Annotated in this window: 49 protein-coding genes and 2 pseudogenes (1 of these 51 running past the window's edge); 33 read left to right on the top strand and 18 right to left on the bottom strand. The window is 72.0% G+C overall.

The window, feature by feature from the left end; all coding sequences use genetic code 11:
- The 5 genes from ACR68M_RS01640 to ACR68M_RS01620 form a co-directional block, all read right to left on the bottom strand.
- Positions 1 to 308: the start of a type 1 glutamine amidotransferase gene (locus ACR68M_RS01640; protein ID WP_441251803.1), read on the bottom strand. It extends 421 nt beyond the left edge of the window; only the first 308 of its 729 coding nucleotides appear in the window; the start codon lies at positions 306 to 308; its stop codon lies beyond the left edge, outside the window.
- Positions 309 to 427: 119 nt separating this feature from the next.
- Positions 428 to 1690, bottom strand: coding sequence for a MurT ligase domain-containing protein (locus ACR68M_RS01635; RefSeq protein WP_441248556.1), 1263 nt, complete (start codon positions 1688 to 1690; stop codon positions 428 to 430).
- A 165-nt stretch (positions 1691 to 1855) separates the two neighbouring features.
- The gene (locus tag ACR68M_RS01630; RefSeq protein WP_441248555.1) at positions 1856 to 3250 is read right to left on the bottom strand and encodes a GNAT family N-acetyltransferase; all 1395 of its coding nucleotides are present in this window, start codon (positions 3248 to 3250) and stop codon (positions 1856 to 1858) included.
- Between the two features lie 108 nt (positions 3251 to 3358).
- Positions 3359 to 4792 carry a pyridoxal phosphate-dependent decarboxylase family protein gene (locus tag ACR68M_RS01625; protein ID WP_441248554.1) on the bottom strand — a complete coding sequence of 478 codons (1434 nt, stop codon included), beginning with the start codon at positions 4790 to 4792 and terminating at the stop codon, positions 3359 to 3361.
- 47 nt (positions 4793 to 4839) lie between these two features.
- Entirely contained in the window at positions 4840 to 5949 is a 1110-nt protein-coding gene (locus ACR68M_RS01620) for a hypothetical protein (protein WP_441248553.1), read from the bottom strand.
- A 183-nt stretch (positions 5950 to 6132) separates the two neighbouring features.
- Between ACR68M_RS01620 and ACR68M_RS01615 the strand changes: the two genes are divergently transcribed.
- From ACR68M_RS01615 to ACR68M_RS01595, 5 genes are all read left to right on the top strand, one after another.
- Entirely contained in the window at positions 6133 to 6270 is a 138-nt protein-coding gene (locus ACR68M_RS01615; protein WP_441248552.1) for a hypothetical protein, read from the top strand.
- An 11-nt stretch (positions 6271 to 6281) separates the two neighbouring features.
- On the top strand, positions 6282 to 6557 hold the full coding sequence (locus tag ACR68M_RS01610) for a hypothetical protein (RefSeq protein ID WP_441248551.1): 276 nt from the start codon (positions 6282 to 6284) through the stop codon (positions 6555 to 6557).
- 41 nt (positions 6558 to 6598) lie between these two features.
- On the top strand, positions 6599 to 8425 hold the full coding sequence (gene glmS / locus ACR68M_RS01605) for a glutamine--fructose-6-phosphate transaminase (isomerizing) (RefSeq protein ID WP_441248550.1): 1827 nt from the start codon (positions 6599 to 6601) through the stop codon (positions 8423 to 8425).
- Positions 8426 to 8536: 111 nt separating this feature from the next.
- Positions 8537 to 9193 (top strand): NADPH-dependent F420 reductase, encoded by a 657-nt coding sequence (locus tag ACR68M_RS01600; protein ID WP_441248549.1) that lies wholly within the window; start codon positions 8537 to 8539, stop codon positions 9191 to 9193.
- On the top strand, positions 9193 to 9924 hold the full coding sequence (locus ACR68M_RS01595) for a PIG-L deacetylase family protein (RefSeq protein ID WP_441248548.1): 732 nt from the start codon (positions 9193 to 9195) through the stop codon (positions 9922 to 9924). Before ACR68M_RS01600 ends, ACR68M_RS01595 begins: the two co-directional genes overlap by 1 nt.
- On the opposite strand, the gene ACR68M_RS01590 is transcribed toward ACR68M_RS01595, so the two are convergent.
- The 3 genes from ACR68M_RS01590 to ACR68M_RS01580 form a co-directional block, all read right to left on the bottom strand.
- Positions 9885 to 10577: a DedA family protein gene (locus ACR68M_RS01590; RefSeq protein ID WP_441248547.1), complete on the bottom strand. Its 693-nt coding sequence runs from the start codon at positions 10575 to 10577 to the stop codon at positions 9885 to 9887. The genes ACR68M_RS01595 and ACR68M_RS01590 overlap by 40 nt on opposite strands.
- Before the next feature lie 33 nt (positions 10578 to 10610).
- On the bottom strand, positions 10611 to 10808 hold the full coding sequence (locus ACR68M_RS01585; protein ID WP_441248546.1) for a DUF1918 domain-containing protein: 198 nt from the start codon (positions 10806 to 10808) through the stop codon (positions 10611 to 10613).
- Positions 10809 to 10916: 108 nt separating this feature from the next.
- Positions 10917 to 11594, bottom strand: coding sequence for a TetR family transcriptional regulator (locus ACR68M_RS01580; protein ID WP_441248545.1), 678 nt, complete (start codon positions 11592 to 11594; stop codon positions 10917 to 10919).
- A gap of 172 nt (positions 11595 to 11766) precedes the next feature.
- On the opposite strand from ACR68M_RS01580, the gene ACR68M_RS01575 reads away from it, so the two are divergent.
- The 5 genes and pseudogenes from ACR68M_RS01575 to ACR68M_RS01555 all read left to right on the top strand — a co-directional run bounded on the left by ACR68M_RS01575 (position 11767) and on the right by ACR68M_RS01555 (position 18514).
- Positions 11767 to 13122 carry a GH1 family beta-glucosidase gene (locus tag ACR68M_RS01575; protein WP_441248544.1) on the top strand — a complete coding sequence of 452 codons (1356 nt, stop codon included), beginning with the start codon at positions 11767 to 11769 and terminating at the stop codon, positions 13120 to 13122.
- Positions 13123 to 14163: 1041 nt separating this feature from the next.
- Positions 14164 to 15399, top strand: coding sequence for a hypothetical protein (locus ACR68M_RS01570; protein ID WP_441248543.1), 1236 nt, complete (start codon positions 14164 to 14166; stop codon positions 15397 to 15399).
- An 11-nt stretch (positions 15400 to 15410) separates the two neighbouring features.
- The gene (locus ACR68M_RS01565) at positions 15411 to 17636 is read left to right on the top strand and encodes a tetratricopeptide repeat protein (RefSeq protein ID WP_441248542.1); all 2226 of its coding nucleotides are present in this window, start codon (positions 15411 to 15413) and stop codon (positions 17634 to 17636) included.
- Positions 17637 to 17656: 20 nt separating this feature from the next.
- Positions 17657 to 17773 (top strand): annotated as a pseudogene (locus tag ACR68M_RS01560) (family 1 glycosylhydrolase); the annotation flags it as partial.
- A 249-nt stretch (positions 17774 to 18022) separates the two neighbouring features.
- A complete protein-coding gene (locus ACR68M_RS01555; protein ID WP_441248541.1) occupies positions 18023 to 18514 on the top strand; it encodes a hypothetical protein in 492 nt (163 codons plus the stop codon).
- 704 nt (positions 18515 to 19218) lie between these two features.
- On the opposite strand, the gene ACR68M_RS01550 is transcribed toward ACR68M_RS01555, so the two are convergent.
- Positions 19219 to 20124 (bottom strand): LysR family transcriptional regulator, encoded by a 906-nt coding sequence (locus ACR68M_RS01550; RefSeq protein ID WP_441248540.1) that lies wholly within the window; start codon positions 20122 to 20124, stop codon positions 19219 to 19221.
- A gap of 139 nt (positions 20125 to 20263) precedes the next feature.
- Between ACR68M_RS01550 and ACR68M_RS01545 the strand changes: the two genes are divergently transcribed.
- The 6 genes from ACR68M_RS01545 (at position 20264) to ACR68M_RS01520 (ending at position 26729) form a co-directional block, all read left to right on the top strand.
- Positions 20264 to 21067, top strand: a complete 804-nt coding sequence (locus tag ACR68M_RS01545; RefSeq protein ID WP_441248539.1) for an inositol monophosphatase family protein — start codon at positions 20264 to 20266, stop codon at positions 21065 to 21067.
- A gap of 46 nt (positions 21068 to 21113) precedes the next feature.
- Positions 21114 to 21710 (top strand): NADPH-dependent F420 reductase, encoded by a 597-nt coding sequence (locus ACR68M_RS01540; RefSeq protein ID WP_441248538.1) that lies wholly within the window; start codon positions 21114 to 21116, stop codon positions 21708 to 21710.
- 257 nt (positions 21711 to 21967) lie between these two features.
- Positions 21968 to 23782 (top strand): serine/threonine-protein kinase, encoded by a 1815-nt coding sequence (locus ACR68M_RS01535; RefSeq protein WP_441248537.1) that lies wholly within the window; start codon positions 21968 to 21970, stop codon positions 23780 to 23782.
- A gap of 43 nt (positions 23783 to 23825) precedes the next feature.
- Positions 23826 to 24653 carry a hypothetical protein gene (locus ACR68M_RS01530; RefSeq protein ID WP_441248536.1) on the top strand — a complete coding sequence of 276 codons (828 nt, stop codon included), beginning with the start codon at positions 23826 to 23828 and terminating at the stop codon, positions 24651 to 24653.
- A gap of 55 nt (positions 24654 to 24708) precedes the next feature.
- Positions 24709 to 25353 (top strand): hypothetical protein, encoded by a 645-nt coding sequence (locus tag ACR68M_RS01525; RefSeq protein WP_441248535.1) that lies wholly within the window; start codon positions 24709 to 24711, stop codon positions 25351 to 25353.
- Positions 25354 to 25460: 107 nt separating this feature from the next.
- A complete protein-coding gene (locus tag ACR68M_RS01520; RefSeq protein ID WP_441248534.1) occupies positions 25461 to 26729 on the top strand; it encodes a globin domain-containing protein in 1269 nt (422 codons plus the stop codon).
- Between the two features lie 114 nt (positions 26730 to 26843).
- On the opposite strand, the gene ACR68M_RS01515 is transcribed toward ACR68M_RS01520, so the two are convergent.
- The gene (locus ACR68M_RS01515) at positions 26844 to 29087 is read right to left on the bottom strand and encodes an MMPL family transporter (protein ID WP_441248533.1); all 2244 of its coding nucleotides are present in this window, start codon (positions 29085 to 29087) and stop codon (positions 26844 to 26846) included.
- Between the two features lie 170 nt (positions 29088 to 29257).
- On the opposite strand from ACR68M_RS01515, the gene ACR68M_RS01510 reads away from it, so the two are divergent.
- Positions 29258 to 29932: a TetR/AcrR family transcriptional regulator gene (locus tag ACR68M_RS01510; protein ID WP_441248532.1), complete on the top strand. Its 675-nt coding sequence runs from the start codon at positions 29258 to 29260 to the stop codon at positions 29930 to 29932.
- Between the two features lie 66 nt (positions 29933 to 29998).
- Here the strand turns inward: ACR68M_RS01510 and ACR68M_RS01505 are convergent, their stop codons facing one another.
- Positions 29999 to 30784, bottom strand: a complete 786-nt coding sequence (locus ACR68M_RS01505; protein ID WP_441248531.1) for an HAD family acid phosphatase — start codon at positions 30782 to 30784, stop codon at positions 29999 to 30001.
- A gap of 238 nt (positions 30785 to 31022) precedes the next feature.
- Between ACR68M_RS01505 and ACR68M_RS01500 the strand changes: the two genes are divergently transcribed.
- Positions 31023 to 32018, top strand: coding sequence for an aldo/keto reductase (locus ACR68M_RS01500; protein WP_441248530.1), 996 nt, complete (start codon positions 31023 to 31025; stop codon positions 32016 to 32018).
- Positions 32019 to 32024: 6 nt separating this feature from the next.
- Here the strand turns inward: ACR68M_RS01500 and ACR68M_RS01495 are convergent, their stop codons facing one another.
- On the bottom strand, positions 32025 to 32696 hold the full coding sequence (locus ACR68M_RS01495) for a hypothetical protein (RefSeq protein WP_441248529.1): 672 nt from the start codon (positions 32694 to 32696) through the stop codon (positions 32025 to 32027).
- Positions 32697 to 33020: 324 nt separating this feature from the next.
- Here ACR68M_RS01495 and ACR68M_RS01490 point away from each other — a divergent pair, with 324 nt between their 5' ends.
- The 10 genes from ACR68M_RS01490 (at position 33021) to ACR68M_RS01445 (ending at position 43921) form a co-directional block, all read left to right on the top strand.
- Complete coding sequence (locus tag ACR68M_RS01490; protein ID WP_441248528.1) at positions 33021 to 33857, top strand: hypothetical protein; 837 nt, start codon at positions 33021 to 33023, stop codon at positions 33855 to 33857.
- 49 nt (positions 33858 to 33906) lie between these two features.
- The gene (locus ACR68M_RS01485) at positions 33907 to 36252 is read left to right on the top strand and encodes a B12-binding domain-containing radical SAM protein (RefSeq protein ID WP_441248527.1); all 2346 of its coding nucleotides are present in this window, start codon (positions 33907 to 33909) and stop codon (positions 36250 to 36252) included.
- A gap of 5 nt (positions 36253 to 36257) precedes the next feature.
- On the top strand, positions 36258 to 36380 hold the full coding sequence (locus ACR68M_RS01480) for a hypothetical protein (RefSeq protein WP_441248526.1): 123 nt from the start codon (positions 36258 to 36260) through the stop codon (positions 36378 to 36380).
- 109 nt (positions 36381 to 36489) lie between these two features.
- The gene (locus tag ACR68M_RS01475) at positions 36490 to 38043 is read left to right on the top strand and encodes a radical SAM protein (RefSeq protein WP_441248525.1); all 1554 of its coding nucleotides are present in this window, start codon (positions 36490 to 36492) and stop codon (positions 38041 to 38043) included.
- Entirely contained in the window at positions 38036 to 38845 is an 810-nt protein-coding gene (locus ACR68M_RS01470) for a hypothetical protein (RefSeq protein WP_441248524.1), read from the top strand. Before ACR68M_RS01475 ends, ACR68M_RS01470 begins: the two co-directional genes overlap by 8 nt.
- Before the next feature lie 35 nt (positions 38846 to 38880).
- Positions 38881 to 39762, top strand: a complete 882-nt coding sequence (locus ACR68M_RS01465; RefSeq protein WP_441248523.1) for a hypothetical protein — start codon at positions 38881 to 38883, stop codon at positions 39760 to 39762.
- Entirely contained in the window at positions 39750 to 40679 is a 930-nt protein-coding gene (locus ACR68M_RS01460; RefSeq protein WP_441248522.1) for an ABC transporter ATP-binding protein, read from the top strand. The genes ACR68M_RS01465 and ACR68M_RS01460 overlap by 13 nt, the downstream gene beginning before the upstream one ends.
- Positions 40676 to 41431 carry an ABC transporter permease gene (locus ACR68M_RS01455; RefSeq protein WP_441248521.1) on the top strand — a complete coding sequence of 252 codons (756 nt, stop codon included), beginning with the start codon at positions 40676 to 40678 and terminating at the stop codon, positions 41429 to 41431. The genes ACR68M_RS01460 and ACR68M_RS01455 overlap by 4 nt, the downstream gene beginning before the upstream one ends.
- Positions 41432 to 41435: 4 nt before the next feature.
- On the top strand, positions 41436 to 43271 hold the full coding sequence (locus tag ACR68M_RS01450) for an alpha/beta hydrolase family protein (protein ID WP_441248520.1): 1836 nt from the start codon (positions 41436 to 41438) through the stop codon (positions 43269 to 43271).
- Complete coding sequence (locus ACR68M_RS01445; RefSeq protein WP_441248519.1) at positions 43268 to 43921, top strand: DUF6445 family protein; 654 nt, start codon at positions 43268 to 43270, stop codon at positions 43919 to 43921. The genes ACR68M_RS01450 and ACR68M_RS01445 overlap by 4 nt, the downstream gene beginning before the upstream one ends.
- 28 nt (positions 43922 to 43949) lie before the next feature.
- Here ACR68M_RS01445 and ACR68M_RS01440 read toward each other — a convergent pair whose 3' ends face one another.
- Positions 43950 to 47636, bottom strand: a complete 3687-nt coding sequence (locus ACR68M_RS01440; RefSeq protein WP_441248518.1) for a WGR and DUF4132 domain-containing protein — start codon at positions 47634 to 47636, stop codon at positions 43950 to 43952.
- 235 nt (positions 47637 to 47871) lie between these two features.
- On the opposite strand from ACR68M_RS01440, the gene ACR68M_RS01435 reads away from it, so the two are divergent.
- Complete coding sequence (locus ACR68M_RS01435) at positions 47872 to 48645, top strand: PE-PPE domain-containing protein (protein ID WP_441248517.1); 774 nt, start codon at positions 47872 to 47874, stop codon at positions 48643 to 48645.
- Between the two features lie 58 nt (positions 48646 to 48703).
- On the opposite strand, the gene ACR68M_RS01430 is transcribed toward ACR68M_RS01435, so the two are convergent.
- Positions 48704 to 51088, bottom strand: coding sequence for a helix-turn-helix domain-containing protein (locus ACR68M_RS01430; RefSeq protein WP_441248516.1), 2385 nt, complete (start codon positions 51086 to 51088; stop codon positions 48704 to 48706).
- Between the two features lie 166 nt (positions 51089 to 51254).
- On the opposite strand from ACR68M_RS01430, the gene ACR68M_RS01425 reads away from it, so the two are divergent.
- The 3 genes from ACR68M_RS01425 to ACR68M_RS01415 all read left to right on the top strand — a co-directional run bounded on the left by ACR68M_RS01425 (position 51255) and on the right by ACR68M_RS01415 (position 53333).
- Entirely contained in the window at positions 51255 to 51521 is a 267-nt protein-coding gene (locus ACR68M_RS01425; RefSeq protein WP_441248515.1) for a hypothetical protein, read from the top strand.
- A complete protein-coding gene (locus ACR68M_RS01420; protein ID WP_441248514.1) occupies positions 51502 to 51975 on the top strand; it encodes a hypothetical protein in 474 nt (157 codons plus the stop codon). The genes ACR68M_RS01425 and ACR68M_RS01420 overlap by 20 nt, the downstream gene beginning before the upstream one ends.
- Positions 51976 to 52097: 122 nt before the next feature.
- A complete protein-coding gene (locus ACR68M_RS01415) occupies positions 52098 to 53333 on the top strand; it encodes an MFS transporter (RefSeq protein ID WP_441251802.1) in 1236 nt (411 codons plus the stop codon).
- On the opposite strand, the gene ACR68M_RS01410 is transcribed toward ACR68M_RS01415, so the two are convergent.
- Together ACR68M_RS01410 and ACR68M_RS01405 are read right to left on the bottom strand one after the other, a co-directional pair.
- Positions 53284 to 53436, bottom strand: coding sequence for a hypothetical protein (locus ACR68M_RS01410; RefSeq protein ID WP_441251801.1), 153 nt, complete (start codon positions 53434 to 53436; stop codon positions 53284 to 53286). The two genes, ACR68M_RS01415 and ACR68M_RS01410, sit on opposite strands and share 50 nt — an antisense overlap.
- 66 nt (positions 53437 to 53502) lie before the next feature.
- A complete protein-coding gene (locus tag ACR68M_RS01405; protein WP_441248513.1) occupies positions 53503 to 54708 on the bottom strand; it encodes a hypothetical protein in 1206 nt (401 codons plus the stop codon).
- 430 nt (positions 54709 to 55138) lie between these two features.
- On the opposite strand from ACR68M_RS01405, the gene ACR68M_RS01400 reads away from it, so the two are divergent.
- Entirely contained in the window at positions 55139 to 55801 is a 663-nt protein-coding gene (locus tag ACR68M_RS01400; RefSeq protein ID WP_441248512.1) for a hypothetical protein, read from the top strand.
- A 296-nt stretch (positions 55802 to 56097) separates the two neighbouring features.
- Here ACR68M_RS01400 and ACR68M_RS01395 read toward each other — a convergent pair whose 3' ends face one another.
- The gene (locus ACR68M_RS01395; RefSeq protein WP_441248511.1) at positions 56098 to 56949 is read right to left on the bottom strand and encodes a hypothetical protein; all 852 of its coding nucleotides are present in this window, start codon (positions 56947 to 56949) and stop codon (positions 56098 to 56100) included.
- 19 nt (positions 56950 to 56968) lie between these two features.
- Positions 56969 to 57277, bottom strand: a pseudogene (locus tag ACR68M_RS01390) (recombinase family protein); the annotation flags it as partial.
- Between the last annotated feature and the right edge of the window lie 22 nt (positions 57278 to 57299).

Below are 57299 nucleotides of genomic sequence, written 5' to 3'. Positions count from 1 at the left end.
TCGTGGCCCAGGATCTGGTACCCGGCACAGACCGAGAAGATGATCGCACCGTTCTCGGCGGCCCGGACGAGGTTGTTGTCCGCGCGCAGCCGCTCGGCGGCCAGCCGCTGCGGCCGGTCCTCACCGCCGCCGATCAGGTAGATGTCACCACTGGTCGGCACCGCCTGGTCCGAGCGGACGTCGATCCGCTGCACGCCCAGCCCGCGCTGGCGGGCCCGGCGCTCGACGACCAGCGCGTTGCCGCGGTCGCCGTAGGTGCTGAGCAGGTCCGGGTAGACCCACACCAGCCGCAGGCTGCTCTCGCTCATCCTGTTGGGCCTTCCGTACTGCGGCTCGGCGGCGTAGGGGTTCGCGCCGACGTTCGGGCCGGGGGCCCCAGGAGGGTTGCCGGCGGGGTGGGCGGGGGGGAACTCGTTGGGGTACGACATCAGTTCGCCACCGCCTTGCGCAGCTGCTGGAACGCGGTGTAGTTGGCGATCGCCTCGATCCGTCCGGGCGGGGCCATCTGCACGGCCTGCTCCAGCGTGTCGACCACCTGGAACTGCAGCCCGGCGACCTCCAGCCGCACCGCGAGGTCCAGCTTGCGCTGGCCCATCACGTAGACCGGGTGTCCGGAGAGCCGCTCGTAGTCGACGTCCCAGAGCCAGGAGGTGTCGGTGCCGTCGGCGTCCATCGCGTTGACCGAGAGGACGACCGGCGCCGGCGGGCCGTCGATCAGCGAGAAGGTCTCCAGCCAGCCGGCCGGGTTCTTGGCCAGCAGCAGGCGGACGTCGCGGCCGAGGTAGTTGACCACGTCGTAGCGGCCCGCGACGGCCGTGACGGCCTGCATCCGCTGGAGCGCGACCTGCGGGGCGACGCCGAAGACGGCGGCGACGGCGGCCGAGCTGGTGGCGTTCGCCAGGTTGGCACGGCCGGGCAGCTGGAGCTGGATCGGCCAGGCGCCGCGCTGCGGGTCGATCACGTGGGTGCCCTGGAGCGCCCAGTGCGGCTGCGGACGGCGGAAGCCGCAGTCCTGGCAGAACCAGTCGTCGCCCGGACGCTGCATCACACCGCCGCAGGACGGGCAGGACCAGGCGTCCTCCTTCCACGCCTGACCGGCGGCCACCCAGACCACCTTCCGGCAGGAGGAGGCGGCCCACGTCACCAGCGGGTCGTCGGCGTTGGCGATGATCACGGCGTCGGTGTCCTGGAGGCCCTCGCGCCACTTCTCGGCCATCATCCGCGTCTCGGCGGCGCGGTCGAGCTGGTCCCGCGAGAGGTTGAGCAGCGCTATGGCCTTCGGACGGGTGTCGCGGGCGACCCCGGCCAGGTACTTCTCGTCGACCTCGATCACGCCGAACCGGGCGTCCGAGCCGCCCGCGAGCGCGGCGGTGATCCCGGCGGGCATGTTGGCGCCCAGCGCGTTGGAGACCACCGGGCCGGCGGCGCGGAGCGCCTCGGCGATCAGGCGGGTGGTGGTGGTCTTGCCGTTGGTGGCGCTGACCAGCACCACGTCGAGGTGCTCGGCGAGGGTCCGGAGCAGGTCGGGGTCCAGCTTGAGCGCGACCTTGCCGCCGATCACCGAGCCGCTGCCACGGCCAGCCTTCTGCGAGAGGGCGGCGGCCATCCGGCCGGCCGTCACGGCGAGCTTGGCGCGGGCGGGCAGCGAGGCCTCGCGGACCGCCGCGGCTTCCGAATCGGTGCCTGGCATGCTCAGTGGTTCCTCCTTGCTGCGGCGCTACCCGGTGGTCGTACAGCGACTACCCGGGCGGCGGGGACGGGGCCAGCCTACCTACTCCCGTCCCCGCCGCCGTGATCGCACCCCGGGGAGCAGCCGGATCGGGGGCGCGGAAGTCTCCGCGGCCAACCGCTCGGGTCAGTCGGACAGCGTCCCGCGCCCCCACGGGTTGGCCAGTTGGGGGAAGCTCGCCGCCTCGGTGAGGTGGGCGGTGATGACGAGGGTGCCGTCCTCGACCTGGTAGTCCAGGGGGGCGTCGAGCCGCCGCATGGTGGCGATCAGGCCGGTGTTGGAGGCGTGGGTGACGGCGTACACGGAGGGGACTCCGGCCTCCAGGGCGAGGGCGGCCATCCGGCGCAGCAGGTCGAAGCCGAGGCCGCGCCGCTGCCAGTCGTCCTCGACCAGCAGGGCGACCTCCGCGCTGTCGTCGTCCCACATCAGGTGGGCGAGGGCGACGAGGCGGCCGTCGGGGGCCTCGACGGCGAGGGTCTGGCCGTGGCGCGGGTCGAGCAGGTGGTCGAGGTGGCGGTCGGCGTCGCCGACCGGGCCGTGGTAGCGCTTGCGCAGGGCGTCGGGGGAGCAGCGCCGGTGCATGGCGAGGGCGGCGTCCTTGTCGGTGGCGTCGGCGCGGCGGACCGTCAGATCGGCCCCGGCAGCGCGGCTGAGCCGGGCCTCGGTCTTGGGCACGCGCGGTCCGAGCAGCGTGTCCAGCTCGACCAGCGCCTGGGCGCGGGCGAACTCGGTGGGGGTGAACGGCAGGTGCGGCCGGGTGAGCTCGATCAGGTCACCGGAGGGGACGGGCAGCCGCATCACGTGCCCGTCCACCGCCGCCCCGGCGCGGGCCGCGCCGCCCGGGTACTGCCGGATGGTGCAGCGGCCGAAGAGCCGGCGCAGCGCGACGGGCAGCTCGGCGGCGTCCAGGGCCGTCCGGGTGGCGAGCGCCAGGACGTGGGTGGGCTCGTCGACCAGGTCGTGCGCGTCGGCCGGGTCGGTCCAGATGTCCAGCCCCCCGGCGGCCGCGACGGTGCGGGCCAGCTCGGCGCGGGTCAGGACGAGCGGCGTACGGATCAGGAACTCGTCGACCGTGCCGGTGGCCAGCGGGTGGGCCTGGAGGGAGACGATGTTGATCTGCTGCTCGGCGAAGGCCGTGCAGATCCGGGCCAGGCTGCCGGGGGAGTCGGCGACGGTGGTGCGCACGCGCCAGAGCGCCGTCTCCTGGTAGTCGTACAGCGGGCCGGTCACCTCGGCGGGCCCGGGTGGTGCGGTCGGCTCCGGGCCGGGCGGATGGTGCGGGTGCCGGTGTGCCCACCAGGCGTGGAACAGCGCCGTGCCGCCGAGCGCGAACGCCGAGGCGACCAGCAGTACCGGGCCGTCGTGCCCGTGCACCACGACGTTGGCGACGAGGTCGGCGAGGGCGACGGCGAGGAAGACGGCGGCGAGCTCGGAGGCGTCCCGTCGCCAGCGGTGGGTACGGACGCGGCGCCGCTGGGCGCGGGAGGGGGTGGCGGGCTGCGGGGCGGGGAGTTTCTCCATAGGAGCATGGTGTCGCTCCGGTGTTTCACGATCACGAATCCCCCGTGACCTGTCGGTAAATGTCTCAGGCTGGTCTCGGGGCGACCTGGGGTGAACGGCTGGTGACCGTCAGGATTCGGCTCGATGCCGCGTCAGACCGGCTGCCGCCAGGCGTACTTCGTCCACCAGCAGTTTCAGGTCGGCCTCGGTGGTCGCGGCGTTCAGCAGACACGCCCGGAGCATCTCCCGCCCGTCGAGCAGCGCTCCCGTGACGAACACGTTTCCTCGTCGCTGCACGGCGACCGGCAGCTCGCGGTTCAGCTCGTCGGTGGCCTCGGGGGAGGCCCCGGCCGGCCGGTACCGGAAGGCGACGATCGAGGTCCGGACGGGTGCCAGCAGCTCCAGCTCCGGATCGGCCTCGACCAGCTCGCCGAGGTGCCGCGCCAGCTCGGTGCAGCGGGCGATGTCGGCGGCGATGCCCGCCCGCCCCCGGTGCGCGATGGTCGCCCAGACCTTGAGCGAGCGGAACGGGCGGGTCTGCTCCATGCCGTACTCGGAGAACCAGCCGAGCTCGCCCGCCGCCTCGTCCCGCAGGTACGAGGGCACCAGGCTGAACGCCCCGCGCAGCGCCTCGGTCTCCCGCACCAGCGCGCAGCCGCAGTCGACCGGAACGCCGAGCCACTTGTGCGGGTCCAGCGCCAGCGAGTCGGCGCGGTCCATCCCCGCGTACTGCCCGGCGATCGCCGGGTCCAGCACGCCGAAGGCGCCGTACGCGCCGTCCACGTGCAGCCACAGGCCCTCGGCCTCGCACAGGTCGGCGATCGGGTGGAAGGCGTCGACCGCGCCGGTGCCGACGGTGCCCGCCGAGGCGACCACCAGGAAGGGGACCAGCCCGGCGGCGCGGTCCTCGGCGACGGCGGTGGCGAGCGCGGCGGTGTCCAGGCGGCCGTCGGCGTCGCTGGGCACGGTCCGCAGGTGCCGGCTGCCGAGGCCGAGCAGCTCGACGGCCTTGCGGACGCAGGAGTGGGTCTCGGCCGTCGCGTACGCGATCAGCGGGGGCAGGCCGGTCAGGCCGTCCGCGCGGAGGTCGTGGCCGAGGCGGGCGGCGGCGCGGTTACGGGCCGCCGTCAGGCAGAGGATGGTCGCCATCGAGGTGCCGGAGGTAAGGATGCCGCCGCCCGCCGGGTGCGGGAAGCCGACCAGCTCGGCGATCCAGCGGACCACCGCCCGCTCCAGGTGCACGTCGGCGTGGTCGCCGCCCGCCGAGCTGGGGTTCATCGCGGCGGCGGCGAGCGTCGCCAGCACGCCCGCCGGGGCCGGGGCGGAATTGACCCAGCCGAAGAACCGGGGGTGGCCGTTGCCCATCGGCGCGGGCATGATCCGCTGCTCGATGGTCTCGACCAGCTCCGGCAGCGCCGTGCCGAGCTCCGGCAGCGGCGCGGCGAGCAGCGCTTCGCGCTCCGCCGGGTCCATCGGCTGCCAGACCGGGCGGTCCGGCACGGCGTCGAGGTAGTCCGCGACCAGGTCGGCGGTGGCTCGGGCGGCAGTACGGAAGTCGCTCACGCGGTGGATCATAAACTCGCGCGACGGGCTGCTGCTCCGCCTGTCCGTCAGTCGAGAGTGTTGGCGAGGCCGCCCGCGCTGCGGCAGTAGCCCGCGATCTCCGTGTTGGTGAGCTGGCTGCAGAGGCGGGCGCCGGCGCCGGGTTCGGTGTAGTTGACGGTGTAGTAGCTGTAGAGGCCGTCGGTGCAGGCCTTGCGGTGCTTGGCGTCGACGCCGGTGGCGCACTGCTCGGCGGCCCAGTTGATGCGGTCGAGGTTGTACTTCATGGTGCGTGAGCCGACGCCCCGGCTGCAGTCGATGTCGCCGCCGGTGGACTTGGCGTTGAGGCACCAGGCCAGGGCGCCCGCGAAGACCTCGGGGTGGTTGGCGTAGTCGTGCGAGCTGAGGTAGAAGGTCGGGGCGTAGAAGTAGCACGCCGACTGGAAGAGCGAGGGCTGCTCGGGGCAGGGGTAGAGCGGTTCCTTGGCGAGCTTGTCGGCCGGGAGGTTGGCCTTGGCCTTCTCGTCCTCCTCGTCGGGGCCGAAGAGCTGCATGAACAGGCCCTCGGAGCAGGTGATCTTCCGGCTGTCGCTGGAGAACTCGCTGCAGAGGTCGCGGGCCTTCTCGACGTCCTGCTTGGCGACGAACATGGTGCCGTGGCCGACGCCGTGGATGCAGGGGCCGGTGTTGTTCGGGGCGCAGAGCTTCAGCAGGTCGGCCTGGGGGTTCTTCGAGGCATTGAGCATCTCCTCGACCGCGCCGTGCAGGTAGCCCGCGGCGCAGGTCTCGTGCGGGAAGGAGATGACCTTCTGGAAGTCCTCGTTGAACCGCTTCACCGCGGCGTGGCCGAGCTCGTGCGCGATCGGGTGGCAGAAGCGGACGGTGTACGGCAGCTTCTTGGTGATCTTGTCGAGGTCGGCGAGCGCGACGCCGGGGTCGGTCGCGTCCATCTCGGCCATCAGCTTGTTGCGCAGGGTGCTGCGCGTCCAGACGGCGGGATCACCGGTGGGGGAGGGCGAGGCGCTCGCGGTGGCGGGCAGTGCGCCGGAGCCGGCGGGGGCGGTGCCGACGGCGGCGGCCGGGGTGGTGGCCGGCGTCCACTGAGTGACGGCTACCGCGCCGAGCCCGAGGGCGCCCAGCAGGAACGCGGTGATGATCGCGAAAACTCGCGGCTGCATGACGGTGGTCCCCCGACATATCGCTTCGGACAGGTTTCCTTCCCATCCTGGCGGCAGCGGCTGGGAATACGCCGTTTCCGGCCGCCATCCGGGAAGTGTCGGCCCCGTTGAGCGGCTGCCGACGTGGTCAACGAAGAGAGCGCCCCCCGGTCACCAGCGACTCACACTCTCACATTGGTATGTATGAGTCACAAGTCCGATCAATCACTCAACGTGATCATCCTTGAACCTGAAGTGACAGGCGGTGCCAGTGCGGCCGAATGTCTGAAGATCTGCCCGATTTCGGGCAGGAATCTTGGTCTGGTGGCCGAGGGCGCCTAGGCTCCCGTCTCGTGCCTGTCTCGCCGCACCCTCACGAAGACCTGCTCGCCCATCTCACCCGCACCAGCTCCCTGGGGCCGGGGGAGGCGGCGCGGGTGGTCGCGGAGGTGCTGGCGTACTTCTCCGAGTCCACCGAGGAGTACGTCCGCCGCCGCCACGGCGAACTGCAGGCCAGGGGTCTCACCAACGAGAAGATCTTCGCCCGGCTCGGCGCCGAACTCGCCGCCCGCCGGGTCACCGCGCCGGAGCTGTCCACCCGTCAGCTCCGGCGGATGGTCTACGGCTGAGCCCCGCGACCACCCGGAACCATGCAAGGAGTTGCTGGCACATGTGCGGAATCGTCGGATACATCGGCCCGAAGGACGCGACCACCTTCCTCCTGGAGGGCCTGCAGCGCCTGGAGTACCGGGGGTACGACTCCGCCGGGGTCGCCGTCTCCAGCAAGGCCGGCGCGCTGAAGATCTGCAAGGTCAAGGGCCGGGTCGCCGACCTCGCCGCCGCCGTCCCCGCCCGCTTCAAGGGCACGACCGGCATCGGCCACACCCGCTGGGCCACCCACGGTGAGCCGAGCGACGCCAACGCCCACCCGCACACCGACAACTCCGGCCGGATCGCCGTCGTCCACAACGGCATCATCGAGAACGCCGACGAGCTGCGCGCCCGCCTGCTCGCCGACGGCGCCGTCTTCACCTCCGAGACCGACACCGAGGTGCTCGGCCACCTGATCGCCGCCCACGCGGTCGAGGGCATCGAGCTGGAGGACGCCGTCCGCGCCGCGCTCGGCCACGTCGTCGGCACGTACGGCATCGCGGTCCTCGACTCCGCCCAGCCGGACCGGATCGTCGTCGCCCGCAACGGCAGCCCGATCGTGCTCGGCATCGGCGAGAAGGAGATGTTCGTCGCCTCGGACGTCGCCGCCCTCGTCCGCTACACCCGCCAGGTCGTCCACCTGGAGGACGGCGAGCTGGCCACCGTCCGCGCCGACGGCTTCCGCACCTTCACCGAGGATGCCCGCACCGTCACCCGCCAGCCCTCCACCGTCGACTGGGAGATCGCCTCCTACGACACCGCCGGGTACGAGCACTACCTGCTCAAGGAGATCCACGAGCAGCCCGGCGCCGTCGAGCGCACCCTCAGCGGCCGCCTCGACGAGCGGTTCGCCACCGCCCACCTCGGCGGGCTCAACCTGGACGCCCGCGAGCTGCGCGAGATCCGCCGGGTGAAGATCCTCGGCTGCGGCTCCGCGTACTACGCCGGCGAGATGGGCGCCCAGCTGATCGAGGAGCTCGCCCGCATCCCCGCGCACAGCGAGCCCGCCTCCGAGTTCCGCCATCGCAACCCCGTCATCGAGCACGACACCCTCTACGTCGCCGTCAGCCAGTCCGGCGAGACCTACGACACGCTCGCCGCCGTCCAGGAGATCAAGCGCAAGGGCGGCCGCGTCCTCGGCGTCGTCAACACCGTCGGCAGCGCGATCGCCCGCGAGTGCGACGGCGGGATCTACCTGCACGCCGGGCCGGAGATCTCCGTCGCCTCCACCAAGGCGTTCACCTCCACCGTGATCGCCTTCGCCCTGCTCGCGCTGAACTTCGGCCGCATCCACGACCTGTCGCCCGCCGACGGCCGCCGGATCGTCGCCGGGCTCAAGGCCCTGCCCGGCCAGATCCGGGAGATCCTCGCGCAGGAGGAGGACATCGCCAAGCTCGCCGCCGAGTACGCCGACAACGCGGGCATGATGTTCATCGGCCGGACGCGCGGCTACCCCGTCGCCCGCGAGGGCGCGCAGAAGCTCAAGGAGATCTCCTACGTCCACGCCGAGGCCTACCCGGCGAGCGAGCTCAAGCACGGCCCGCTGGCGCTGATCAGCCCCGAGCTGCCGACCGTCGCCCTCGTCCCCGACGACGAGCTGCTCGACAAGAACCTCACCACCCTCGGCGAGATCAAGGCCCGCTCCGGCCGCATCCTCGCCATCGGCCACCGCGTGCCCGAGGCCAAGCTCGCCGACCACGCGATCGTCGTCCCCAAGAGCGAGCCCGAGCTCGACCCGCTGCTGCTCAACATCCCGCTCCAGCTGCTCGCCTACTACGCCGCCGTCGCCCTGGGCCGCGACGTCGACAAGCCCCGCAACCTCGCCAAGAGCGTGACGGTGGAGTGATCTGATCCTGGAGAGCCTGGCCGGTCGGCACTCGTCCCGGTGATGGCATGTCAGCTATGGTGCGAAGACGAGCCCGGGTGGCCGGGCGGTGTCGATCGGGGAGAGCTGACCATGCGCATCGGGATCATCGGGACGGGTGTCGTCGGCCGGACACTGGCCACCAAACTGGTCTCCCTCGGACACGAGGTGGCCCTCGGCTCGCGCACCAAGGACAACGCGGCCGCGCTGGCCTGGGTCGACCAGGCCGGTGCCAAGGGGCGGACCGGGACGTTCGAGGAGGCCGCCGACTTCGGTGAGCTGATCATCAACGCCACCTCCGGGACGGTCGCCCTCAAGGCGCTGCGGGCCGCCGGGGCGGAGCAGCTCGCGGGCAAGGTGCTCATCGACGTCTCCAACCCGCTGGTCTTCTCGCCGACGGGTGAGCTGAGCCTCGACCCGGTCAACACCGACAGCGTCGGCGAGCAGATCCAGCGGGAGTTCCCCGAGGCCCGGGTGGTGAAGGCGCTCAATACCGTCAACACGGCCGTGATGGTCGAGCCGCGCCGGGTGCCCGGCTCGCACAACCTCTTCATCGCGGGCAACGACCCCGAGGCCAAGGCCCAGGTCACCGCCGTGTTGGAGCAGTTCGGCTGGCCGGCCGCCGCGGTGCTCGACCTCGGCGGCATCGAGGCCGCGCGCAGCACGGAGATGCTGATGCCGTTCTGGCTCCGCCTGATGGGACACTTCGGTCACGCAGACTTCAACTACGCGATCATGAAGGCCGAGTGATGACCGATCAGCTCACCCCCCTCGACGAGGACTGGCAGACCGCCCTGGCCGTCGTCGCCCACCCCGACGACATGGAGTACGGCGCGGCGGCCGCCGTCGCCCGCTGGACAGCGCAGGGCAAGCGCGTCGTCTACGTGATGGTCACCAGCGGCGAGGCCGGGATCGACTCGATGGACCCGGAGGAGTGCCGCCCCGTCCGCGAGGCCGAGCAGATCGCCTCGGCGGCGCTCGTCGGCGTCGACGTGGTGGAGTTCCTCGGCCACCCCGACGGCGTGCTGGAGTACGGCCTGCCGCTGCGCCGGGACATCGCGCGGGCGGTGCGCCGCCACCGCCCCGACATCGTGATCACCACCAACTACCGAGAGACGTACGGCGGGGTCTTCCCCAACCAGGCCGACCACATCGCGGTCGGCCGGGCCACGCTGGACGCCGCCCGGGACGCGGGCAACCGCTGGGTCTTCCGCGAGCTGACCGCCGAGGGGCACGAGCCGTGGGGCGGCGTCCGCGCGGTCTGGGCGGCGGGCTCGCCCGAAGCCGGGCACGCCGTCGACGTCACCGACCACTTCGAGGCCGGGGTCGCCTCGCTCAAGGCCCACAAGGCCTACCTCGCCGGTCTCGGTGGAGACATGGCCGATGCGGCGTCCTTCCTGGGGCAGGTCGCGACGGCCACCGGCACCCGGATGGGCGTCCGCTACGCGTCGTCCTTCGAGGTGGTACCGCTGCACTTCTGACGGCTGCACTTGTGACCGCTGCACTTCTGGCGGCCGCACTTCGGCCGCCGGCGGAGCAGCTTCACCGTGACGAGGGCGGCCAGCGCCACCGCCAGGGCGATCAGCAGGACGTTCTGGTACCGGATCAGCTGCCGGTAGAGCGGCCCGATGCTGCCGCCCGCCGCGTAGCCGACCCCGGCCCAGACGCCGACCCAGAGCGCGGCGCCGAGCAGGTTCGCCGGCAGGAAGCGCCGCCAGGTCAGCTCGGTGGTGCCCGCGACGATGCCGTTGTACTGGCGGAGTCCGTCGATGAAGCGGGCGACGGTGACGATCTTGCCGCCGTGCCGGTCGAAGAAGCCGTCCGCCCGCTCCATCCGGGCCGGGGTCAGCAGCACGTACCGCCCCCAGCGGTGCACGAACGCGGTGCCGCCGGTGCGGCCGATCAGGAAGCCGAGGGTGTTGCCGCCCGCCGCGGCGACGAAGGCGATCGCCACGACGGCGGCGATGCTCATCCGGCCGGTGCCCGCGTAGACCGCCGCCAGCACCAGGACGGTCTGGCCGGGGACGGGCACGCCGCAGTTGTCCAGGAGCACCAGGACACCCACCGCCGGGTAGCCGTAGCTGTCCAGCAGTGGGGCCAGGTGGGCCAGCGGCCCGGGGAGGGGTGGCGGCAAGGGCGTCGACTCCGGGCCGGGGTGCTCGGGGGTTTACCGGTGGGGTGGGGTCTGGCGTTCGATGACGGTGTCCGGGCCAGGGTAGACCAGGCCGTCGTGGCCGTCCTCGAAATGCACCAGGTAGGGCGGCTCGCCGTCGGTGCCACGCACCTCGGTGATCTCGCCCTTCCGGTCCGTCATGCCCACCGATCTGCTGTGGATGTGTAGCTGGTCTCCTACCGTGGCTCGCATGGTCGGCTCCTCAGTGGTCGGTCCCGTCTCCACTGTGCGACTCCGCCCGCCCGGTCGCAAAGGGGCACGCGGGGCGGCGACGGCCTGGCGACGGCCCGGCGACGGCTCTCAGTCGGCGAGGTAGCGGCGGAGCAGGCGCTTGCACTCGGCGATCAGTGCGGGGTCGCCGTCGGGGTCGGTCCGGAAGGCGAGTTTGAGCACGGCGTCGGCGCACTCCAGCGCGACCCGCAGGGCCAGCGGGAAGCCCTCGGCGGTGAAGAGCGGGCCGCCGAGCGCCTGGAGGCGCAGGGTGACGGCCGCGTTGTTGTCGAGCTCGGCGTCGAGCAGGTGCTCGGGGTCCGGGGCGGGGTCGGGCCCACCGGATTCGCCGGCTTCGGTGGTCAGCTGGTCGACCAGGCCGAAGTCGAGGTGGCCGAAGCCGGGCACGGCGCGCTTCATCGCGACGAACTCCTCGACCGCGAGATCGACGAACCCGGCGACACCGCGAGGGTGTTCGGCCTCGATGCGGCGGGCCAGGCGGTCGAGGTAGCGGTCCAGGTTCCGCACCGCGAGAGCAGCGAGCAGGCTCTCCTTGCCCGCGAAGAACTGGTACAGCGTGCCGATCGGCACCTGCGCGCGCTGCGCCACCTCCTTGGTGGTCAGCGCACTCGGCCCGGCCTCGTCCAGGAGGCCCGCGCAGGCGTCCAGGAGGCGTTCGTACCGCTCCTGGCTGCGCTGCTGGACGGGCCGTCGCCGGGGCGCGTTGATGCCGGTGATCTGCTCACGACCACCTGTGTCCGCCTTCATGTCCCCACTCTGCCGCATCCGGTGTTCCGGACGCGAATCACCAACATGAGGAGTGCTCACATTGCCTCGGATGCCGGTGCCGGTGTGGTTCCTGTACTCGGCGACCACTGGTGCTCCTGCGGTCGTCCTGCCTAACATGAGGTCTCCTCATGTTTTGGAAGGGAAACGGGACATGCCGAACCGCCTCGACCTCCCCGCGGGCTTCCGCTGGGGCGCCTCGACCGCCTCCTACCAGATCGAGGGGGCGGTGGACGAGGACGGACGCGGGCCCTCGGTGTGGGACGTGTTCGCCGCCCGGCCCGGGGCGACCAAGGGCGGGCAGACCGGCCGGATCGCCTGCGACCACTACCACCGCTACGGCGAGGACGTCGCGCTGATGCGTGGGCTCGGGCTGGACGGCTACCGCTTCTCGATCGCCTGGCCCCGGGTGCGCCCGGCCGGCGACGGCGCCGTCAACCCGGCCGGGCTCGCGTTCTACGACCGGCTGGTGGACGAGCTGCTCGCGGCGGGCATCACCCCGCTGCCCACGCTCTTCCACTGGGACCTGCCGCAGGCCCTGGAGGAACGCGGCGGCTGGCTGGACCGCGACACCGCGTACCGCTTCGCCGAGTACACCGAGACCGTCGCCGACCGGCTCGGCGACCGCGTACCCGCCTGGATCACCCTCAACGAGCCCTTCGTGCACATGGTGTACGGCTACGCACTCGGCATCCACGCCCCCGGCCGGACGCTCATGCTCGACGCGCTGCCCGCCGCGCACCACCAGCTGCTCGCCCACGGGCTGGCCGCCGCCGTGCTTCGCGAACGCGGCCGTGAGGTGCTGATCGCCAACAACCTCACCCCCGTCCGCGCGGCGAGCCAGAGCCCGGCGGACGTGGCGGCCGCCGCCGCGTACGACGCCCTGCACAACCGGCTGTTCACCGACCCGCTGCTGCTCGGGCACTACCCCGACCTGAGCGCGTACGGCGTCGCCGAGGACCTCGGCGGCTGCGTCCGCGACGGGGACCTGGAGCTGATCGCGGGCCCCGGGCTGGACGGGCTCGGCGTCAACTACTACAACCCGACCCGGATCGCCGCCCCCACCGAGCCCGGCCTGCCCTTCGCCGAGGCCCCGATCGACGGCGTCCCCCGCACGGCCTTCGACTGGCCGGTCGTCCCGGACGGCCTGCGCGAGTTGCTCACCGGCCTGAAGGCCCGCTACGGCGACGCCCTCCCGCCGGTCACCATCACCGAGAACGGCTGCTCGGTGGCCGACGAGATCACCCCCGACGGCACCGTCGACGACCGGTTCCGGATCGACTACCTGGCAGGCCACCTGGACGCCGTCGCCCAGGCCGTGGCCGAAGGCGTGGACGTCCGGGGTTACTTCACCTGGTCCCTGCTCGACAACTACGAATGGGCCGAGGGGTTCAGTCAGCGATTCGGCCTGGTACACGTGGACTTCGAGACGCAGCGGCGCACGCCGAAGGCGTCGTACGCCTGGTACCGCGAACTGATCACCGCCCATCATGCGCTTCACGTAAGGTAGTTGGGTGAGGTGGTCTGGCTTGTGCTGCCCGGCGTTCTGCGCCACCAGCCACCGTTCTGGGACGGTCCGAGTGTCTGCGTCGCACGACCTTCGAGACCGTCACCGACGCCTACGACAGCAGTCCGTTCTCGCACGGCCCGGACCCCACAAGGTCTTCACTTGTCCGTGACCTTGGCCGGCGGTGACGGTCACCGTTCCGACGCCGGCTTCGGAGGTGGCTTCCGGGCTCGAAACCGCCGCGAGGAGGGGCTGATCGCTGCCGTTTCTCGGACGCAACCCCTCATGTCACATCCGTTGACACGGTCGCTGATCCTCAGCAAGCTGACTGCAGCTGAGATGGAGTCAGCTGATCGGTAGCTCCAACGGCGCATCCCACGCCGGTAGTTGTTCGGGATGAAGATCGTCGTGTGCAGCCTGGTCCGGTCCGCCTGACCAGTGCCGCACGCCCGTTCCACCTCGGAGCCCTCCATCGGCTCAACCCCTCCTGGGTGCGAGCAGACCCGTGTGGTCTGCTCCGGTCCGAGACCAGGTGAGGAGGTGAAAAGCATGAAGAAGATCGTCGTGCGCAAGCCCGGCTCGGTCCGCCTGACCAGCGCCGCACAGCCGCTCTACGGCCCCACCTGCGTCGTCTACGTGTGACCGAACGCCTCTGCACGTCCACTCCACCCAGATCCGACAGGGAGAGAACCATGAAGAAGATCGTCGTGCGCAAGCCCGGCTCGGTCCGCCTGACCAGCGCCGCACAGCCGCTCTACGGCCCCACCTGCGTCTGCGACTTCTGACCGAACGCACCCGCACGTCCGATTCGTCGGACCCGGTGAGGAACAGCCGGCACCACGCCACCGCTTCGCACCACCTGCGGCGGCCCCGGCGACGTCCCACTGGCGTCTGATCGGCACCGTCCCGGTGGCCCGAGCCCGGGACCACGTCCCGGGCTGAGGCGAACCGGTTCACCGGGCGGTGGGTGGGCCACCCAGGCACGGCGACCCATCCACCGTCCCCGGGCCGAATCCCGACGGCTCCACCCTCTGAGGAGCGTACGTGCAACCCACCGCCGGCAGCAGTCCGCCCGAAACCGACCTGGACCGTCCCCGGGCGCTCCACCCGCTGGTGTTCCTGCCGGACGGGGAGGACGTGGTGGTCGGTCGGGCCGACATCGACGAGTACGTCGTGCTCCCTGCCGACGGTGCAGCACTGGTCCGCTTCCTCACCGACGGGCTGACACCCCGTCAGGCTGCCGACCGCTATTGCGAAGAGTTCGGCGAGAGCGTCGACATCACCGACTTCCTGGCCACGCTGGAGGAGTTGGGATTCCTTGCCGCACCGGGCGAGCCAGCGCCGCCGCCCGCCGTCCCGGCACCGGTCCGCTGGCAGCGGCTGGGCCGGGCCCTGTTCAGTCTCCCCGCCTGGCTCTGCTACGCGGCCGTCGTCGGGGCCTGCATGGTCGAGATGATCCGGGTCCCGGGGCTCGCTCCCAGTAACCACCACCTGTTCTTCACCAGTTACTTCACTGTCATCGAACTCACCTTGTTCTTCGGCCAGTTCCCGCTCCTGCTGATACACGAAGGCTTCCACACACTGGCCGGCCGGCGGCTGGGCCTGCGTTCGCGGCTGGGAATCAGCCATCGGATGATGTACATCGTCCTGGAGACCTCGATGGACGGCCTGGTCGCCGTCCCCCGACGCAAGCGCTACCTGCCCATCCTGGCGGGCATGTTGGCCGATGTCCTGGTGATCGGCCTGCTCACCCTGGCGGCCGACGCCACCCGGACGGCGAGCGGTGCCTTTCCGCTGACCGGCCGGCTCTTCCTGGCACTGGCCTACGGGACCCTGCTGCGGCTGGGCTGGCAGTTCTTCCTGCACCTGCGGACCGACCTCTACGTACTGTCCACCACCTTGCTCGGCTGCGTGGACCTGCACACGGCCGCCCGCGGCACGCTGCGCAATGCCGTGCGTCGCTGGACCCGGCGGCCCCTGGAGAACCCGGAGCTCTGGCACCCGACCGACCGCAGGGTGGCCCGCTGGTACGCCTGGCTCATGGCGGGCGGCTACGGGCTCACCGCCGTCACCTTCCTCGTCGTCGTCCTGCCGGTCGGCCTGACCTTCGTGGTCGGCGTCCTCAAGCGCTACAACGGCCACGGCTCGACCGCCGGGCTGATCGACTCCACCGTCCTCGTCGCCCTCAACGTCGCCCAGCTGATCACCGTCGGCTGGCTGGCCCACCGAGACCGCCGGCGTGCCCGCGCAGCCGGCCCCAAGCCCGTAAGCGTCGGATGAAAGGCAGCACCGTGACCGGCACCAGCACTGCCAGCTCCCCGCAGCACCTCTGGCTCCGCAGCGCCGATCCGGCCGGACGCCGCACGGGCACCTCGGTCCTGGAGGTGCCGGCGGTGCTGGCCGAGGTCAGCGCCCACCGCCGGCTGCGCGGCCCGTACACGGCCGCCGGGAACCTGCTGCTGGAGATCGTGCCGGACGCGCTGTCGCGCTGCCCCGACTCGGTGGCCCGGCACGACGTGGAGATCCTCTCCATCTCGCCCGAGCTGCGCGCGATCGTCCCCGCCGGCAGGGAGACCCTCACGTCGCTGGCCGTACCCGCCGAGCGAACCCGCTTCTACTCGCGGCTGCGTACCCTGCGGATCGCCCACGGCCTCACGGAGTTCCTCATCGACTACCTCAAGGCGCTCGGTGACGGTCCGCGCACGCTGGTGGTCCATGACCTGCACCACGGCGACCCGACCGACCGTGAGCTGATCGCCGTGCTGCTGCGCCGGATGGACCCGGAGATGCTCACCCTCGTGGTGACCACCGGCACCGCGCAGGTGAGCGAGCCGGACACGCCCGTCGCCGCCCCGCTGTCCCAGGCACTCGAGGTGCACTGCCGCCGCCTGGATCACGAAGCCGAGCCGGCGACGCCGTCCCGCGCACCCGGACGCCTCTTCGTCGAGGAGGACGGTACCTCGGACGACCCGCGGGTGCTGGCCGCCTACCGGTCGCTCCCCCCGGAGGAGCGGGCCATGCTGCACGACACCCGGCGCCAGGTGCTGGAGCTGCGCGGCGAGCCCTCGCTCGCGCTGGGCGCGATCGCGTGGCACGCGGAGCACGGCAGCGACCCCTCCGGTGCCGGCCGCAAAGCGCTTACCCACGCGCTGAACCACTGCATGGACCTGGGCTTCTACCACGCGGTGGTGGACTACGGCATCCGCGGTCGCGCGCTGACGGCCTTCGCCGACGCCCCGGACGCCTGGTGGGTCTTCAGCACCAAGATGACCACCTCCTACGCCGCACTCGGCGTTCCCGAGCAGGCGCTCCCGATCTACGCCGAGGCCCGCGCCGCCAGCGACAGCCCCAGCATCCACATGCAGGCCGCGTACGCCACCGCCATGCTCTACACCCGCCACCTGGACGAGGACCACCGCGACCACGTGCTGGCCCGCGGTTGGATCAATCAGGCCATCGCCCTTGCCCGGCTGCACGGCGAACCAAAGGAACGAGCCATGCAGACCGCCTTCAACCGCAACGGGCTCGCGCTGATCGAGGTGCACGACAGGCGCCCGCTGGAGGCACTCAAGCTGCTGGACGAGTCGATGGCGCTCCTGGACGAGACCCTGGACCCGGGAGAGCAAGGACTGCACCGGTCGGTGCTGCGCTACAACCGGGCCCAGGTCTACAACGCGGTCGGCCGGTACGAGGAGGCGCTGGCCGACTACGGGGCTGTGATCGAGCTGGACCCCAACTACGCCGAGTACTGGTTCGACCGCGGCGCGATCCGCCGCAAGGCGGACCAACTGGACCTGGCGCTCGCCGACTTCGAGCAGGCCATCAAGCTGTCCCCGCCGTTCCCGGAGGCGTACTACAACCGGGCCGAGGTCCGGGCCGCCCTGGGTGATCTGGCCGGCGCCGTGGCGGACTACGGCTACGTGCTGGAGCTGGAACCGAAGTTCACCGACGCCTACGTCAACCGAGCTTCGCTGCTATGGGATTTGGGCGACCAGGCCGGAGCGTGGCGGGATGTCGGGACCGGCCTTCAGGTCGAGCCGGAGCACACCCAACTGCTCTGCCTCAAGGGACAGTTGTACGCGGAGGAAGGCGACTTCCAGGCGGCCGGCCTGGTGCTGTCGGCTGCTCTCGCGAGTGACCCCGCGAATGCGCAGGCATGGGCGCTGCGCGGCGGTCTGGCCTACCAGCAGGGTGAACTGGCGCAAGCGCTTGAGGACTTGGAGGAGGCCCGCAGGCACTCTGCCGACCCCGGCATCGCTTTCAACCTCGCGGTGGCCCGGCACGACTCGGGACACCTGCCGGAAGCCCTGGAGCTGCTGGACGAGGTGGTGGAGGAGACCGGCGACGGCGACGCCAGATTGCGCCGCGCGCAGCTGCTGATCGCCTTGGGGCGCGGCGCCGATGCCCGGCCGGACCTCCAGGCCTGCGTCGAGGCCGGTCGGGACTCGGAGCTCGGCCTCGAGCCTGGCCTGTCCACCGAGGCGGCCGCCCTGCTCGCGACCCTGACGGAGCACTGACGATGACAGGATGTTCGACGGCCCGAGGGTTCAGCCAGCGCTTCGGCCTGGTCCACGTGGACTTCGAAACGCAGCGGCACACGCCGAAGGCGTCGTACGCCTGGTACCGCGACCTGATCGCTGCTCACCGGGCTCGGCATGGGGGAAGATCAGGCGGCCATCCCGGAACCGGGCGACGTAGATCAACACTTTCGGATCGGGACTGGGCGCTCCTGGCTGCCGTCGATCGCGGTAAGACGGGAGGCGGAGATGCCGGCCACCGCCCGGGTCGTGGCCGGGGCGGCAGCGGCTGTGGTGCCCGGTGATGTGGTCATGGCGGCTGGGAATGTCTAAGGTCGCCGTTGTGGCGCCGAGTTGGCGGCGTCTTCAGCGGCAGGGGGAGCGCAGTGAGGGACGAGTCGGCCGGGTCGGGCGAGGGGCTGACGGGCAGTCGGCTTCGTCTGTACTTGGGTATGGGTGCGTCGGCCGTCGCGCTGCTCGCGTTCTTCGGGATCCGCAACTTTGATGATCTGCGTCAGGCGGTCGGTTACGGGTCGGGCGGTGGGTCAGGTGTGGCTGACGCGTGCAATGTCGCGTACGAGGCCTACCACAGTCGGGAGAATGACGATCAGGCGGCTCCGGCGGGTAGCAGCGGCTGGGAGGACGCCAGGGCGCTCGAATATCACACGTACGCCGGGAAGCTGAGGCAGGCAGCGGACCTGACCAGTGATGGAACGCTCAAGGCCCATCTCGTCAACCGCGCCGACGACGCCCAGCACATCGGCGAATGGTGGGGAAGTTCCGCCCGCTCTGATCAAGGGCGGCCGTCGCTGATGATGCTGATGGACGAGCCATGGAAGAAGGACTGCGTCAATCGGGGCATCAAGGCCCCTTCATAGGTGATCGGTGTGCGTACTGCGGGCCTGCGTCGGGTGGCTGTGACCGGTGTGGGCGCTCTTGCTCGGGTGCCTGCTGCTTCAGGTACGCCGGGGTCGCGAACTGGCAGGCTCGCTGATGCGGGCTTCGAGGTCGGCGACGCTGCGGTCTTGGAAGCGGAGGTTGGAGCGGGCCGCTGAGGCGTTCGTCGAGGGTGCCGTTGTCGGCGGTGAGTTGGCGTAGGCGCTGCTTGAGGGTGGTGTTCTCCGTGGCGATCCGCCGAATGGCATCCTGGGTCCACTCGGATTCCAAGTCCCGGATATGGCCGGTCAGTTCGCCGATTCGAGAGCGCCGGGTGAGGATTTCAGCGTGCGCCGCCTTGAGGGCGTACTCGGCGTTCAGGGCCCGTTCGCGCGAGCTGTCCTCCTGGTGGTCGTCCTCCCTCAGGTTCGCGCCTCGTGCACAGGCCGACAGTCCAGCCCGTGTCGCTCCTCTCGACCGAGACATCGAGCTGGCCGGCGGCTGAAGCGGTGGCGTCCGTCTCGGGGCCGAATGCGACCAGCCCCGCAGCCACATCGGTGCCGAGCTCCGTCGACGCTCCAGCCGCAGGTGATGACACCAGCGAGCTGGTCGGTGAGAGTCTGTGGGTTACCGAATGCGTCGCGGAGGCAGTGCTGACGGACCCGTCGGCGTCGGTGATCGAGACGACGAGGCTGTGCGGCGTCGGCTATGACGCTCCGCACACGGCCAGTGCTGTTCGTGCAAGTGTGCGCAGCCAGGTGTGGGCGTGGTCGGTGTCGTAGCGCTGGTGCCATGACAGGTACACCGGTGCCGGGGGGAGTTCGAGCGGCAGGCGGAGTACGGCCAGGCCGAGGTCGGCGGCCGTGGTGCGGGTGGTGATTTCGGGGACGGTGATCAGGAGGTCGGTGCCGCGCGCGAACTGCAGCGCGGCTGCTTCGGTGGGGGCGGCGGCCACCACGTGGCGGGTGAGGCCGAGCCGGGTGAGGGCGTTGTCGAGGGCGCTGCTGAGGTTTCCGCGTCGCGAGACGGTGACGTGTTCGGCGGCGGCGTACTGCTGTGCGGTGACGGTTCGGGCGCGGGTGAGGGGGTGTCCCTGCCGCACGACGGCGACGAGGCGGGTCTCGCCCACGTGCTCGGCGCGGATGTCAGGGGCGCTCGGGGGGTTGGCGTTCGCCTCCAGATCGACCTCGCCGCGTCGCAGTTCGGGGGTGTCGGTGCTCGATTCCGCGACGAAGCGCAGTCGCACGCCCGGCGCCTCTCGGCGTACGGCCGCGAGCAGCGCGGGGCCGCTGAGGGCGACCAGGGAATCGTGCCAGCGGAGTGTGAAAGTGCGTTCCAGCGTTGCCGGATCGAGTTCACGGCTCGGTGCCAGCACGCCCCGGACCTGGTCCAGCAGCTCGTGCACCTGTGCCCGGACGGCGACCGCGTAGGGCGTCGGGGTCATGGTGCGGCCGGTGCGGACCAGGATCTGGTCCCCGGTCGTGCGCCGGATGCGGCCCAGACTCCGGCTCATCGCGGGGGCGGTGACGTGCAGGCGGGCGGCCGCACCGGCCACGCTGCCTTCCTCCAGCAGCGCGTCGAGCGCGGTGAGCAGATTCAGATCCAATTGCATGGGAGTAATCCCAGCCGTGCTTGACATGCACTTGATGTTAATGCAGGGCGGGCATAGCGTCGTCACCACGGCGCAGGACGGAACGCACGGCCTGGCCCGAATCCTCTTCAACACCCCTTGCTCAGACGGGAGTACCACCATGTCCGAAACGCTTCAGACCACCGACGCCGACCTGCTGGACCGGACCGCGGCCGCCGTGCGTGAGGCCGGTGCGGCACTGCGCGAGCGGTTCGGCGAGGTGGTCCCCTACCGGACCCGTGAAGAGCTGATGAGCGCGCTCGCCGCCAACGACGGCACTGCTCTCGACATCCTGCGCCCCCGCCTCACGAGCCTGCGCCCGGACGCAGGATGGGTGGAGGACGAGCTGGACGGCGGGGCGCTGCCGTCCGGCGAGTGGTGGGTCGTCGATCCGGCCGAGGGCAACGTCAACCACCTGCGCGCCCTGCCCGAATGGGCGGTGACCGCCACCCTCGTGCGCGACAACCAGCCGGTGCTCACTGTGGTCCACCTGCCGCTGACCGGCGAGACCTACACAGCGCTCGCCGGCGCGGGCGCCCACCTCGACGGCCGGCCCCTGCACGTCTCCCAGGCCGCGGACCTCGGCCTGAGCGTCGTGGCCACCAGCCAGGCCCGGCCCGACGAGGACGAGGACGTCGTCCGGCGCGTCGGCTCCTCGATCACCGCGATGCTCATCGACGCACTCGTCGTCCGCGTCGCCGTGCCCGCGACCCTGCACCTGGTGAACGTGGCCGCCGGCCGGCTCGACGCCTTCTGGCAGTTCGCCGGCGCCCGCGCGGACCTGCTGCCCGGCGCGCTCCTCGTCACCGAGGCCGGCGGACGGATCTCCGACGCCGAGGGCCGTCCCTGGACCCCGCAGAGCGCCGGCTTCCTGGCCGCCGCGCCCGGCGTCCACGCCCAGGCCGTCGCCACCCTCGCACGCTGACCGAACACCACCCCCACCCGCACACACGACAGGGGACCACACCCTCATGACCACGATCGCAGTACTCGGAAACGGCCGCGTCGGCGGCAACCTGGCCGCCGCCCTCACCCGAGCAGGGCACGAGGTGACCGTCGCGGACCGCACACCGGGCGCCGCCGCCGACGCCGCCCGACGCGCCCGGATCGTCATCAACGCCACCCCGGGCGCCGGCTCCCTGGAACGGCTCGCCGCCCTGCGCGACGAACTGCGCGGCACCATCCTCGTCGACGTCTCCAACGCCACCACCGACGGACCGGACGGCCTGCCCGCCGACCTGCTCTACCCCGGCTCGAGCCTGGCCGAGCAACTCCAGGAAGCACTCCCCGAAACACACGTCGTCAAGACCCTCAACACCATGCTCTTCCCGGTGATGACCGCCCCGGCCACGCTCACCCAGACGCCCACCGTGTTCCTCTCCGGCGAGGACCCCGAGGCCAAGCAGACCGTCCGCGGACTCCTCACCGCCCTCGGCTGGCACGACGAATGGATCACCGACCTCGGCGGGATCCGGACCGCCCGCGCGACGGAGGCCGCGATCCTGTTCGTACCCCACGTGATCCGCGCCGGCGGATTCGTCCCCTTCGCGATCTCGATCACCCGGTAGCCGCCCCGTTCGACGCACCCGGCGCGCGTCGTACAATTCGCCGCCGGGCGGCTGCGCGTTCGGGCTACCGGTCGGCCGAGGAGCCCAACTCGCCTGTGTGCGAAGGGTTTTGCGGGTGCATGCGAAGCATCCGAATCGTGACCTGCGATCCGTCCCGGACGGGAACCCGGGGCCCTGACGTTGGCGTCGCCGACATCGCCGGGGCACGTCTCGGTGCAGCTCGCCCGACCCGAGAGAGACCAGGAGAGAGACTGCGAATGAATGGCCAGACCGAGGGCGCACCGGCGGATACCGACGACATGTGGACGCTGCCCGGCTACACCCACGAGCGCGAGCTCGGCGCCGGGGCGAGCGGGCGGGTGATGCTGGCCCGGCACGACTCCACCGGCACCCGGGTCGCCGTCAAGTACCTGAGCGCGGCGGTCGGTGACACCGACTCCTTCCGCAACGAGGCCGTGCTGCTCGGCGGCCTGCGCTCGCCCCAGGTGGCCGCGCTGTACGAGTACGTGGAGAGCCCCCAGGGCGCCGCGATCGTGATGGAGCTGGTGGACGGTGTCGCGCTGCGCAGGCTGCTGAGCCAGGAGGGCGCCACCTCGCCGGAGGCGGCGCTGGTGGTGCTCAAAGGGTCCCTGCAGGGTCTGGCCGCCGCGCACGCGGCCGGTGTGGTGCACCGCGACTACAAGCCGGAGAACGTCCTGGTCGCGGCCGACGGCTCGTCCAAGCTGGTGGACTTCGGCATCGCGGTACGCAGCGGCGAGCGGCCCGACCTCGCCGGCACGCCCGTCTACATGGCCCCCGAACAGTGGGCGGGCGAGCCGGCCTCGCCGTCCGGCGACGTGTATGCGGCCACGGCGACCTTCTTCGAGTGCCTCACCGGCACCAAGCCCTACCGGGGTACGACGCTCGTCGAACTGGCGATCAAGCACACCGAGGCGCCCATCCCCGACGAGTTGGCGCCGGAGCCGGTCCGGCCGCTGATCCGGGCCGGCCTGGCGAAGACACCCGGGGAACGCCCGCAGAGCGCGGCCGCGCTGGTCGAGGAGCTCGAACGGGTGGCGCGATCCGAGTACGGCGAGGACTGGGAGGAGCGCGGGCGAGGGGCGCTCGCGGCGCTGGTGGCGCTGCTGCCCCTGCTGCTCCCGTCCGGCGGCGGTGCGAGTGCGGGCGGCACCTCGCTGGCCACCACGGTGCTGGGCGGCGGCGCGGACCAGGCTTCGGCCGCTGCCGACGTCGAGACCGCACGGCGTCCTCGGCTGAGCCGACGGGCCCGCATCGCGGCCGGTGCTGCGGGCGTCACGCTGGTCGCCGGGGCGATGGCCGGAATCGCGGCCGCCAACAGCGTGGATGCCGCACACGTGACGCCCGTGGCCGCTCCGGCACCGCAACTCACGACCTCGCTGGCGCCTGGCGCGAGTGCGTCCTCGGCCGGGCCGTCCACGAGCGGTTCACCCTCCGCGGCGGCGTCGGCGTCGGTGTCGGCGACGTCATCGGTGTCGGCGTCGGCGTCGCCATCGACGAGTGCCACGCCCGGTGCGCCGGCAACTCCCACCGCCCAGACCGGGCCGACCGCCGGGGGCCCGACCGTCACCGACGCACCTGCTCCGGCCCCCGGGCCGGTGACGAATCCGCCGGCCACCACCTGGAGCCCGACTCCGCCGAGCCCGTCGACGCCCGCGCCGTCCCCGTCCACGCCGTCCCCGTCCACGCCCTCGCTGTCCCCGACGCCGCCCCCGCCGCCCCCGACGCCGCTGCGCGTCATTTCGCTGACCATCTCCGGGTACGGCTGCTACGGGAACTACGGCACCCAGGCCACCGTCAAGGTCACCACCGACGGCGCCAACACCGGCACGCTGACGCTCAGTTGGATGGACGGCGGGTCGTCCCGGAAGGTCGTCGCGACCCAGAGCCTCACGCTCGCCAAGGGTCAGACCAGCGCGTCGTTCCCCGTCAGCCACACCTTCGCGGACAACGCGACCGCGTGGGGCCTGCAGGTCAGCACCAACCCTGCTGCACTCCGGGGCCAGGGCAGCTACCAGGAGGTCTACGCCTACCTGTGCAACCCGCCCCGCTGACCGCCCCCGAGGACCACACCGCACCACCCGCAAGGAAGAGACCATGACCACACCCCAAGAGCGCCCGGCCACGGAGCCCGTCCCGGAGTCGGACCGCACGCTGCGCCTCGACAGACCGTCGCCGCCCGAGCCTGACACCGTCGCCACCGTGAAGTTGGAGCCCACGGCCGCCGCCACGACGGTGCGGCTCACGCCTGCCGTCGTACGCGCCGTCGGCGAGGAAGCCGACAGCGCCACCTTTCTCGCAGCGGAGGCCTGGGCCACCCCCGCCCCCGCCGGGACGACGGCCGGTCTCGAAGCGACCGTCGTGGCTCCGGCGGGGCTGATGGAGCTGACGGATGCGCCCGGGGCCGACGGGCTGCGCCGGTTCGGCCCGGGGGTGCCGAGCGCCACCACGGACGTTCCGGCGCTCGCCGCAGCGGTCTGGCACGGCACCGTCCGGCCCGGCGAGTCGGTGGCCGCGGAAGCCCCGCGGCCACGCCGGAGGCGGCTGGGGTGGCTGCTGCCGCTGCTGGTCCTGCTCGCCGTGCTGGGCTATCTGGCCTGGCAGAGCTCCGCGCAGGCACTCTCGGTGACCGCGGTCTCGGTCCGCACGGACTCGGCGGGCCCGGCCTGCAACGGCACCGCGACGGTCATCGGCACCCTGCGGACCGAAGGCCGGGCCGGCACGGTCTCCTACCGCTGGCGCCGCAGCGACGGTACGGTCTCCGCCGACCTCGCCCAGCCGGTGCCGAACGGCAGCCACCAGACGGATGTGGTGCTCCGCTGGACCTTCGAGGGCAAGGGAGCCATGGCGGCCACGGCGACCCTGGAGGTCTTCTCCCCGGACTCCCGTACCGCCTCGGCCTCCTTCACCTACTCCTGCCACTGAGCCACGCTCCGAGGAAGGCCGCGCGCGGGCGTCCCCGCTGCGGGACGATGCCGTCATGGACACCGAGACGGTCGTACGTACCCGCCGCGCCCTGCATGCGGTGGCCGAGCTGGTCCTGGCCGGTCCGCAGTACCGAGTCAGCGGGACGATCCGGCTGCACGCCTGCGCAGGCGGCTTCGCCACCGGCGCCGAGCCGCAGCTACGTGTGATCGGCGCGGAGCTGGTCGGGGCCGGGCAGGCGCTGTCCCTCGAATGGACCACCTGCACTGCGCTCGGCGCTGCCCTCGGGCTCACGGTCGGTGCTCCCGCCGGGCTTTACGAGGACGGGCCGGGCATCGCCGTCGGCGACGCGATCGAGGTGGACGCGTCCGCCGCTCGCTGGCTCGGGCAGTGCTTCGCGCTCGGCGACGCCGCGCTGCGCGGGCTGTTCCCGACCGCCGACCCGGTCATCTGGCCCGAGCACTTCGACATCGGGGTGACCGTCGACGGGGTCAACTACGGCGTCTCGCCCGGAGACGCGTTCCAGCCGGAGCCGTACGCGTACGTCGGCCCGCACGCCCCGCAGCAGGGTGAGTTCTGGAACGCGCCGTTCGGTGCCGCCCGGACGATCCGTGAACTCGGCGGCGCCATCGGCATCATGGCCTTTCTGGAGGAGGGTCGCCTGCTTTCCTCAAATGAGCAGTCGTCAGATTTTCCGTAATCCCCCGCTATACTTGCGGGTATTTTCTTTCACGAGTAATTCACCGAATTCTGCTTGCTCGATGCATTGTCGACATGGGCAGAATGTGGGCCGTATCTTGCCCTGTGGTGAACAGCTCTCGGCGCGAGGAGCTGGTGAAAGAGCTGGATGAGGAGAGTCGTACAATGAGGGTCCGCGCCAATACCGACGCCGTCCTGTCGGCCCACGAGATCGCCCTGATCCGGGCGAGCGTGGATGTGGTGGCACCGCACGTCGCAGCTCTGCCGGAGCACTTCTACGGGGTGCTGTTCAGCCGCTACCCCAGTGCCCGTGGCCTTTTCCCGCCGGAGATGGACGTGCAGCACGACCGGCTGGTGCGAGCGCTCCTGCTGATCGTGGACCTTGTGGACGACCCGAGGAATCTGGTGCGTTTCTGTGCCGACCTGGGGCGTGATCACCGGAAGTTCGGCACCGAGAGCGCACACTATGCCGCAGTGGGGGAGTGCCTGCTCGCGACGCTGGCGCACTTTGCGGGCCCTGCCTGGACCGAGGACGTCGCCACCGCCTGGGCTCGGGCCTACGCGGCGGTCGCGCAGGCCATGGACCACGCCGCCACGGCCGACGCCGCCGAACGGCCGGCCGTCTGGAATGCGGAGATCGTCCACCACCGGTCGTACGGACCCGGCCTCGCGGAGATCACCGTACGGACCGACCAGCCCTATGCGTACAGGGGTGGTCAGTTCGTCAGCATGGAGACACCGTGGTGGCCGAAGGTCTGGCGCTATTTCTCGCCGGCCGGCGCCCCACGGGGGGACGGGACCATCACCTTCCACGTCCGGGCTGTTCCCGGTGGCCGGATCAGCACCGCGCTGGTGCACCAGGCCTCGGTCGGGGACGTCGTCCGGCTGGGGCCCGCCCTCGGTGACATGGTCCTCGACCCGAGGTCGACCCGGGGCGTGGTGTGTGTGGCCGGTGGCACCGGGCTCGCGCCGATCAGGGCGCTGATCGAACAGGCCGCGCTGGACGGTGTGCAGCGGCGGATCGACCTCTTCGTCGGAGCCCGCACCGCAGCTGAGTTCCACGGGCTCGACGACCTCCGCCGCCTGTCCCGGCAGCACCGCTGGCTGGACATCCGCGCGGCGGTCTCGGACGACGTCGCTCCCGTGGGCGGAGGCCGGATGCCCGGTGGCAGCCAACTGCTCAGGGTGCTGGCGGAGTCCGGCCCCTGGCAGGACTGCGACGCGTATCTCAGCGGACCGGGCCCGATGATGATCGCCGCAGGCCGGGTGCTGGGACGCGGCGGAGTGCCCCTCGAGCGTTTTCACCACGACCCGTTCGTGCAGCTCGACATCCCTTCTCCCCGGGCGGTGGTCGGGCCCGGCGCAGGGCCTCGGTGACGGCACCACGACGCCCGCGCATCGGACCGCCGACATCCATGCCGGTGATGATGCCGAAGGGCTGAGGGCTGCGCCGGGCGAGCGGTCGTGGCCTCGCCCGGCTGGGGTCGGCCCCTAGCCGACCGCCGCAGGGGAGCGGGGCGCCGCAGGGGTGGCTGACGGTTGGTAGAAGTCGGCGTGCCCCTCGACGTGGAGTTGGGGCAGGCGCCGGTCCAGCCAGGTCGGCAGCCACCAGTTGCCCTGGCCGAGCAGGTGCATCACGGCCGGTACCAGCAGCAGCCGGACGAGCGTGGCGTCGATCAGGATGGCCGACCCCATGCCGACTCCGATCACCTTGATCGGCAGGTCGGGGGAGGGGATGAAGGCCGCGAACACGGCGACCATGATGGCCGCCGCCGCGGTGATCACCCGTGCGGTGCCGGCCAGGCCGCTGACGATGGACTCGGCGTTGTCGCCCGAGCGCAGCCAGGCTTCGCGCATCCGGCTGACCAGGAACACCTCGTAGTCCATCGAGAGGCCGAACAGGACCGCGAAGGTCAGCACGGGGACGAAGGCGGGCAGCGGGGTGGGGTTGTCGATGCCGATCAGCCGCCCGGCGGTGCCGCCCTGCAGGACGAGGGCGACCACGCCGTACGCGGCCCCGACGGAGAGCAGGTTCATCACGGCGGCCTTGAGGGCGACGGCCAGGCTGCGGAAGGCGACGACCAGCAGGAGCATCGACACCGTGACCACGCCGCCGACGAGCAGCGGGATGCGGCGGGCGATGTTGTCGGTGCTGTCGATCGCGCTGGCGGTCGCCCCGCCGACGTGCACCCGGACGCCGGGGCCTGCGGCGATGGGGAGGACGTGGTCACGGAGGTCACGGACCAGGGCCTTGGTGTCCGTGCTCTGCGGGCCGCTCGACGGAACGACGGTCATCAGCAGCGACCGGCCGTCGGAGCTGGGCGTCGGAGGGGTGACGGCCACGACGCCGGGCACCGCGCGCAGCGTGGCGGGCAGGGCGGCGGCCGCATCCGCGTGGGTGCCGGGGGAGAGCTCGGCGACCAGCAGCAGCGGTCCGTTGCTGCCCGGCCCGAAGCCGGCCGCCACCGTGTCGTACGCCTGCCGGTTGGAGCGACCGGCGGGGTCGTTGCCCGCGTCGGGGAAGCCGAAGCGGACGCCGAGGAAGGGCGCGGCCAGTGCGAGGAGCACGACGACGCCGGTGACGGCGCCGAGCACGCGGTGGCGTTCGACCAGTCGGCTCCAGCGCAGCCAGCCGGGGGACACCGCGTTCGCGGGCTGCGCGGCGCGGCGCCGGGGCAGCGGCAGCCGGAGGCGCTCGATGTGCCGTCCGAGGTAGCCGAGCAGGGCGGGGAAGAGGGTGGCGGAGGCGGCCAGGACGACGAGCACGGAGAGGATCGCCGAGACCGCCGCGCCGCGCATGAACGACAGGCCCATCGCGAACAGGCCGAGCATGCTGACCACCACGGTCAGCCCGGCGACCACGACCGCGCGACCGGCGGTGTCCAGCGCGGCGACCGTCGCGCCCTCTGGCTCCAGACCCTCGGCCCGCCACTCGCGGTAGCGGGTGACCAGGAGCAGTGCGTAGTCGATGCCGACGCCGATGCCGAGCATCGCGGCGAGCGAGGTAGACCAGTCAGGTACCGGCATGATCGCCGCGAGGACGGGCAGCAGGGTGCTGCTGACGGCGAGTCCGCCGATGGCGGTGAGCAGCGGCAGACCGGCGGCCACCACCGAGCCGAAGGTGAGGATCAGGATCAGGGCGGCGGCCGCCATGCCGATGCCCTCCGAGCCGATCGAGCCCTGCTCGGCCTGCTGGACCGTCATGCCGCCGAGGTGCACGTGCAGTCCGCCGTCGGCCGGCCGGGCCAGGTCGAGCAGCCGCTGGGTGTCCGCCTTGGGCATGTCGGGGGCGTTGGCGACGTCGAGGTGGATCTGTCCGAGGGCCGTGCGGCCGTCGGGCGACACCTTGCCGCGCGGACCGTACGGGTCGTCGATGCCGCTGACGTGCGGCACCTCGGTCATCCGGGCGAGCAGGCTCTGCACCCGGGCCCGGTCGGCGGCGTCGGTCAGACCGCCGTCGGAGGACAGCACCAGGCTGATCGTCTCACCGCCCAGCCCGGGGTAGTCCCGGGTCAGCAGCTGCTGGGCCTGCTTGGAGTCCGAGCCAGGGGCGGTGTAGTCCGCGCTGTACTTCCCGCCGAGCCCGGCCGAGAGCCCGAAGGCCGCGCCGACGGCGAGCAGCCACAGCAGCACCGTGCGGCCACGGTTGCGAAAGCTCCAGCCGGCTATTCGGCCGAGCGGGCCGGGTCTGTGCGGGCCTGCGGCCGGCCCGCCACTGCTTGTTTCCTGGGACATGAAGTCCTCCGTACGTCGCGAGGGGCTCTGCCCCAGCAAAGCGTTACGCCTCATAACGCTGTTATGAGGCGTAACGTATCCCTCGACGGGTACGGATTGTCAACGCCGGGGCTGCCGCACGGAGCCGATGGAGAACCGAGCAGATGGAGAACCGAGCCCATGGAGATGAGATGACGGGTGGGTCGACCGAGGTGGGCGGCGGGCCGAGCCGCCGTGAGCGGTTGCGGGCCGGCACCGTGCAGGAGATCAAGCAGGCGGCGCTGGGGCTGATCGCCGAGCACGGCAGCGCGAACCTCCGCTTCACCGACATCGCCCGGAGCATGGGCATGACTCCGCCCGCGCTGTACCGCTACTTCGCCGACCGGGACGAGCTGCTGACCGCGCTGGTCGCCGACTCGTTCGACACCCTGTCGGACGCGCTGACGGCGACCCGGGACACCGTGCCGCCGGACGATCTGGACGGTCGCTTCCTGGCCACCTGTGTGACCTACCGGGCGTGGGCGCTGCGGAATCCGGAGCGCTTCGCCCTCATCTTCGGCTCGCCGGTGCCCGGGTACGCGGCCCCGGCGGACGGCCCGACCGTGGCGGCCGCCCGGCGGGCGATGGAGCACATGGTCGAGCTCGTCACGGCCACGGCCGAGCGCGGCCGGTTCGGCAGCCCGCTGGTGCCCGACGCCGAGGAGGCGACGCTGCTGGCCTGGGCCACCGTGCACGGCTTCGTCACCCTCGAGGCGCACGGTCACCTCGACAAGCTCGACCAGGAGGCACGGGACCGCCTCTTCACCGTGCAGGCCCGCCTCGCCGCCCGCACCGCTGGTCTGGCGCCGCCCGTGGACGGGTCGTGAGCACGACCGGAGGTCATCCGGGCGGCGCGGCAGGGGATGCCCGCCGAGCCGCCGACCTGACCGGGATCAGGGGATGTAGTACATCGGGTTCGGGATCTTGTACGTCCGGTCGGCGTGGCCGCCGGTCAGGTCGCTGTTCTGGTCGCCGAAGTTGGCCACGATCTCGTAGCCGAGGCTCTCGATGTGGGCGCGGGTGCCGGACTTGTACTCGATGGTGGTGCAGGTCGAACCGCAGGGCAGGTACGCCGGCGGGTTCGCCTTGTTCTTCAGGTACAGGTGGGTGGCGTCCGCGGCCGGGTAGCCGACGGCGGCCAGGTTCGCCGCGGTGTCCGAACGCTGCGACTCGGGCCGGCCGGTGAGGAAGAAGACGGTGTAGCCCTGCTGCTCCGCCCACTTCGCCAGGTCGTTCATGCCGAAGACGGCCGGCATGGTCTTGGTGGCGATGTACTGCGCGTTGCCGGCCGGGTTGTAGACGAAGGTCGTCTCCAGCTCGTAGTTGTACGTCGACAGCGAGGTGTCGTCGACGTCGAGCACGATCGCCTTCTTCGGGCCCTTGGTGTGCCGGGCGCGGTTCTGCAGGAACTGCTTGGCGTCCTTCTCGATGCCGGCGACCTGCTGGGCGTAGTTGCTGGTCGGCGACGCCCAGTGCTCGCCCTGCGCGTCGACGGTGTCGCCGTAGTACGCCTTGATGTCGTTGACCTCGAGGGTCATGTTGGTGATCTGACGGTCCGTCCGCGGAGCCCTGGTGTCGGCGAGCGCGAGCCCGCCACCCGCGACCGCGCCGCCGACGACCACGCCGACCGCGAGGGTGGCGAGGGTCCTCGGGCGGCTCCCGAGAGTCTTCCTGACCATGTGCTTCCTCCCCTTGCTGCCGCCCGGCGGGGGAGACGCGAGTCGTCTCCCCGCTGCCTGGGCGCGCACGAATGCGGGATGAACGTACGGGTGGGTAACCGGGCAGGTCAAGCAGATCTACGCGTGACGTCTACGCGCGATGCGGACTCGGGTGATCTCGGGTGACCTCGGTGGATAGGGTCGGAGGCGGACGGGGTGAGCCGCCCCGCCCGCCGGAACCATCGAACGGAGCTCCGCCATGGCGACCGTACCCGCCTCCGGCCCTGCCGCCGGACCGTCGCTCGCACGCTTCGGCCTCGGCACCGCAGCCGTCGGCCGGCCCGGCTACATCACGCTCGGCCGTGACCTCGACCTGCCGGCCGAGCGGAGCGTCGAGGCGTTGCGGGCGCGTACGCACGAGCTGCTCGACGCCGCCTATGCCGCCGGGGTGCGGTACTTCGACACGGCCCGGTCGTACGGCCGGGCCGAGGAGTTCGTCGGCGGGTGGCTGGCCGCCCGGCCGGAGGCGGCGGCCGACGTGGTGGTGGGGAGCAAGTGGGGGTACACCTACACCGCCGACTGGCAGACCTCGGGCGTGCCCGTGCACGAGGTCAAGGAGCACTCGACGGCGGTGTTCGACCGGCAGATCCGGGAGACCAGGGCCCTGTTGGGCTCGCGGCCGGACGTCTACCTGGTGCACTCCGTCACACCGGACAGCCCGGCGCTGACCGACCGCGCGCTGCACGCGCGGTTGGCCGAGCTGGCCGCCGAGGGTGTCCGGGTGGGTCTGTCCACCAGCGGCCCGGCGCAGGGCGAGACCGTCCGGGCGGCGCTCGCGGTGGAGGTGGCGGGCCGTCCGCTGTTCCGAGCCGTCCAGTCCACCTGGAACCTGCTGGAGCCGTCGGCCGGCCAGGCGCTGGCCGAGGCGAGCGCGGCCGGCCTGCTGGTGGTGGTGAAGGAGGGCATGGCCAACGGCCGCCTCGCCGACCGCAACGCCACCGGCTCCGACACGGCCGCACTGCGCGAACTCGCCTCCAGGACAGGCGAGTCCTGCGACGCCATCGCGCTGGCTGCGGTCGCGGCCCAGCCCTGGGCCGACATCGTGCTCTCCGGCGCGGCCACCCCGGCCCAGCTGGCCTCGAACCTCACTGCCGCTCAACTCGACCTCGGCCTCGGCGAGTTGTCCCGCCTGGCGGCGCTCGCCGAGCCCGCCGAGGTGTACTGGAAGACCCGCGCCGCGCTGCCGTGGGCCTGAGCCGGCTCATCCGGACACCACGGTGCGCTCACGCGCCCAGGCCAGGTGGTCCCAGGAGTAGGTCAGGTTGATGCGGCTGTCCAGGAGACTCCCGCCCGGGAAGGAGACGGGCTCGCTGCGGTGCATCACCCGGGCGTCGAAGAGCACGGCCCGGTTGCACCTGTACGGGACCCGCCGGGTCACGGCCCCGCCGCGCTCCCGTACGTACTCCTCGCAGGCGTCGTGCGAGGAGAACTGGGCGTAGGGCATCCGCTCCGGACGCAGGACGTCGTAGAAGCGCATGCCGTCCTGCTCTGCGGTGCTGTCCTGGGGGTCGGGGCTCAGCCAGATGTTCATGCTGTAGGTCGAGTTGTCCGCGTGCATCCTGATGCCGGGGCCGTGGGTCGACGCGATCACCCAGTAGCTGATGATCTTCATGGTGCCCACCAGCGGCCGCAGTGCCCGGCCGAGCTCCGTGCCCGCCCGGATGAAGGCGCGCCCCTGAGGTCTGTTCCGCCGTCTGGCGGTGTCGAACTCCTCCCACGGCGAGTCGTCGGCCAGCTCCCGGCGCAGGGCGTCGACACCCGCCGCGGTGAAGAGACCGTCGAGGACCAGCACCGCGGGTGCGCCGGCGCCCTGGAATTCGGTGATGGTCCGCGACCAGTCCCGCGACGTGAGCATGCGCTCCGGATCAAGCATGTGCAGACCCCTCTCCGAGTTGTCCGTGCTCTCCGGGAGCAGCGTAGGCCGACCACGCCCGGCGGGACAGTGACTATTTCGGCCCACCGGGTCCCTTTCGCCCCTCAGGCCCCACCCGTTCGCGGGACATATTGGCATTATGGGACTTGTCTGGTTTGTTGCGTTTGGTGAAGCTCCGGAATTCTGCGAACAGCACGTAGACGGTGTCAGTCGGCTGCTGCTAGCATCCATTTGGAAACGGACAGATGGCTAACGGGGGCTACGTTCGTGAATGCTACTGGCATACCCATTCCTCATGCGCCACTCACAATCGACGACGACATCGTGTCCGCATTCGTGAGCGACGGGTTCATTCATCTGCGGCAGGCCGTGGATCTCACTCCGGGGTCACGGCTGAACGTCCTGTTCGAGCGCACCCTCCGGCAGGAGGGGCTGTCGCGCGACGGGCGGCTGGTGTGCCCGCCCGGGGTCACCTCGCTGCCGCCCAGCCGGGTGGCGGACATGGCGGTGGTGGCGCCCGTGCTGTGGACGGCGATCTGCGCCCTGCTCGGCGGGGCCGATCGGATCAGGCGGCCCGCACTTCTCAGCAACGCCTTGATCTGCAACTTCCGTACGTCCGAGCTGTCCGACAGCTGGCACGTCGACGGCGACTTCTTCGTGCACCACCCGGACAGCCCCGAGCAGGCGCTCCTCGTCTTCGTCCTGTGGTCCGACGTCGAGGACGGCGAGGGAGCGACCCGGGCGGCGCCGCCGGCCACCGCCGGCATCCTCGGGCATCTCGTCCGGCAGTCGCAGGGGCTGACCAGCGCGGAGATCCCGGCCCGTCGGTTCGCCGTCGCCGACCCCCGGTACGTCTCCCTCACCGGGAAGGCCGGAGACGCCTGGATACTGCATCCACTGACGGTGCACCAGGTGGAGCCGAATCCGCACGGAAGTCCGCGGTTCATCTCCAACCCGGCGGTGGCCCTCGCCGAGCCGATGAACCTGGCCGGGGCGGGGCGGAAATCTCCGCTGGAGGAATTGACCCTCCGCCTGCTGGGGCATTCATGGGAACCCGGGCCGGATTCGGTGAGGCGAACATTCGTCCCCGATCGGATAAACCGCTGGGGCGATGAGGGCACATATACGGACGACTCCTCCGTGGCTCCGCTCCTCCCGTGAAATCCTCCGCGAAATCCTCCGCGAATTCATTCATGGACGAGGTGGCCTGATGCCCTCGCGTGACGCGTCCCGGAAGTCCCGGGTGCTGCTGGTGAACCCGCCGCTGTGGAATCCCTACGCCCCGCACCTCGCGGTGCCGCTGCTGCTCGCCGTGCTGCGCCGCCACGGGGTGGCCGCCTCGGCTCTCGACCTGTCGGCCGAGACAATGCGCTTCCTGCTGAGCGAGCAGGGAGCCGGTGACTACGCGGCCGAGCGCGGTGACCTGCTGAGCCCGCGGGAGCGGGACCGGTTCGAGGCCGCCGGATCGGCGGTCGACCGGGCGGCCGCTTTCCTGCGCTCCCCCGAGAGCATCGAGGACGTCGACGGCTACCGGGCGGCCACGGCCGTCTGCCACAGCGTGCTCGACGGCGTGGCCGCGCTCACCCCTGGCGCCGCGCTGAGCTTCGACCGCTTCGACCTGCGGGACCGGCCGGTGGGCACCCGTCAGGTGATGCGAGCGGTCGCCGACCCCGCGCACAACCCGTACTGCCACGTCTTCGAGCGGGTGCTGGTCCCGCGCCTGCGGGAGATGCCCGAGCTGGAGATCGTGGGCCTGTCGGTCTCCGCCGACTCGCAGCTCATCGCCGCGCTCACCGCAGCCCGGCTGGTCAGACGCGAGCGGCCCGACGTCCACATCACCGTGGGCGGCAACTTCGTGACCCGGATCGCCGACCGGTTGCGGCCCGGCCACCCCTTCTTCGACCTGGTGGACTCGATCGTCCGGTACGAGGGCGAGGAGTCGATCGTCGACCTGGTCGACCGGCTGCTGGCCGGACGGACGCTGCACGGGGTGGCCGGCATCCTGATACCGGACGGCGACGAGCTGCACCGCTGCCCGCCGTCGACCGCCTCGCTCGGCGAACTGCCCGTACCGGACTTCACCGACCACCCGTTGACCGACGGCTACCTCGCGCCGGGCCCGGTGCTGCCGGTGATCGCCTCCCGCAGCTGCGCCTGGAAGTGCGCGTTCTGCGCGATCCCCTTCGCGTCCGACAAGTTCCGCATCCGGGCCCCCGAGGCGGTGGTCGCGGAGCTGGACGAACTGCACCGCCGGCACGGCACCCGCCACTTCCAGTTCGTGGACGAGATCCTCACCGTGCGCAGCATGCGCGCCCTCTCCCAGGGGCTCGCCGACCGCGACTACCGCTGGTACGGGGAGACCCGGTTCTCCCCGACGATCGACCGACGCCTCACCGACGCGATGTACGCGGCGGGCTGCCGCCGGCTCGACCTCGGCCTGGAGTCCTACAACCAGGACGTGCTGGACCGGATGCGCAAGGACGTCCAGGCGTCCTGGATCGCGCCGAACCTGGACGCGCTGCTCGCCTCCGGGATCAGCGTGCACCTCTTCGGCATCGCCGGGTTCCCCGGCGAGGCACGCTGGCAGACCGCGCGCACGGTCGAGTTCGCCGCAGCCACGCTGGCCCGCTCTCGCGAGCGCTACGACGTGCCCGACAGCACCTTCGGGATCGGCCCCTTCGTCCTGGACGCGCTGTCGCCGGTCGCCGCCACCCCGGCGGACTTCCAGGTCCGGGTGCTGCACCCGGACCCGACCGAGGACCTCCAGATGACGCTGCGGTACGACTACCTCGGACCGCTGCCCGAACCGACCAGCGCCGAGGACCTGGCGGTCGCGGCCCGTGCCGAGCGCGTCCTGAGCAGCTCCCTCGGCACGGACGACCGCCCCGCCGAGGAGGTCATCTTCCTGCGCGCCGACCAGCGCAAGGACCGGGGTGCCGACCTGGGCAGCGACCCCGGCGTGCGCTGCCCCGGCCCCGGCTGGGAGCGTCTCCCGCTGCGCCCCGCCGGTGGCTGGGTGATCCAACGCCGCTCCGGGCAGCGGACCTTGCTCTACGAACCACGGCAGGGCGCGCTGCTGGCCCTGCCGACCCGGCTGCTGGACGCCCTGCCGGGCACCGCCGCCGAGCTGTGCGCCACCGAGGAGGAGCGCGACCTGCTGCGGACGGCCCTCCACCACCACTGTCTCGAGCTCGCCGACGACGGGACGGGCCGGCTCACCTCCGCCGACCAGCTCACCGGCGACCTGCTGCTGCGCGCGGCCCCCGGCACCGAACTGGTGCGGGACGGCGCCGACGCCTTCCTGAGCTCGCGGACCACCGGGCAGCGACTGCGGCTCTCGCCCTCCGGCGCGGCCGTCGCCGACCTCGTCGCCGAAAGCGGCGGAGGCGGCAGAGGCGGCAGAGGTGCCGGTATCCGCGTGGCCGATCTCGAGTCGGGGTTCGCGCCCGGCTCCGCCCCGCGGCTGCGCACCTTCGTGTGGCGGCTGCTGCTCACCCAGCTCCTGTCCGTCGAATCGGCGGACAGGTCACCCCACCAGTCGACGGAGAGGAGGTGAACGGCATGGACGAGCGGATGGAGACCCCCGAGGTGGAGGTCGAGTTCGAGGACGACGGTTTCTTCGAGCCCACCATCGAGGAGGCCATCATGGCTTCCGGCCTGCACCGGCAGTTCCTCGCGGAGTAGCCGCGACAGCAGCACGGCCCGGTGCACCGGGGCCAAGCCGGTGCACCGGGCCTGCCGCTCCCATCATCCCCCACCCCGCGTAGGCGAACGTCCGTCCCGAAGGACACCGATGACGACGACTCCCGTCCTCCTGCCCCTGGCGCAGGTCACCCGCGCCGCTCCCGCCGCGACCGCCGCCGTCGTCTCGCTGCCCTTCTTCACGCCGTTCGCGACCTGCTACCCGGCCGTGCTGATCACCCAGCGGCTGGAGGCGCTCGGCTGCCGGGCCCGCTTCCTGCCCGCGCACATGGAGTTCTACGCCTTCGCCCGTGGTCACGGGATGCCGGAGGCCCTGTACAAGCGGTTCACCAACCGGCACTTCATCGCCGACGTGGCACTGCTGCCGCTGTGGTCGCCACCCACCGCCGCGCAGCCGGCAGAGCGTCAGGACCTCGCCCGGACAGAGCTCCTGGCGGAGGCGGACGAGGAGGCGCAGCTGCGCGACCTGTTCGACGCCTATCTGGACCGGCTGGCCGAGCGGGTGGTCGGCAGCGACGTGCTCTGCCTGACCAGCACGCACTTCCAGCTGCTGCCCAGCCTGCTGCTGGCCCGGCGGGTCGCCGAGCTGGCGGCCCGCCGGGGCGTGGCCAGGCCGCGCGTGGTGATCGGGGGCTACTTCGGCGCCTACCAGGTGGCCCGTGACCTGTTGACGATGCATGAGGAGATCGACGTGGTCGTCTACGGCGAGGCCGAGGACGTCCTGGCGGACGCCCTGGACCATGCCATGGCGGGGCGGCGCCGCGTGGTGGCCGGTCGTGCGCACAGCTTCAAGGACGCCTACGCCGGACAGGCCGGCCTCGTCCGGGCGAGCGTGCGGCGGCCCTGGCTGCGGAGCCGCCTGGTGGTCAGCATGGAGCTGTCCCGGGGCTGTTACTGGGACCGCTGCGACTTCTGCAACTTCAACGACTCCTACGACGTTCGCTTCAAGATGCACGACCCCGCCCGGGTGCTGGCCGAGATGGCGGAGCTGGCGCGGGTGTACGGCCAGCAGCGGTTCCAGTTCCTCGACACCGCCCTGCCGCCGCGCCTGACCAATGCCCTGGCGGCCTCCGGCGAGCGCCACGACTACGAGGTGTTCTGCGAGATCAGGCCGGACTTCGGCGCGGAGCGACTGCGCGAGCTGACCGCGCTGGGCCGGGTCACGGTGCAACTCGGCATCGAGACGCTGCTGGAGGACCACCTGGCCCTGATGAACAAGCGCCAGAGCGTCGAGGAGGGCGTGCGGATGCTCTACGCGGCACGTGACCTCGGGATGGACAGCGTGTGGGGCGTGATGATCGGACACCCGAAGGAGACGCCGGAGCACCGCCGACAGCTGCTGGCGGAGATCCGGGCCCACCGCCGGGCCGGGCTGCCCGCCCCGAAGTACCTCACCGAGTGCGAGCTGCGTCCGGGCAGCGGGCTGTGGGACGAGCGGCAGGCGCTCGGGCTGTCCGTCGAGTTTCCGTGGCGGATGTTCGACAGCGTGCTGCCGCCCGCCGAGCACGCGTGCGCGCTGATCCCGAGCCGGGTCCGCGGCATGCCGTTCGACCGGGCGGAGTACCGGGCCGACCGGCGGGAGATCGGCGCCGAGTTGACGGCCTGGCAGGCCGAGCAAGGGATGGCGGTGGGGCTGGATGCCTGACCGGCCCGCCGTCCTGTCGGCCCGATTCTGCGGCGTCACGACGGAGTTCCACTGTGCCGACCCCGGGGACGTCGACCACCTGGAGTACTACCTGCGCGACCACCTGGTCGCCGGCGCCGCCCCGGAGCTGTCCGTACTGCTGGAGAGCGCGGACGGCGGCTCGTTCATCGCCGCACTCGGCACCCCGACCGTCAAACGGGCCTGGTGGCGCACCCCGGGCTCGCCGTGGCAGCTGTACGAGGAGTGGCAGAGCAGGGCGGAACGGCCGTCCCCGGTACCGCCGTTCGGCCTGGCGCCGCTGCGCGACCTGGTGCGGATCCGGCACGGGGCGGCGCTGGCCGCACCGGACGGCAGCCTCCGGACGCTGGCGGTCACCGGCGCCAGCGGGGCGGGCAAGTCGGTCTGGCTGGTCCAACTGCTGCGCGCCGGTTGGCGGTTCGTCTCCGACGACCTGCTGGTCCTGGACCGGAAGGCCCCCGGCAGGCTGCACTACTACGGTCGGCCCGTCGGAGTACGCGAACGCAGCCTGCCACTGCTGCCCTGGCTGGACGAGACGGTGCTGGCCGACGCCCCGCGCATCCCGACCCGGTGGGGCGACACCTGGATGGTGCGCCCGCAGCGGCTCGGCCGCTGCGCGGAGCCGGGCCAGTTGCTCACCCTGGCCTGGCGCCTCGACCTCGCCCGGGGCGATGACTTCACCGTCCGGACGGCCGGTGGCACGGCCCGCGTCAGCTGGGATCCGCAGCGGCATCTGGAGCTGCTCGGCGCCGTCTGCGCGGAGCTGACGGGATTACGGAGTTGACGGGAGTACGGAGTTGACGGGAGTGCGGAGCGCCCATGCCTGATGACACGGAACTCCTCGCCGGGGCCGAGCGGCTGCTGGACTTCTTCGGCACGGTGGTGCGGGTGTCGTGCAGCCCGGCGGATGCCGAGGACCTGGACTTCTTCTTCGGCCCGCACACCGCCCCGCCCACCGCCAGGGCCGACTACCGGGTCGAACTGCTGGGCACCCGGGGCGGATTCCTGCGGTCGTTGCTGGCCAAGGACGACGAACCCAAGACCTTCCGGCTGCGGTCGGAGCCCGGCGGGGAGCTGATCGAGGAACGCCGGTTCACCCGCTGGTCGTCCGTGCCGTCGCCGCTCCCGCCGTTCCGGGTGCTGCGGGACGCCATCGGCCTCGTCCAGGCCACCGTGCTGGCCCGGGGCGGCCGGTGCGTGGCGTTCTTCGGCGAGCCGCACAGCGGGAAGACCAGCCTGGGGCTGGCCCTGTCGGCGCGCGGCTGGGCCCTGGTCTCCGACCAGCTGCTGGTCGTCGAGCGCGCCACCGGCGCCGTCCGCCCGTATCTCACCCCGACCGGGGTGCGGGGCCGTACGCTGGCCGCCATGCGCGACGGGGTGCTCGCCGGTCTCGAACAGCGCCGCTCCTACTGCACGGTGAGCGGCGAGGTGGTGCTGGCCCGGCCGGAGAGCCTGGCCGAGGTCGTCCCCGTCGACCGCCGCCTGGGCCCGGCCCACCTGGTCGCCGTACGGCGCGGCGGCAGCACGGCCACGCTCGTGCCGGGCGGCCGGGCCCCTCGGGTGTGGCCCGCCGACGCCTGGCCCTGGCTCGGCGACGCGCTCGCCGCCGAGCGGCCGCGAAGTCTGCTGACGCTGCCCGACCAGGGTGGCGAACAGCAGGGAGCAGACCTAGTGGAGGAGTACTTCGGGTGCCTAGCCTGACCGTCGACCAAGTGACCAAGCGCTACCGCAACGGGAAGGAGGCGCTGTCGGGAGTCTCCTTCGTGGTGGAGCCCGGCACGCTGCTGGCCGTGGTGGGGCACAACGGCGCGGGGAAGTCCACGCTGCTCAACATCATCTCCGGGCTGATCCGCCCCAGCTCCGGCGCGGTGCGCACCGACATCGGCCGGGGCCGGGTGATGTGGGCCCCGCAACGGACCATGGTGGACTGGTCGCTGACGGTACGTCAGAACATCGAACTGGTGGCCCGGCTGACCGGTACGCCGGCCTCCCGGGTGGACCTGATGCTGCAACTGCTGGATCTGGAGAAGATCCAGGGCCAGCAGGCGGAGTACATCTCCGGTGGTCAGTTGCAGCGGGTGCAGATCGGCCGCGCCCTGGTGGCCGAGGCCGCGGTGTACGTGCTGGACGAGCCGACGGCCGGTCTCGACCCGGCGGCCGGTGAGCTGGTGATGAACCACCTGCGGGACCGGGCGGCCGGGGGCAGCACCGTGCTGGTCTCCTCGCACGACCTGGACGCCGTCGAGCGGACCGCCTCCGACCTGGTGCTGCTGGACGCCGGGCGGCTCCAGGCGCACCTGCCGATCCAGGAGTTCATCCGACGGGCCGGCGCCACGATGAAGGTGAACGTCACGCTCGGGGCGCGGATGACGGTGAGCCAGGCGGCCGCACTGGCCGACGGACTGCCACCGGACTGGAGCCTGGAGACCGAGCCCGACCTCACCGGCCTCTCCGTGCGGGCGCCGCTGGCCACCGGCCTGCGGCCGGTCCTGGCCTGGCTGCCACCCGACCTCGCCGTCCAGGACCTCAGTGCCGAGAAGCAGTCCCTGCGGGACGTCTACCTGGCCCGCTACGCCGAACGGACCCCCGTACCCGAGAGTGTGACGGTGCAGCAGTGAAGACCTCCCTGACACTGGCCCGGTTCCACCTGCTGAGCGTGTGGAACTGGCGGACCAGCCATCTGAGCCGGGTCATCGAGGCCCCGGCGTACTTCCTGTTCATGGTCACCGGCCTGGGCACCCTGGTCGGGGGCGCACGGATCGAGGGCATGACGTACGACGACTTCGCCTACGCGGGCGTGCTGGTGGTGATCTCCATCCGGGCGCTGTTCTGGTGCATGGGCGACGTCGCCAACGACCGCAAGTGGGGCACGTACGCCATCGCCCGGACGACCGACGTGTCGTTCTCGCAGTACATCGGCTCGATCCTGACCGCCAACGGCCTGGTGGCGGTGGTGCAGATCGCCGCCATCCTGGTGCTGAAACAACTGCTGGGGCGCGGCAGCCCGGCGCAGGACGCCGCGATGGCCGTGCTGGCGGTCCTGGTGTGCCTGCTGACGGTGCTGACCGGGTGCGCGCTGGGCTTCGGGGTGAACAGCTACAGCAAGCGGGACCTGCTGACCGCCCTGTTCAGCCTGCCGCTGGTGATGACGGCGCCGCTGTTCTACTCGCTCCACCACGTGCCGGTGTTCATGAAGGCACTGGCGGCGGTGAACCCGTTCACCTACTGCGTGCTGCTGGTCCGTTCCCCGGCCTCGGACACCTTCCCGTTGGAGGCCACCGCCGGCTGCCTGGTCACGGCTGCGCTGGTGGCCGGCGCCCTCGTGCTCGCCTCCGGCCGCCACGAACTCGCCTCCAACGAGCAGGGCTGAGCCGATGACGAGGGCGGGCGCGGCACCGACGCGGGCGGCAGTGCACGGGCTCCTCACCTGCGGCCGGGCCGGGTACTGGTGGGAGGACTCCGAGGCCGGGGCACGGCTGACGCGAGGGGACGCCGAGGGCGTCCACCCGGTGCAGCTCGGCGACGGTGGCGACGGCAGCGACGGGCTCGTACCGCTGGCCGTCCATCCGGCCGACGGTGCCCCGCCCGCCGTACTGCGCGGGTGGCCGGGCGGCGACTACGGCTACCTGTCCGAGCCGCAGGCACCGGACCAGGTGCTCGCCCGGCGGCCCGCCCTCGTGCGGCTGGCCGAGGTGGCCTCGGCGGTCGGCCGGGACGCGGGGCCGGGGTTCGTCTACACCGGCTTCCCGCCGGGCGCCCGCCTGTCGGCCCCGCCGGTCGAGGGCGTCCGGGTCGCCGTCCACCGGCTGGGCGACCCCTTCCGGGCGGACCGGCCGGTGCCTCTCGACGTGGGCCCCGGCGCCCTGCTGTCGCTGGAGGCGACCGCCGACCCCTCGGCGGCGCTGCTGAAGTCCGCCTCACCGGAGGGGACTTCGTACCAGCTGCTGCGATTCGGCGGGGAGACGCCCGACGGGGTCACGGTGACCCGGCTGGCGGTCGCCGCGACCGCCCGCACCCGGCTGGTGCTCGGCGCGGACCGGTGGTGGCACGGCGAGGCGCTCGGCACGCCGCGGGCGGAGCTCCGCGCACTACGGGCGGGATCGACCGACCCGGCGGGCGCCGAGCGTGTGGTCTTTCCCGACGGGACGGCGCTGGCCTGGTTCTGGGGCACCCGGCGGGGCGTGCTGGTCCGGGCCCTGACCGGGCGAGGCGCCGGTGCGGGCGAGGCGCTGTACTGGGTGGACGGCGACACGCTGCGGCCGAGGCTGGTCGCGGGCGGCGAGCCCGGTGGCTCCTTCCCCGAGATCGCGGCCTCTCCCTCCGACGACTGCGCGGTGTGGCTGCGGGTGTCGGCCCGGCCGGGCGGTGCGTCGGTACGGCGGATGGAGCTGCTCCTCGGCGGCGAGGACGAGCCCCGGCGGCTGCGCGAGGAGCTCTGGCCGATGCCGGCGCGGCGGGTGACGGAGTACTGCACGGCGGGCGACGGGCTGCGGCTGCCCGTGCAGCTGTCGGGCGACGCCGGGCCCGTCCTGCTGCTGGAGCACGGCGGTCTGACCGCGCTGGCCAACGCTCCCCTGGAGCGGGCGCTCGAGGAGATGACGGGCGCCGGCGAGGTGTCACTGGCCCGGGTGGTGACCCGTTCGCTGGTCCCTGCCCACCGAGTGCCGCAAGGTGAGCGTGGCTACAACGACCTGCTGCACGCGGCGCGTTGGCTGCGCGAGCGGGTCGGGCCGACGCGGCCGCTGGTGGTGCTGGGGCACAGCATGGGCGCGGTCGGCGCCGCCCGTGCGGTGCTGCTGGAGCCGGGGCTCTTCGACGGCTGGGTGCTGCGGTTCCCGGTCACGGACCTGGTCGGCTTCCCGGCGCTGGGCATCGGAAGGCACTGGACGGCCATCCTCGGTGACCCGGCCCGCCCCGACCACCGCGCCGCCCTCGCTGCCCTGTCGCCCCTCCATCTGCCGTTGCCCGCACACCCGTTGCCCCCGCTGCTGATCCAGACCGGGACGTACGACACCCGCGCCGACTCCCGCCACGGCGAGCTGCTGGCCCAGCGGCTCGGCGGAGCCGGGCCGGTGACGCTCAGCAACTACCCCATCGGCCACGTGGAGCGCTTCTGCGAGGCGGCGTCCCGCCGCGCGGTGGCCGAGGTGACCGCCTTCGTACGCGGCTGCCCACCGCTCGCCAGAGATCTCGAAGGAGCATCACTGTGACCGTCACCGGCACCGACCACGCCTCCCTCATCGTCGTCGACGACGTGTACGCCGACTTCGAGCGGGCCCGGACCGCCGCCCTGGCCTGTACGTTCACCCCGAGGACGGACAGTGCCTTCGCCTACCGCACCTCGCCCGCCCCCTCCTGGATGGCGGAGGAGGCGGTCGACCGGATCTGCGACGTGCTCGGTCCGGGCAGCCGGGAGGAGCTGATCGCCAACCACCTGCACATGTCCTCGGCGATGGACTGGACGGTCAACCTGCACCGGGGCGCCCGCATCCACGTCGACGAGGCGCGCTGGGCCGGGGTGCTCTACCTGAACACTCCGGAGCAGTGCCGCGGCGGCACCTCCCTCTACGCCCACCGGCGCACCGGCGTACGGCACTTCTTCGACCTGAAAGGGCGCCCCGACGCACAGGAGATCCTCGCGGACGGCGGTGACATCGACCGCTGGCAGGAGCTGGCCTCACTCGCCATGGTCCCCAACCGGCTGATCCTCTTCGACCCCGGCCAGTTCCACCAGGCACAGGAGTACTTCGGCCACAGCAAGGACTCCGCCCGCCTGATCCACAACTTCTTCTTCCGCCACATCCCGGCCCACTTCGCCCCCCAGCAGGACCAGCCCCACCGGGAGGCGCCAGCCTCCTGACCTGGGCTCGGCCGTCAGCTCGGCGGTGTTACGAGGCCGTCACCGCCTCCAGGTCGGCGATCAGCTCGGAGGCGGTGACCAGGTCCAGGTCGCCGAACCGCAGCGGGTAGTGGTGGCCGGGCGAGTGGTCGCCCGGCGCCGAGTCCAGCCAGACCGTCTCGAAGGTCTGGTCGGGGAACTCGTCGACCATGCCGACCCAGATGCCCTCGTCGAGCGCGATGACCAGGTGGCAGCCGTCGCCGAGCCGCTTGGAGAACCAGCGCTCGATGCCCGCGTCCTGCGGCTGCCCGCGCTCCCAGCCCCGCTTGGTCAGGCCGAGCAGGCGGCCCACCGCCACCGTGCGGCCCTCGAAGCGGTGCAGGCGGTTGGCGGTCGCCTCCTCCGGCGTCACCCGGTGCACCGGCCGGCCGAGCTGCGCGAACGGCTGCAGGATCTCGTAGTCGGCGAAGAGCTCCGACCACGCCGCCACCGCCTCACCGAGGTGCAGCGGATGGGCCAGGCGCACCGTCGCCTGCTCGGCGAGGGTGAACTCGCGGTCGTCGACGTCGGCGAAGGTGCGGTCCTCGGCGACCCGGAAGGCGGTCCTGGCCGTACCGCCGCTGCCGTCCGCACCGTCTGCGCCGTCGGCGAGCCAGACCAGGCGCCGCACCAGGTGCCGGAGCAGCGGGTGCTGGACGAGGAGCTCCCGGAACTCCGTCGCCGTCCAGCTGCGCTGGGCGACCATCGCCGCCTCCAGACGGTGTATCTGGTCGACGGCGATGGTGCGGACGTCCTTCTTCAGCGTGACGAACCGCTTGCGCTCGGCGGGGGCGAGCTCCTGGTCGTCCTTGACACCGGGGGCGGGCAGGTCCTTGCGGCGCTTGCCGTCGGCGTCCATGACGAAGGGGCGCAGCTGCTCGTCGAAGCCCACGGTGAAGCGGCGCGGGCCGTAGTCGACGACCGTGGTGCCGTCCACGTCGAGGCCGAGATCGGGGACCAGGCGGTCCGCGAGCTGCTCGCCGGTGAGGCCCAGGCCCTCCGCGACCTCGGAGATCTTCTCCTGGGCGCGGACCTTGAGCGCCTTGAACTTCACCCGTTGGGCGATGCTGTGCAGGTGCAGCAGTGCCACGTCGCTGCCGATCTCGGCGAGGACGCCCAAGCCCTCGACCGCACGGTGGTGCGCGCCCTCCCCGGGCCAGTCGCGCAGGATCGGGGTGAGCCGGCGGACCGTCCCGTCGTCCCCGAGCGACCCGAGGGCGTGCAGGGCCCAGCTCTCCTTGGCGGGCATGGTGGCTTGCCGCCACTCCTCGAACAGGGCCCAGGCGAACTCGGCCAGCGAGTCGGCGCGGCACGCGTCGACGACGACGGCGAGCCCTGGGTACGGGTCGGCTGGCTTCGACAGCGAGAGCATGGTCAGCACGTGCCGGACGGAGTCCTCCGGCAGCGCCGCACCCGAGGCGAGCAGAAGCTGCGGCAGCACGGTCGGCCGCACCCAGGCGGGCAGCACCGGCATCCGGGCGGGCAGCGCGTTCTCCAGCGGGTCCGTGGCCAGCGCCTCGGCGACGATCTCCGCCGCCTCCTCGCCGTGGCGGGCGACCACGGCGGCAAGCACGGCGCCCGTGCCCTCACACGCCGCGACCAGCCGCAGCGCCTGCTCCGCAGCACGGCGGGCAGGCCCGGCCGGGCCGACCGCGTCGGGGGTCAGCAGCAGGCCCGCCGCTGTGCCGTGCCGGGCGAACCAGGAACGGGCCGTCGGCTGCACCGACTTGAGCCGGACCATTCCCTCGGCCATCACCCGCGCCGCACCGGCGTCGAGGAACGGCAGCAGGAGCGGCGCGAATTTCGCCGGCTGGGCCTGCGCGACCGACAGCACCGTCGGCAGCGCCGCCAGGCCGTACTTGGCGACGACCGGCCGCAGGTACTCCTGACCGCCCCACAGGTTCGTGGGCCGCCACGTCTCCACCTCGGGGGCGAGCACCTCGACGGGGCCCTGCGCCAGGAACCGGCCCGCGTACCAGAGACTGCCGCTGCTCCCGAGCACCTTGGCCGCCTCCAGGCCCCAGTCGGTCGACTCCGGGTACTCCCACCCCGAGTACGGCGTCCGGGCCCACTGCTCCTGCTCACCCGCGCGCCACGCCAAACTCGCTGCGCCGTCCGGCTCCAGGCCGGCGAGCACGCGCTGCTTGCGGGGTGCGCGTCGGCGCGTCCACGGGGGAGAGACCAGCAGCTCGGGGAGTGCCTCCGGTGCCGCCTCGGCGACGCGCTGCCGGGATTCGCCGATCGTTCGGACCAACTCCCGCGTCGAGTCGTCGAGATGGGGCAGGAGCTCGGGCAGGACGGCGCTGTTCAGCAGCACGTGGGAGTTGAGGAGCTGCCGCGCGGCGGGCGCGTTCTTGCCGCCCTTGACCACCGCTGCGGCAAGCAGCCGCACGGCACGGGCCGGGTAGCGCTGCACGGCCTCCTGGAGGGCGGCCCGGGTGTACTTGTCGTCCAGGCGGGCGAGCAGGAGGCGGAAGGCGTCGTCGGTCGGGAACCGAGCCACCACCGAGGCGATGTCCCGCACCCGGTCGGAGCCGTAGGCCTGTTCGAGCGCCTCGCCGAGGAACGGCACGCAGGCCGTCCCGAGGCTGTCGGCAAGGGTGGCTATGAGCTGAAGCGACCAGCCGTTCCAGGGCAGCTTCGGGTGGTGGCCGAGGCGGTCCACCTGCGCCGGGTCGTCGAGCGCGCACAGCAGCAGCGGCCGCAGCTTGGGCCCGTCGTCGCCGTAGCCGGGCTCGTCGGCCACGCAGTCGTCGGCCCACCCCGGGGTGCCCGGCGCGAGGAAGGCGGCGACGACCCGGCGCTGAGGCGTCGTCCGGCACGTGCCGAGGGCGGCCACGGTCTCCTGGTACGCCGCCTCGTCCGTGGACGCGAGCAGTGCCCGCACCCGGGCTGCCAGCGAACGCTCGACGTGCAGCGAGTGATGACCCGCCGAGGCCCGGAACCGCAGTGCCGGGTCGGTCCGCCTGGACCTGTGCTGCTGCCAGTGGGTCTCGATCTCGAAGACCTCCACCGCCGCTCGGGCGGCGAACGCCGGCCCGTGCTGCGCGACCCACGCGTCGGCGACCGGTGACTCCTCCTGGCTACCGGGCCGCCACGCCGGCGGCAGCATGCTCGCCACGGCGGCGGCCCCGACCGGATCCGCCTCCCCGGCCAGGTAGGCGCGCGCGGCGCGCACCAGCGTCGGCTCGGAGTGGTGGGAGGCCAGCACCTGCGCGATCCAGTCCTGTTCGGACGCGATCCGCTCCTCCTGCGCCGCCACGGCCGCTGCAGCCTCCGGCCCGGCCGACACCTCGGCCGACACCCCGGCCCGCACCGCACCGCCACGGCGCGGGGGGACCAGCTCCTGCCAGGCGGCGGGCAGCACGAAGGAGTCCTCGTCCGGCAGCCCGCTCGCGGTCACCGGCTCGGCCACCGGCTCGGTCGGCTCGGTCGGCTCGCCCAGCTCGCCCAGCTCGGCCTGCGAGGGCTGCGGCGCTGTCTGCACGTCGGCCCCGACCTCGGCATAGCCCTTGCGCTCCTTCTCCGCCACGAGCCTGCCGAAGTGCGCCTCGGCCGCCGCGACCGAATCGAGCTCCTTCACCTGGGCGCGGCCCTCGGTGCCGATCCGGCCGTAGCGCACACGTACGGTCGCGCCCTCGGCCGCCGCCTCCCAGAACTTCGCAGAACCGTCACCGACGAGCTCCCAGCGCCGCACAGCACCCCCTCCTTGCCATGGTCAGCCACCGGGTGCAGTGATCGTCCGGTGATCGATGACCGAACCCTACCGACCGGCCCTGACAGCCCCTGTCGTGCGATCGGCGGGGTAGCCGGAAAGGGGCCCGGTCATATGTGGCCGGTTCGTTGGCCTGGGCGGATGGTGGACCGGCCAGCAGGATGAGTGAACGCCCGGTGCGGGTACCCGCCCTGACCTCATGGGAGCTGACTCACGCATGTCCGACCCGACCTCGTACAAGCTGATCCGCCGTTGGAAGGCCGTCCTAGGGGCGGTGGCCCTGGCGCTCTCCGCCGCCGTCGCCGTGCCGACCGCCGCGCACGCCGACTCCGCGCACCACTACTACATCGAGATCGGCGGCACCGGCTCGGCCGCGGACGCGCCGGGCTGCACCTACTCGTACTACTACGCGAACCAGCACCTCAACGGCGGCATCGCCGTGCCGGTCTGCTACCCGGCCAGCGGCGGGCCGTTCGTCGGGAGCCACAACGAGCAGCCGGCGCCCTTCGCGCCGAGCTTCGCCGACAGCGTGAACCAGGGCTACCAGAACGCGCTGGCCACCCTGGTGAACACCTACCACGCCGACCCGGCAGCGCACTTCACGATCGTCGGCTACTCGCAGGGCGCCTGGGTCGGCGACCTGGTGCTGCAGAAGGTCGCGAGCCACGGCACCGACGTCCCGCCCTCGCAGGTCTCCGGCAAGCTCTACGCCGACCCGATGCAGCCCGGCACCGGCTTCTGGCACCTCATCCCGCAGGGGGTGCCGCTGCCGCTGGTCGCGGTGTCGCCCGGCACCGGCCCCGAGGACTTCGCCGGGGTGCCGGTGCAGCGGTACTGCATCCACACCGACGGGGTCTGCGACGCGACCTCGCTCGACTCCTTCAACGGCTGGTTCCAGAACCACCCGCTCTACTGGCAGGACGGCAACATCATGACCCGGACCATCGGCAGCGAGGGCGGCAACGGGACGTACTGGTACCCGGCCGCCTGACGCAGCCCGACCAGGGGGAGTGCGGCCACCCGGCCCGGTGCCGGGTGGCCGCCCCCGTTCATGTCCCTGTGGTGAACCGGGCCGGTGCGTAGGCGGGTTGCTGCTCGCGGAAGGTGCGCCCGAGGTGGTGCTGCAGCCGGACGTGCCGGAACTGGTACACCGCGCCCGCCCGGCGGAGCACGCCCCGGCGGTACGCGTCGTCGAGGAAGGCCGCGGTGTCCCAGGGCAGCAGGCCGGTCAGCGGCAGCCAGACGCGGCACAGGACGACCCACTGCCCCCAGGCGGTGAACGAGAACACGTAGGAGCTGACACCCCCGAGGCCGCCCACGGCGCCGATGAAGAGCCCGTCCGACATCGGCCAGCTCAGCCGGCCGAAGAAGACCCCGAGCAGGTCGGTGACCAGCCGCCCGCCGAAGGCGATCGCCACGGTGAGCAGCGGAATCAGGACCACGACCTGTCGGCCGACCGTCGCCCGGTTCGACGAGAGCAGGTCCGCCGGGGTGGCGGCGGAGGTGACGTCCAGCGGTGCTTCGAGAACGGCCAGCAGCCCGAAGACCAGACCGGCGGCCAGGCCGAAGATCAGCCCGAAGCCGAGCATGTCGATGAGCGTGCCCTTGATCACCGAGCTGTTCAGGAGCGGGACGCCGTCGTAGAGCGCGTGTTCGAGGGCGAAGGCGACGGCGCAGCCGACGCCCATGACGGACCCGCCCAGCAGCCCGCTGCCGAACCGGGCGGTGAACGTCCGGGCCGCCCCCCGGCCGATGCCCTGGTACGCCCCGGGCAGCCGTAGCCGCACCCGGGACGGCTCGAAGACCCCGCGGCCGACGGCGGCCAGGACGGCGTACACCGAGCCGAAGGCCAGCCCCGCGAACAGGCCCATCAGAGCCCCTTGCAGCAGGATCTCGGCGAGCCCCAGCCGGGTGACGAGCAGGCAGGCGCCCCAGTCGGCCCCCGCGATGCAGAGTGCGGAGACCAGTACGGTCACCGCGACGCGGGTCGAGAGCCGCAGCGAGTCGGCGATCTGCCACCAGGCGAGATCCTGCCGGTCCCGGTCGAGCCGCACCAGGTGGTGGGCGAGGTGGCCGAGCCAGCGCAGAGCCCGCTCCGGGGCCCGGTCGCGCCGCCCGTCCGGGCCGTGGGGGAGGGCAGGGCCGGGGGCACGGCGGTGGTAGACGGTGGGGACGAAGCCGGCGAGCAGGTGCTCCTCCAGGGCGTGTTCGGTGGGGAACCGGTCGCCGTCCAGCAGCTCGGCCGGGTCGCTGTCCCGTACGTCGCTGTACATCGTCCGGGCCAGGACGACCATCAGCGGGGTGCTCAGCACCGACGCCAGGCGCCGGGCGGCCGGGGTGTCCCGGCTGACCAGGTCCGCCAGGACGCGGGCCCAGACCGGTCCGGAGCCGGTGCCGGTGCTGTCGTTCTCGACGGCCGGGCGGGCGGTTCGGGGCAGGTAGCCGAGCAGGTCCTCGACGCCGAGACCGGCGAGCTCGATGCCGGCGGCCAGGACCAGCGGGGTGTTCGCCGCCTGGACGGCCTCGGCGTACTCGCCGCGTCGGCTGGTGACGACCAGCGGCAGCGAGGTGGCGTTGAGCGCGTGCAGGGCATCGCACCGCAGGCCCTCCGCGATCTCGTCGAAGCCGTCCAGCACCGGCAGCACGAGATCGGCGTCGATGAGCGCGGCAGCCAGGGTGGCCCCGCTCGGGACGCGGCGGGCCAGGTGCGGATGGTCCCGGAGCAGCAGGCCGAGCAGCCAGTCCCGCAGCTCGGTGACCGCAGGATCCCAGGAGCCGAGACTGAAGATCACCGGCACCGGGTCGGCGGAGGCCCGCGCCTCCAGGACGTCCAGGGCGAACCTGATCGTCAGGATCGACTTCCCCGAGCCGGCCCGGCCGAGGATCACCAACCGCCCGGAGTCGATCCTCCGGTAGACCTCGGCGACGGTCCGCACCTCGCCGCTCAGGTCCAACTCGAAGGGCACGGCGCCCGGTTCGAGCAGCCGGTAGTTGTCCTCGTGGTCCGTCAGGCCCGCCGGCGCGGCCGCCCAGCGCACCGGCAGCGGGAAGGGGTCGTGCACCCGGCGCTGTTCCTCCTCGCGCCGCCAGCGCCGCCGGACCTCCCGGGCCAACTCGTCGGCGGAGCCTGCGAGTGCGTCCCGTACCGGCGACGGTCGGGGGCCGCTCGGGGCGGGTACGACCGGTGCGGGCACGACCGGTGCGGTACCGGCCTTGCCGAGGGTGCCCGCGAGCAGGCGGCGCTCCTCGGGCCCGGCCTCCAGGGCGTCCGCGAGCAGGTTCACCGTGCCGAGCCGGTGGTCGGTGGACTTGCCGTTCTCCAGCCTGCGGATGGTCCGGACACTCACGCCGGACCGGCCCGCCAGATCCTCCTGAGTCAGCCCCGACCTGCTCCGCAACCGACGTAACAACGGGCCGAGTTGATCCGTCTCCACGGGGCTCCCTCCGGTCGATTACGGCCGTGCACGACCCTACCGTGACGGCCGGTCACCGATGGCCGGTGCCCTGGCCTGGCCGGTGGGCGGCCCGGCGGCCAGCATCGGTGCTGCTTGAGGACCTGTGCCTTGAGGACCTGTGACTTGAGGACTGTGAGGAGTCGACATGGCCTACCGCTACTGGTGCGGCGAATGCGGTTTCAAGACGCCCTGGCTCACCGAGGACCAGGGCAGCCTGCGGCAGATCGAGCACTATGCCAAGCAGCACCCGGGAGTCCCTCCCGGCGGCCAGGTGGAGACCAGACTGCTGCGCCCCGGCGGGGGTCTCGGCTGCCTCCCGGCGCTCGCCGTCGCCGTCCTGTTGCTGGCTCTCGCAGTCTCCTGCCGGAGCTTACGAAGAGAGGTGAACGACCATGGGAACATCGACATATGAACAGTCCTGGGACTCCGTAGCCGCCGCGCACCGGGCCCTGCACGGGATCTTCCTCGGGGGCAAGCAGGCCGGACAGCTACGGGTCGACATCGAGCTGGCAGGCCCGGCCTTCGTCGGCGTCCTGAGCGCCTTCTTCCGCAACGTCGTGGAGCGGGTCTTCAGCGGCCACGAGAGTGTCCGCGCGGTGCAGTCGTACCTGGAACTGCTGAAGTCGGCCTATCCCGAGGAGCTGTCGGCCCTGCTGCCGCACCCGATGGCGGTCTTCCTGCTGGAGCAGATCGGCCCGGGGGCGCCGCCGCCTGGCCGGTCGGCGCTGTGCCCGCTGGAGGGCGGCGTGATCCACCAGATGCGGCTGGTGGTCGAGTACGTGGCCAGGTACGAGAACCTCGCCGGGCCGGAGCTGGAGCTGTACCTCCAGGGGTCGTGCGCGCGCTACTACGTCGGCGACTGCTGACCGGCGCTGCTGTCGGGTCCGGTGGCCCGGGGCCTTGGCAGTGCCTGCCCCGGGCCCTACACTCGGCCGGACATGAGCTGGCCTCATGTTTCCAAGCTGTCCGCTCCGAGAAGAGGTCGGCCATCGACGGTGGTGCCCTGTCCGAACCGACGGCCCGGGTCTCGTGGCGCTGGACGGCCTCGCTCAGCCTCGCGAACCTCGCGGTCTTCCTCGGCTTCTTCACGCCGATCCAGATCCTGCTGCCGTTGCAGCTCGAACACCTCGACTCCGCCCACAAGGCCGGGCTGCTCTCCTGGGTGACGGGCGTCGGCGCCCTGGTCGCGATGCTGGTCAACCCGCTGGCCGGTGCCCTCTCCGACCGCACGACGTCGCGCTTCGGGCGCCGCCGACCGTGGATCCTGGCCGGGGCTCTGCTCGGCGCGGCCGGGCTGCTGCTCACGGCCGCGCAGGGCGGGCTGCTCGGCATCACGGCCGGCTGGGTGGCCGCACAGGCGGGCCTCAACATCATGCTGGCGGGGGTCACCGCGCCGGTGGCCGACCAGGTGCCGGTCGGGCAGCGGGCCGTGGTCTCCGGCTGGACCGGGATCAGCCAGTCGCTGGGGCTGGTGGTCGGGGCGGTGCTGGTGACGGTGCTGGTCAGCGGCGTGCTGCCCGGCTATGCGGCGACGGCGGCCATGACCGTGGCGCTGGCGCTGCCGTTCGTGTTCCTCTTCCGTGACCCGGTGCTGCCGCGCGAGCTGCGGGCCCCGATCGACCTCCGGGCCCTGGCGGCCGGTTACTGGGTCAGCCCACGCCGGTACCCGGACTTCGGCTGGGCCTGGCTGACCAGGTTCCTGATCAACCTCGGGAACGCGATCGGCACCCTCTACCTGCTCTACTACCTCACCGACGCCGTGCACTACCGCTCACCCGAGACCGGCGTGCTGATCCTCACCGCCGTCTACACCCTCGCCGCCCTGCTGACCGCCGTCCCGTCCGGCCTGGTCTCCGACCGCACCGGCCGACGGCGCGCCTTGGTCGTCGCCTCCTGTGGGGTGATGGCCGTCGCCGCACTGATCCTGGCGTTCCTGCACAGCTGGCCCGCCACCGTCCTGGCCGCCGCCGTCCTCGGCGCCGGTTACGGCATCTACCTGGCCGTCGACCAGGCCCTGGTCACCCAGGTCCTGCCCGCCGCCGCCGACCGCGCCAAGGACCTCGGCGTCATCAACATCGCCAACTCCGGCCCCCAGGTGCTCGCCCCCGCAGTCGCCGCGCCGATCGTCGCCGACTGCGGCGGGTACGTCGGCCTCTACGTCGCCACCGCCCTGGTCACCCTGCTCGCCGCCGCCCTGGTCCACCGCATCCGCGGCGTCGCCTGAGCAGTGTGGAAAACCGCGTCGAGGGCCCGGTACTGCCCGGGGCCCTTGTCGCGGGCGATCTCCCGCTGATGGTCGAAGGCGCTCGTCCCATGGACCGCGCGATCGAGCGCAGCGAGTCTCCCCGGGCCAGGCCCGGGGCCGCATCCTTGCTGGAGAGCGGATCTGATCGTCAGTCGGTCCGCGGCGCGGCCTCGACCACACTGATCTGATGGATCTTGCGCCGACGCGGGCTGCAGTGGACATCGACGACGTCCCCTACCCGGAACCGGTCCTTGAGCTCCGGGTTCGCTTCGCGTGAAAACATCGGCCGGCTCCACCGGTCGACCTCGAAGGACCAAGCTTTCCGCGTCGCCGGGTCCTCGATGGAGCAGCAGTAGTGCGTGACCTCCGTGTACGGGTCGTCGTAGTGAGTGTCGTAGTCCCAGCGCGAGATGACGGCACCGCGAAAGCTCGACTCATCGGGAACCGCAAGGACATGACGGCGGGCCGGCAGCCACAGGCCCCACAGCAGTACGCCGGTGAGCACCGGACCGGTGTCCCATTCCCAACCGAAGCGCGGGCGCGCGGTCAGGCTCACCACGACCACAACGACGAAGGCGGCGCACACGGCCACGGTCAGCACCACGAACTGCCACAGGTGTCCCCAGCGCGGGGTGTCCAGCGGCCCGGCGTCCACGACGTGCCACGATCTGCCGTACGAGGACCAGATCCGCCGTGACTCGCGTACGGGAAGCGCCGATTCGGGACCAGCCACCCCCACCTGGCGTTTGGGCAGCCGACGCTCTCCAGCGCGGTCGTGGGTCCGCCACTCGCGCGCGGCCTGCCGTCCGGCGGCCGTCAACCTGGGCCCGGACCCGAGCGGGACGTCCGACAGCCGCACCAGCCCCCACAGGCTGACCATGAGGACTGCTTTGAGAATGAACCGCACCCAGTCGGGACTCCAGGACACCCCGGCCCACAGGGCGCCGAACCAGGCTGCGAGGGCCGCACCCCGATACATCAACGTCACGTACTTGTTCCTGGCCGGCCGTATGGGCCCGAGGGCCGTCGCCTCGTCGCGGACGCTGCTCTGAAAGCTGCGCCACCACACCCAGAACTCGTCGCCGTCGCCCGGCCCGAGGGCGCCTCTCGGCACGCGGTCGACACCGCCGCTTCGGCAGCACCGGCGGATTCGTTCGATCACCAGTTCCTCGACGGGCCGCAGCGGTGCCGAGTCGGCGGTACGCGGGACGATCCGTACGGTCACCGTACCGTCGGCCTTCTGTTCACCCTTCAGCCGGCCGGTGCGGACCATCTCCAGGGCGGTGGTCTCGATGCCCTTCGGGGTTGCCTCCCCGTCTCCGAGAAGCAGGTTCACCACATCCGCGGTCAGCATTCGATATTCCATACGCACCCCCTGAGTTGTGACCGAGACGACCGTAGATGCTCCTGGGAATCACCGCATCGGGGTTACCACGCAGCCGAGGCACCGTCGAAGCTGGTGACCGACCTGGAGACCGCCCTCTCCGTGGCGATCCGACGGAGTCCCACCGCACTGTTGGGCCGCCTGCGCGGGCGCGCAGCCGGAGGGCTTTACCAGGGGGCACCAGGCATGCCGGAGGGGTTGGCCCAGTGGGGGCCAGAGCTCTTGATGATGCGGGAACGGGAGCGACGTCGCGGCCTGGCACCGGAGAACGACGTGGGAAGAGACATCGCGCAAGGGAGGCGAGCCCTGCCTGCTGACCCTTCTGCAGCTGGTGAAGGCCGCTGCGGGAACAGGCACTGGTCGCCCACGCTCCGCCAGATCCCCGCTCGACGCCTGGGACATGGCATGTGTGCTGGATGCGGTCGCCGAAACCGCCGACCAGGACGTGGTCCTGGCCCTGGCCGACCGGGCCGAGACACTGCTCGAGACCGTTGACGGCCGTGATCACGACATCCTGCTGAGGTCCCTGACACTCCTGCTCGCCCGGCACGGGCAGGCCGAGCGGGCCATGACCCTCGCCGACCGGCTCGACCCCGATCTGTCCGGGGCGCGGCAGGCGGACGTCGTCAGGGAGTTGGCCCGCTCCGGCGACACTGGCGGGGCCGAGGCTCTCGCCCACGCGATCACCGACCGCCGGGCACAGGACAGGGCGCTGATCGAAGTGGTCCGGGAGCTGGCCCTGCGCGGCGATCAGGGCCGGGCTGAGGCCCTGGTCCACTCGATCAACGACCGCTGGGCACAGGGCGGGGCACTGCTCGCGGTCGCCCGGGAGACGGCCCGGCACGGCGATCCGGACGGGGCCGAGACTCTCACCCGCTCGATCGCCCACCGCGGGACACGAGCCCGCGCACTGGCCGCACTCGTGGAGCTGTCCGAGCCGTCCCGCGCCCGCAGGCTCGCCGCGCAGGTGGTGGTTCTCGGCGGCTGGGATCCTGTTCTGCCGGTCCTGGAGCGGATCGTGCCCCGTTCAGTGGCAGTGGTCGTCGATCGGATGATGCGCTGAGCAAAAGGCTGCCGGACGCGAAGCCTCGGCTCCAGGCGGCGATCGAAGGCTCATAGCGGCCGAGGCAGGTCGGAGCAGCGGGGCTTCCGCCCCGGTGCGGACCGCCCCGGTCCCCGTGCCGGGGCGGCGTCAGGCCCGGCCGCCACTCGTCAGCTCGGGGCGCCCGGAGCCTGGCGTGGGGAGAGCCGGTACGGCAGTGAGTCGCTACCATGCGGGCGCCCGGTCCGAGGCGGGCTTGGCGTACGCCCTACGCGGCTTCCGCGGAGCGGGCACGTAGGGCGCCGGCGCCAGGTGGGTTACGTGCAGGCCGGGCCGGCTGTGACGGCTCCCTGGCCGAAGTTGGTGTCGATCGCCCAGCGGAACAAGGGCGCGTTCTTCGTCATCGTGCTGTCCACCCAGGTTGACTTGCAGAGTTGCTTCCCGGAGCGGGTCACGGTGATCTCGGTGGTGGCGCTGGGCTCCATCCGGCCCAGGGAGCATGCGAGGCCCCCTCCGGAGGTTTCCTTGCACCTGGCGTCGTCGGCCTTGACGTCAGAGCGGCTGATGAAGCTGACGTCGGTCGTCAGCGCGGCTCCGGCGCCGGAGTTCGTGACCGTGAGCCTCCAGTTGTCGTCGTCGACCGCAGTCAGCTCTCCGCTCATGTTCGGCGCTTGGGCGAGCCGCGTGGTGAAGCTGAGGTCACCGCTGAAGGTGGGCTTGGCGGTGTACGTCTGGTCCTCGGCGGTGCCGCCCTGCTCGGCGGACTCCTTCGCGTAGACCTCAAGGTCGGCGGTCACCGAGTAGGTGCCCTCTCCCTTGTAGGCCAGCTGCTTGCCCAGCTGCGTCTGGCCGACGTCCTCGCCGTCCTGCTTCAGTGTCCACCTGGACGTTGCGGTAAGGATCACGCAGGTGGTGTCGCAGTCGGTGGCCGCGCTGACGACCTTGATGTCCTTGCCGTCGGTCTCCAGGCACAGGGAGACGGTGGCCTTCCTGGTGGTGTTGATGTAGTCCGACCTCAGGATGACGTCTTGGGAGGGCAGGCAGTGCCGTTCGGGGGCGGCGGAGACCGCGGCGGGCGTGGCCACGGCGGGCATCGAGGTGGGCAGAGACAGCGCTACGGTCCCGGCCGCGAGAGCGGCGGCGGCGAAGAGGGTGCGGTTCTTGGTCACACCATGATCAACGACGAGGTCACCGTGAGGATGTCGGGACGGGGACGCCCTTGTCCTTGAGTGCCTGGGCGAAGGTGAGCATGTCGTCGTCGACGACCTTGGGCCGTCCGCCGTGGTTGCCCTTGGAGGCGGCGGACACCTGGCCTTCGAGGGTCTTCTCCCGGATGTAGTTCCGCTCGATCTGCGCGGCCGCGGCGAGCACGGCGAAGAACATGGCGCCCATGCCGCTGGGGTCGTGGATGCCGGTGAGCGGGCCGGTGAGGAGTTCGAGCTGGACGCCGGCGGCCTGCAGTTGGCCAGAGAGCGTCATCAGCTCGGCCGCGTTCCGCGCGAGGCGCTTGAGCTCGTGG

The organism is Kitasatospora sp. McL0602, from assembly GCF_052076145.1.
Classification (GTDB): domain Bacteria; phylum Actinomycetota; class Actinomycetes; order Streptomycetales; family Streptomycetaceae; genus Kitasatospora.
The sequence above is the reverse complement of the archived record's forward strand: the minus strand, read 5'-3'. Positions and strand labels throughout refer to the sequence as shown.

Coding starts and splice junctions, on each gene's coding strand:
- ACR68M_RS01595 (WP_441248548.1), top strand. CDS start 9,193: ATGACCGATCAGCTCACCCCCCTCGACGAGGACTGGCAGACCGCCCTG.
- ACR68M_RS01540 (WP_441248538.1), top strand. CDS start 21,114: ATGACCACGATCGCAGTACTCGGAAACGGCCGCGTCGGCGGCAACCTG.
- ACR68M_RS01620 (WP_441248553.1), bottom strand. CDS start 5,949: ATGCAGCCGCGAGTTTTCGCGATCATCACCGCGTTCCTGCTGGGCGCC.
- ACR68M_RS01585 (WP_441248546.1), bottom strand. CDS start 10,808: ATGCGAGCCACGGTAGGAGACCAGCTACACATCCACAGCAGATCGGTG.
- ACR68M_RS01550 (WP_441248540.1), bottom strand. CDS start 20,124: ATGCAATTGGATCTGAATCTGCTCACCGCGCTCGACGCGCTGCTGGAG.
- ACR68M_RS01580 (WP_441248545.1), bottom strand. CDS start 11,594: ATGAAGGCGGACACAGGTGGTCGTGAGCAGATCACCGGCATCAACGCG.
- ACR68M_RS01575 (WP_441248544.1), top strand. CDS start 11,767: ATGCCGAACCGCCTCGACCTCCCCGCGGGCTTCCGCTGGGGCGCCTCG.
- ACR68M_RS01500 (WP_441248530.1), top strand. CDS start 31,023: ATGGCGACCGTACCCGCCTCCGGCCCTGCCGCCGGACCGTCGCTCGCA.
- ACR68M_RS01615 (WP_441248552.1), top strand. CDS start 6,133: ATGAGTCACAAGTCCGATCAATCACTCAACGTGATCATCCTTGAACCT.
- glmS (WP_441248550.1), top strand. CDS start 6,599: ATGTGCGGAATCGTCGGATACATCGGCCCGAAGGACGCGACCACCTTC.
- ACR68M_RS01480 (WP_441248526.1), top strand. CDS start 36,258: ATGGACGAGCGGATGGAGACCCCCGAGGTGGAGGTCGAGTTCGAGGAC.
- ACR68M_RS01475 (WP_441248525.1), top strand. CDS start 36,490: ATGACGACGACTCCCGTCCTCCTGCCCCTGGCGCAGGTCACCCGCGCC.
- ACR68M_RS01450 (WP_441248520.1), top strand. CDS start 41,436: ATGACGAGGGCGGGCGCGGCACCGACGCGGGCGGCAGTGCACGGGCTC.
- ACR68M_RS01470 (WP_441248524.1), top strand. CDS start 38,036: ATGCCTGACCGGCCCGCCGTCCTGTCGGCCCGATTCTGCGGCGTCACG.
- ACR68M_RS01510 (WP_441248532.1), top strand. CDS start 29,258: ATGACGGGTGGGTCGACCGAGGTGGGCGGCGGGCCGAGCCGCCGTGAG.
- ACR68M_RS01545 (WP_441248539.1), top strand. CDS start 20,264: ATGTCCGAAACGCTTCAGACCACCGACGCCGACCTGCTGGACCGGACC.
- ACR68M_RS01515 (WP_441248533.1), bottom strand. CDS start 29,087: ATGTCCCAGGAAACAAGCAGTGGCGGGCCGGCCGCAGGCCCGCACAGA.
- ACR68M_RS01405 (WP_441248513.1), bottom strand. CDS start 54,708: ATGCTGACCGCGGATGTGGTGAACCTGCTTCTCGGAGACGGGGAGGCA.
- ACR68M_RS01505 (WP_441248531.1), bottom strand. CDS start 30,784: ATGGTCAGGAAGACTCTCGGGAGCCGCCCGAGGACCCTCGCCACCCTC.
- ACR68M_RS01600 (WP_441248549.1), top strand. CDS start 8,537: ATGCGCATCGGGATCATCGGGACGGGTGTCGTCGGCCGGACACTGGCC.
- ACR68M_RS01435 (WP_441248517.1), top strand. CDS start 47,872: ATGTCCGACCCGACCTCGTACAAGCTGATCCGCCGTTGGAAGGCCGTC.
- ACR68M_RS01635 (WP_441248556.1), bottom strand. CDS start 1,690: ATGCCAGGCACCGATTCGGAAGCCGCGGCGGTCCGCGAGGCCTCGCTG.
- ACR68M_RS01535 (WP_441248537.1), top strand. CDS start 21,968: ATGAATGGCCAGACCGAGGGCGCACCGGCGGATACCGACGACATGTGG.
- ACR68M_RS01495 (WP_441248529.1), bottom strand. CDS start 32,696: ATGCTTGATCCGGAGCGCATGCTCACGTCGCGGGACTGGTCGCGGACC.
- ACR68M_RS01485 (WP_441248527.1), top strand. CDS start 33,907: ATGCCCTCGCGTGACGCGTCCCGGAAGTCCCGGGTGCTGCTGGTGAAC.
- ACR68M_RS01420 (WP_441248514.1), top strand. CDS start 51,502: ATGGGAACATCGACATATGAACAGTCCTGGGACTCCGTAGCCGCCGCG.
- ACR68M_RS01530 (WP_441248536.1), top strand. CDS start 23,826: ATGACCACACCCCAAGAGCGCCCGGCCACGGAGCCCGTCCCGGAGTCG.
- ACR68M_RS01630 (WP_441248555.1), bottom strand. CDS start 3,250: ATGGAGAAACTCCCCGCCCCGCAGCCCGCCACCCCCTCCCGCGCCCAG.
- ACR68M_RS01525 (WP_441248535.1), top strand. CDS start 24,709: ATGGACACCGAGACGGTCGTACGTACCCGCCGCGCCCTGCATGCGGTG.
- ACR68M_RS01465 (WP_441248523.1), top strand. CDS start 38,881: ATGCCTGATGACACGGAACTCCTCGCCGGGGCCGAGCGGCTGCTGGAC.
- ACR68M_RS01425 (WP_441248515.1), top strand. CDS start 51,255: ATGGCCTACCGCTACTGGTGCGGCGAATGCGGTTTCAAGACGCCCTGG.
- ACR68M_RS01400 (WP_441248512.1), top strand. CDS start 55,139: ATGGCATGTGTGCTGGATGCGGTCGCCGAAACCGCCGACCAGGACGTG.